Origin of the sequence: Vannielia litorea, from assembly GCF_018424695.1 — a bacterium.
GTDB lineage: Bacteria > Pseudomonadota > Alphaproteobacteria > Rhodobacterales > Rhodobacteraceae > Vannielia > Vannielia litorea_A.
Map to the genome: position 1 here is coordinate 1 of NZ_QTNQ01000014.1, position 55167 is coordinate 55167.

Here is a 55167-nt window from a genome sequence, read left to right on the forward strand (position 1 = left end):
AAGCCAGGACCATCGAGGAGCGGCGCTTGCTGCACTGCCAGACAACGGCATAGACTGAAACCACAACGAGCCAGACCCTCCGTTCGAGATCAGGCGCTCGTGTTCCAAATCACCTGACGACGGACAGAGTCACCGCTGAACGCCTTGCCACGCACGCGGGGCAGGGTAAGGTAGGGCAGGGGAGCCCACGACGAAGCTGCCTACCTCGCATCGTTGGTAGCGATCAGATTTCGCGTCACGGCCAAGCTCGACGCCGTCGGCAACTGGTGCTCGGGCTTCAGGTCCAATCATCTGTGCTGCCGTTGGACAGTAATCCTGATACCTTCAACCTGCTTTCGTATCCTGAAGTTGTGCATGTGAGCAGAAGGCGGCGCCTGGCACCCTGAACCTGCCGCCGATCAGAACCAGCACCGGATGCTCCGGGAATCGCTGATGGCAAACCAACCGGACCGGCTCGCGTCGGCCTAACGGAGAACATGCATGTCCGAGATCGTCATTCGTGAAAGCGGCCCCTTCGCAAACCGGAAGCTCGCCATTGAGGTCAATGGTGCCTTGCACGGGGAGTACGCCCTCGACCAGCCAGCGGATCTGGTGAACGTCGCAAAGCTGTTTTTCGAACGAGACAAGCCCAAGATGATACGTCTGAATGTCGATGGCGACATCAAGCCTCATCTGGCGATGGCTTTGATCGATGCCGGCGTTGTGGTCCCGGATCCCTGGTATGAAGATGAACGTTACGACCCCAAAGCCGAAGAAGCGGCCATGCTCGCGGCGGCAATCGAATCTCATCAGCTGGACGAGTTGCCCGATGATGGATGCTAGCGCATCCAGGCGCCATTTCAGTGACTTGCTCCGCGTCATGTGCAGCATGTGTCCAATTGTCGATCTCGCGATCGAGTACTGTTTGGAACGATTTTAGGGCTCAAAAACTTCCCTTGACCCTCCAGCCGCTAGAGGTTGCATACACACCGCTGCAAAAAGAAAAAACCTAGTGCAGAGAGATACATTCCATCGATGCTGACAAGACGACACTTCATTCAAACAACATCGGCGTTGATGTCGATGTCGCTTCCAAGCGTGTCTTTTGCAGACACATTCCCGACGGCGACCCAAAAGGCCGCGTGGGATGCAGAGGTCACACCGGTCGGGTACGACCCGGCGACAACGAACCCGTGGGATCTGCATCCGCGCTTTCTTCCGCAACGCGTTGCCGCAAACGCGGGACTAATCCCGGGAGACATCCATGTCGATGCGGTTGCGCGGTACCTGTACCACATCGAGGAAGGCGGTACGGCGATGCGCTACGGCGTGGCAATCGCGCGAGGTGATCTCTATGAGCCGGGGACCTACACGATCCGGCGCAAGGTTGAGTGGCCGCACTGGACGCCGACTAAGAACATGATCGAGCGGAACCCGGAATATGCCGAGTTCGCCGACGGGATGGAGCCCGGTCCGACCAATGCGCTCGGATCGCGGGCGCTCTATCTCTTCGTTGGCGAACGGGACACATATCTACGCATCCACGGAACGCCATATCCGAGGAGCATCGGTGGCCGGGCGAGTTCAGGGTGCGTCAGGATGGTCATGGCTCATATCAACGACCTTTACCCGAGGGTGAGAATCGGAGCGACGGCGTACCTGTATTCGGCTGAGGAGAGCGTAGTCGCGCAAGGGTGACTTGGGCGACCTTCGACAGACACGAACGTCTCACGCCCTATGCGGCTTTCAAGACTGCCGCGCGGTGCAGATGGGCCTTCCTCCGACGTCGCGAAGCGGAACCAACGTCGTCTCGACCGGTCCGCTATGCGTGTACCAATAGCATCCATCATCAGGCACCAGACGGGCCGAAGACAGGTCCTGGCCCGGCGCTGCCATCGCTACCACCTGATCGGGCACATTCCCGACCTCGTACCTGTCGCGATCGGCAACTGGCATCGCGCATCCGGCAAGGGCAATTGTTGTTAACAAAGTAAAAACTGTTGTCTTTCGCATATCTACCTCATTTGCCATTCGCGATCGGACTGCCTGTTGTCTCGAAGGGACCACGAAGGATTCCGTTCCAGCCCGGATCGCGTATCCGGCCATCCCATGTCAAGGACATCTGACCCCTTGAAGCTCTAGTCGCTGTAGGAGCTATGTCAATACCGTCAGCCCGAATCACAAGGTGCGTCAATGTCTTCTTCCGCCCATGCCAACGATCACCATCACGATGAAGGTCGAAACGATAGCTGCTGCGGAGGCGGTGGAAACTGCGGCGACATCGCTCCGGCGACGCCTGCGCCATCGGTCGGGCGAAGCTATCAGGTTTCCGGTCTCGACTGCGCCGAAGAAGTAGCGATCCTGAATAAAGTCGTCGGCCCGAAGGTCGGCGGAGCAGAGCATCTGGCTTTCGACGTCATCAACGGGCGGATGACCATTCTGGACAGCGCGGACCGTGTAACTGACGACGAGGTGGCGCAACTGGTTGCAACCACCGGCATGAGTGCGAAACCGTGGGATGCAGGAACCGCCTCCGAAGATCAGGCGGCCCATCTCGCCCGACAGCGGCTCTTCACGGCGCTGAGCGGCGGCTTCTGGGCGGCGGGCTTTCTCTGGCACATCTTTGAGACCGGCATGGGCGGGGCCCTATTCCTGTTCGCGGGTCACGGAGAGTCCACCATGCCGCTGGCCGAGGCGGTGCTCTTCGCCGTCGCGATCCTGTTCGGTGTCTGGCTTGTGGCCCCAAAGGCCTGGTCCTCCGCGCGGCGTCTTTCGCCCGACATGAACCTCCTCATGGTGGTCGCGGTGGCGGGAGCCATCGGCCTCGGCGAGTTCTTCGAGGCGGCGACGGTGGCCTTCTTCTTCTCGCTGTCGCTCTACCTCGAAAGCTGGAGCGTCGGGCGCGCGCGGAACGCGGTTTCAGCGTTGCTTGACCTGGCGCCGCAGACGGCAAGGGTTCTTTATGATGATGGTTCTGAAGCAGACGTGCCGGCTTCCGCTGTTGCCATCAATGCACGGTTCGTGGTGCGCGGCGGCGACCGCATCCCACTGGATGGTGAAGTTGTAGATGGGGCAGGGGCCGTCGATCAGGCGCCGATCACCGGCGAAAGTGCGCTGGTGCCGAAGGAGCCGGGTGACGAAGTCTACGCTGGAACGATCAACGGCGAAGGGACGCTGACGGTGCGCGCGACCAGGGCGGCCTCCGACACGGTGCTCGCCAAAATCATCCGCATGGTGGGGGACGCTCACGCCCGCCGGGCGCCCGTGGAGCAGTGGGTCGCGAAGTTCGCGCGTATCTACACTCCCATCGTCATGGCTTTGGCCGTCGCCATTGCGCTGGTACCGCCGCTCGTCTTCGGTGGAGCTTGGGACTACTGGTTTTACAACGCGCTCGTTCTTCTCGTGATCGCCTGTCCCTGTGCGCTGGTCATCTCGACGCCGGTTTCCATTGTTGCAGCGCTGACGGCCTCGGCGCGGGCGGGGGTTCTCATCAAGGGCGGAGCCTATGTCGAGGCTCCGGGCCGGACGACGGCTCTGGCGATGGACAAGACCGGAACCATCACGATGGGTGAACCGGAGGTGGCCGCCGTGCATCCACTTGGCGGGGCCTCGGCGCGCGATCTTATGACGCTGGCGGCCGCACTCGAAGCGAGGTCATCGCATCCGCTGGCCCGTGCCATTCTTGCGCGGGCCGAGGCAGACGGCATCGCGGTATCAGCGGCCGAGGATACGCGCACCGTGCCGGGACGGGGGCTGGAAGGACGGGCAGGGGGACGAGAGGTCTGGCTTGGCTCCGACCGGTTCGCCGAGGAGAAAGGGTTCGGCAGCGCCATTCCGGCGGACCTCCGTGACCGGATCGAAGGGGCCGGCAGCACACTTGTGGCCGTCGGTGACAGGACCGGCGTGACCGGCATTCTCGAACTGCGCGACCGCATCCGCCCCGACGCCAAGGGGATTGTCGCACGTCTGCACGCGCAGGGCGTGAAAACCATCGTCATGCTGACCGGCGACAACGAATGCACCGCACGCGCCGTCGCGGCCGATGTCGGCATCGACGAGGTGCGTGCCGAACTCTTGCCCGAGGACAAGGTAACGGCCATCGAGGAATTGGTCGAAAGCCACGACATGGTGGCGATGATCGGCGACGGGGTGAATGACGCACCGGCCATGGCGCGCGCCCACTACGCCATCGCCATGGGCGCCGTCGGGTCCGACGCGGCCATCGAGACAGCGGACATCGCCCTGATGACGGACGATATCGGCAAGGTACCGTGGCTCATCGGCCATTCACGCCGCGCCATGTCGATCATCCGCCAGAACATCGGCGTTTCACTGGCGACGAAGGCCGTTTTCGTCGTCGCGACGGCATTCGGGATGGCGTCGATGTGGGGCGCCATCGCGGCGGATGTCGGCGTCTCGCTTCTCGTGGTGGCCAATGCATTGCGCCTGCTCAACGGCCACAAGGCAGGTGCGCCGCCATCCGGCGGTGAACAGATTGGTGAACAGATGGCAAGCGGCGCTCTTGCACACGGGCATTGAACCGCCACCACCCGCAGGGTAGCTTTTGACCCATACGAGACCTCTCACACGAGGCATAGAGCAGTGATGAAGATCCATATTCCGCGCCGCGTCGTCTTATTCGGAGGGCTTGTCGCTTTTCTATCCGGCTGCGCCAGCAAGTTCCGAACCTACACCGGACCCGAGGTCACCCGGCTGCGCCTTTACAAGGCGCAGCGCCTGCTGGTTCTCGACGGCGCCGATCGCGTCTTACGGACATATCCGATCGGGCTGGGCTTCGCGCCTGTCGGTCACAAGCAGTTCGAGGGCGACGGCCGCACACCGGAAGGCTCCTACGTGATCGACCGGCGGAACCCCGACAGCCTCTTCCATCTGTCCGTCGGCATCTCCTACCCGAACGAGGCAGACATCGCATTTGCCGAAGCGCAAGGCCGATCCCCTGGCGGCGATATCTTCATCCACGGCGGGCCGCGGCGGGGGATCGACCCCACGAATGTCCGCGACTGGACGGCAGGCTGCATCTCGGTCTCGGATCCCGAGATCGAGGAAATCTACGCCATGGTTCGGGACGGGACACCGATCGACATCTACGCCTGATGGGCCGAGACGCGTCGGCGCGTCCGTCGATCGCTTCAGGCAAACCGGCGGCGAAGAGCCACGTTGATGCCCTCGATAGCGATCACCATGGCGATCACGGCCAATGTGACGCTTGCTGCCTTTTCGTACTGGAACGAGCGCACATAGGTCTGGATGTAGAACCCGATCCCGCCCGCGCCGACGATGCCCAGGATCAGCGACTCGCGCAGGTTCAATTCGAACCGAAAGATGGTGTCACGTGCGACGACCGGCGCCATCTGCGGCCAGATCGCATACCTCAGCTGCGCCAAGGGCGCGGCGCCGGCGCTCTCCAGCGCGGCAATCGGCGCGCGGGAGACGCCGTCGATCGCTTCGGCGTAGAATTTCGCGAGCATGCCGGTGGCATGGAAGGCGATCGCGATGATGCCGGGCAGGGGACCCAGGCCCACCGCGCCCACCATGAGCATCGCCACCAGAATCAGCGGGATGGCGCGGATGAAGGCGAGCAGCGTGCGGACAGGGCGGTAGAGCGCCGGCGACACCATCGTCTCGGATGCAAGTATCCCGAGGGGTACCGACAGGAGGACCGCGCCCAGAGACCCCAGGATCGCGATGCGCAGCGTTTCCGCGCTGCCCTTCACGATCTCGTTCATCACGGTCGGATCGGGCGGGACCATCCGGCCGAGGAAATCCGCGATCCGGGGGCCGGCGGACAGGAGGCGCGACAGGTCGACATCGGTCGTGGCGAACGACCAGAGAACTGCACCCGCGACCAAAGCCCCGGCCGCGAAACCGCCAAACCCGCGCGACCGCATCAGGTCACCGCCCGCAAACCGATGGCCGGCAGGGCCGTCGTTTCGCGATAGAGGTCCGCGGTCGCGACATCGCTCAAGTCTCCGACAGCCACGTCGAAGGCGATCCGGCCATCGCGCATGCCCACGATACGATCGGCGAAACGCCGCGCGAGGTCGGGCTGGTGCGAGGAGAACAGCACGGTCGCGCCACGCGCGCGCGCAGCACCGGTCAGCAGCGTCAGGATTTCCGCGGCGCGGGCGGGATCGAGATTGCTGACGGGCTCGTCGGCAAGGATCAGGCGCGGCTCCTGGGCGAGGCATCGGGCGATGGCCACACGCTGCCGCTGCCCACCGCTGAGGCTGTCGACCCTACGCTCGGCCAGATCGGCGATGCCGCAATCAGCGAGTGCGGCGCGCGCCACCTCCAGGTCGCGTGGCAAGGGAGAACCGAGGGCCGCGCGCAAGGGCGACATGCGGCCAAGGCGCCCGTTCAGAACGTTTCGCAGCACTGAAGAGCGTTCGACCAGCGCGAATTCCTGAAAGACAAAGCCGATATCTGGCCGGCTGGCGCGCGAAGGCGGATGGTCTGGATCGAGCGGCGCGCCGAGGACCGAGACCCGACCGCGCCAGCCGCGAAGACGCCCGTCGAGCAAGGCCAGTAGTGTCGTTTTCCCGGCCCCCGAGGGTCCGAGCAGCGCGGTGCTTTCGCCTGCAGGCACCATGAGCGACACATGGTCCAATGCCGGTAGCCCGGCGCCCTGATGGACGAAGCTCAGATCGCCTATTTGCGCCGCGGCGCTCACCCGAGGAGTCCGTAGCGGCGGGCCATGTCGCGCACCCCGTCATAGGCAGCGGGGTCCGCTCGGACATAGCCGTCGGGTCCGTAGAGGTAGCGCAGCAGGTCGCGGTTGCCGGCTTCGTTGAGGCGCATCATCGCATCGACGAACCGCGACCGAAGATCTGCGTCCAGTCCCGGTCGCGCGATCACCACGTGGCTGGGGATTGGTTCGCTCTCGGCGATCCAGATGACCTCGGCCTGCTGTTGCGGGGTGAGAAGGAGGTCGGCGTACTGGCTCGCGCCGGCGGCCTCGACAAGGCCCTCGGCCATCGCCTGCATCGCCTGCTGATATCCGCCCGCGAAGAAGATGCGACCGAAAAAGGCGTCCGCGTCACCGGGCCCGGCAACCAATCCGGCCTCGACGAACTCGGCCAGAGGATAGAGATAGCCCGATTCCGAGATCGGGTCCGCAAAAGCGATATCCTTGCCACCGAGATCAGCAAGCGTTTCGATCCCGCTGTCGCGGCGCACGAAGATCCGGCCGGTGTAACTCGGCGCGCCGCGATAGACTTCGGACAGCAGAGGCACTGCGCCGATCTCGGCCTCGGCCAGCACGAAGGGGAGCGCGCCCATGAAAGAAATGTCGGCGTCACCGTTCCGCAGCGCCTCGACGGCCGCGGCGTGGTCGATGGTGACGAAACCCTCGACCGGTACGCCGATCTGATCCGCCAGCCAACCGGTGATGGCCGCGATGTCGCCGAGCAATTTTTCGGGGTTTTCCTGGGGAATGAAGGCGAGGCGCAAGCCTTCTTGCTGTGCTGCAAGCCGTGTTCCCAAGGACACGGCGCCCGCGGCGGACAGGATCAGCGTTTTTCTGCGGCTCAGACGGATCGACATCAGAACGCCCTTTCTTCGATTGTGTCGGCCGCATCCCTGAACGCGGTCCAGTGTGCCTCGGCCGTCTCCCAGTCTCCGGCGCGCACGGCGGCACCGACCTGGGCCAATCGCTCGGCAAGTGCATAGACCTCTGGCCGACCGGCAAGGTTGGACATCGTGCTGGCATCGGCCGAGAGGTCCGCCGCGACCGTATCCGTCAGGAGCAGGATGTGCTCTGCGTCCCGCCGGGGCAGCAGCGTATCGATTGTCGAAGCGAAGGTCGTCAATTCAGAGAAGGCGAGGCGGAAGGACGTGTTCTCGGCATCGAAAGTCTCATAAGGCTCATCAGCTGAGCCCACCGCTTCGAGGTATGCGGTGAGGTCAGAGCGCTGGGCATCAGTGAGATCGAGCGATTTCGTCTCGTCGAACCAGTCCACGACAGCAGCGAGGGTCGGCAGCGATCCGTCGTGGAAGTATGGCGCAGTGTAGACCGTCCCGAGCAAGGTCGGCGTGTCGAATGCGCTCGCCCGCGCACCCTCGTAGGGCGGACTGGCGGACCCGATGTCATGCGCCTGACGGTCGAGGAAGTTGCCGTCCGGCACATGACAGCTGGCGCAGGAGCGGTCGCCGAGTCCCGCCAATGGCCGATTGAAGATCTCTTCGCCGCGCCGCGCGGCCTCCGGTGCTGCGTCTGTCAACCTGCCATCCGCAGCCAGCATCGAATTCTGCAGGAAGTCGAACTCCAGCATATAGGCCAAGAGCGCGTCGAGCATGAAGGGCGTCGGTTCGGCACCGCCGAATTCGTTGACGATCACGTTGCGGGTGAAGTCGCGCAGTGAAGCAAACCGACCGTCGCGGCCATAGGGCCCTGTGAAGCGCAGGCCGCGCAGGCTTGGGATATCGAGCGGGTCGTCTCGTCGGTCGTTGAAGATCGGATTGAAGAAGGCGCCGTCCACGTCGATTGCCCCGGGCTGATGGCTGGCGCCGGGAATGAACAGACGCTGGTTCACGTCCGAGCGATTGTGACAGGTTGAACAGGCGATCCCGAGGTCGCGCGCTGGGCTGCCGAAGATTTGCGCGCTGTCGAACAGCATGTCGCCGTAAGCGACAATCGGCAGATCGGTTTCATCGATGCCCTGCGCCTCGAAATTGAGGACGAGCCGGGGCAGGGGATCCTGGTCGAAGATGTCGGACCCCGGCGGCAGGCTCGGTGGCACCTCGATGTCGCGTCCGCTGATCACAGCCGTCTCAGGCAGCGGGCTGAGCTGCTGCCTCGGAGCGAAGTCGTCCACAAGATAGTTCTCCGCGAGATAGTCAGAGATCACCGCTCGTGCCGTGACCATCGTTTCGCGGTCTGGTGGCGTGGTGCCTGCTCCGAGAACACCGGCGGACCCTGTGCTACTGTTAAGTTCCAGCCAAGCAAGACCGATCCGGCGTGATGCCTTAGGATCGGCGGCGGCAACGCCGTCAGCGAAGGCGCGGTAGAGTTCGCGAGCGGTCCCGACCGCTTGCTGCGCGCGTGCCGGGTCGTCAACGTCCAGTGCGCGGCCCAGCTCTTCCTCGATCCTGAGCGCGATCAACCTCGTCGCGGCGGCGAAGAGGGACTGTCGATCCCGTCGCGCCATTGCGTCCAGTAAAGGCCCGGTTTCGATGTCGCTTTTCTCACCCAACCAGGTCAGCGCGTCCGCGGAAAACTCCGAGTTTCGGTAAGGTTCGGACCAGGCGGCCTCGACGTCGTCCCAAGGTAGCGGCTCCAGATTTCCGAGAAACAACGTCAGACGGTAGGCTGCCGCGTCCGGAAGCCATGGGGCTTCTTTCGCAGGTGTCGCGATGGCCGGCCCGAACGAGATCATCGCGCCGGCCAGAGAGAAAATCACGAACCCAAGTAGCTTCCGGAACACCATGACCTCCAACAAAAAGTTAGCCGTGGCTAATTTATCTACCCGAAGCAAACAAGTTGTCAATCCTTGTGTCTCAGGGCAGACTTGCGAAATGACCAAGCCGCAATCCCATGAACGCGAGACCTTTGAACCTGTGGAACGCGCGCCGGAGGCGCAGGCGGAAGGCTTTGCGATCGTGCGGCAAGCGCATGAAAGCGAGATGGCAGAGGACTATGTGGAATTGATCGCGGAGCTGATCGAGACCCGCGGGGAGGCCCGACCGGTCGATATCGCCGAGCGACTCGGAGTGAAACCACCCACTGTCACGAAGAACATTTCACGACTCAGGAGCGCGGGCCTCGTTCGCCGAGAACGCTATCGAGCGGTGTTCCTAACCGATGAAGGGCAGGCATTGGCCGAGAAGTGTCGGCGCCGGCACCGGATTGTAGTCGCGTTCCTTCTAAGCCTTGGGATCGATGAGGAGACCGCGGAACGCGATGCGGAAGGAATTGAGCACCATGTGAGCGAAAACACCTTGAACGCATTTGAGCGTGCGTTGCGGAACGCCCAAAGCGGCGGTTAGCCCCCATTCAAGCGTAAAGCACTACCTGCGTCGCGACGTGTCCGGGGCCGCGCATTCAATTTGCAACATTGGAGCAACTTGCCATCGCCCGAATGCAACACGTCGGAAGTGCCTCCGCTGGAAGATCCTGGCCCCAAGGCCCTCAAAGAAGAGACTGTCGCACTAACTTAGCGAAATGCGCGCTATTTCCCTTCAGCCAGTCCATCGCTTCATCGAATGCCAGTGTCCAATTTCGGTGCCCGATCCAATGTTCAGAGCGCATAGACGATGGTCACGACGGTAATCATGACAATCATGAACATGGCGAATGCGCCGAGGGCGAGGGTACGGCCCATGTCCCGGTTCGGCTTCTCCACTTTCAGACGCAGTTCCTCCGCGGTTTCCGGAAACTCGAGCGCCGCCGCATTCGATTTGCGCATGAGTTCGTAGCGGGAAGTCCAACGCCGTTCCTCCGCCGCGTTCCAGCCGTTCAGCACCAGGATGATTGCCACGATGAGAACCATCGACGACGGGACCCAGATTACGTAGCCGCCGATTGTTTCGTCAGCCAGGGCGCGAAGTCGACCACCGTTGGCTGCGATGATTTCTGATCCATAGAGAGGCACCTCTTTGAGCGTTGTCAGGGAGCCCAGAAAGATGTTGGAAACGATCACCACGAACCCTGACATCAGTCGAGCACCGCGCCGCGCTCCTTCAGGCGGATCACGCGGATCGAACAGCATAGCAAAGTACCAAAGCCCCGCTAGCGCCATTGACAGATGTGCCAGCGCCTCAACCGCCGCAATACGTTGTGCAAGGGCGTAGATCACCGGGATTTGCCAGACGAAAAGCGCGCCAATCAACAGGGAGGTGGCAGATGCAGGAAGCGCCAAGAATCGCGGGATGCGCGCGCGTCCAATCAGGGCAAGGCGTCGGCGCCATTCCCTTTTCAACCCGGCTTGAAGGACAAGCCAGGGCTGAGAAACCGCGATGAGAAGGGGTCCTGCCAGTCGCAGAAGAAGATGCTCGGCCTGGTGTACCGAAAACAGACTGTGCCCCAATGGCGGGAGCGGCCCATTCGTCGCGACGAGGACGGCCGCGAGGCCGACAAAGAAGACGGTTCGACGCCAGCCAGAAACCCTTCCGAGACAGCGAGCGTGTATTTTGAGCCCACGCAAAAACAGCCATGCTGTAATGCCGACAACAATGAGCGACACCGGTGACAGCGCATCGCCGAAAGGGTCGTAAAGAAGGAAGAGGTTCGTGATCATTCGCTCTGGCCCTCGCTCATCCGAGGACTGACCGAGGTAGCCGGTGTGAGTCGCGAGAACCCGGAAGCGCCGCCACGGGCCAATGACAGATCGGTCGACATGGCCAAGTATTCGCCTTGTATCCACGAAAGAAAGAGATTGTCGTAGAACCGAGATAGCGGATGTCCCGACTGTCCGGCGGGCGCGATGTAGTATGATCCCGCTTCTTCCGATATCGACATGACCGCCTGAAAATTGCTTCCGGCATTCACAAGAAATGGACCGTCTTCTTCGAAACCAAATGACGTCGAGAATTGCGTAAAGGGATCGCCTGAAATCGGCGCTTGAAGGGACAGCAGGTCGGTCAGTAACCCACGCGAACTGATCGGCAACCACTGCATGTCCAAATTATGCTCTTCGCCCCAGCTCCAGGTCGAGGGATCGCGCCCGTATCGATCAACCAGCCAGCCAAGGGCATCATCCAGGGCCACGCGAACCTGCTCCTCGCAAGTCTCGCGAGGTGATGATGGCCGGATGTCGCACCAGATCGCGCTGCCGCGACGATCGCTGAGTACGGCATAAAGAAAGTCCGGGTTCGGACGGGACCAGAGTTGCTGCGCTGCCGGAAATTCGTCTTTCAAAATGCGCTGCTGCAAAGCCCGGACCCAAGTCCAGAACACCAGAGGTTCCGGCGAATAACGATCCATTTCGCCATTCCACGACGCAAGCATGTCCAGTAGCTCACGACGAATGTCGTCCGCATCGGTGCCTTCGATGCTGTCTCTGGACGGCACGAACCAAAGCTCTTTCGCCATAAGGGGCAGGAGGGTTCGCGCCACGGAGCTTACGGTGTCCCTTTGAACACTGATGGCGCCTTCTGTCGAGAAGATCGATTGCCGTGCTTCAAGCTCCGCCAGTCGAATGTCGCGAAATGACGACGCCCGTACGGCTTCTTCTTTTGGCCATCTGGCAACGGTCACTCGATCAATTGCCAATGCCTCCATGCGCTTCGGCAACATGTCTGCGGCCACTCCAATGACATTGGTCGCATCGGCAGAACGCGCGAACAGCTCCAGCATCGTCAGGAAATCTGCCGCCTGCACGGGTGATGCCCCCCCTGGCGCCTCCTCGTCTGGCACGGGAAGTGACCGGAAGGCCCAAGCGACGCGCGCGTTGCGACCAACTATAACGAAAGGTACGCCCGGCATTGTGGCACCTATGACCGGGCCTGTCGAAAATTGAAGATCGGCGAGATACCATTCCGAGGGCAGCGACAGGGAACCGCTGATATCGGCGGCGAGAATTGGCGTCCCGGTAGCGGTTCGCTCACCGTCTATCGCCCATGCATCGAGGCGTTGCTGCGGATCAGTGGCAAGCAATTCGGGCAATCTCGGGCGATCCGTCGGTGCCAGAGCTCTCGACGTGCCTGGGACGCCGACCCATGCACTCCCCGGTCGCAGGCCATGCAGGAAAGACCGGGCAATCCTCAGGCTATCGCCGGGCGTCCAGGCGTCGATCAACCGTTCGTCTGCGATCAGCAGCTCCGGCGAGCCTCTGCCACGCCCGCCTTCCGACACAAGCTCGAGCCACGCATTGATGCCAGCGGCATAGGACGCGAGCGCATCTGAGACCGCTGGCGCAAAGGACAATGTCTCATCCGATGGCCAAGAAGCTTCGGCCATTCGCCTTGTCCTTAACAGCTGACCGAGCCTGTCTTGGGCATGAACGAAGCCGATCGCGAAGTAGACATCCGCGGCGGAACTCGCGGTAATGTGCGGGATTGCCGAGGAATCTCGCAGAATATCGACCGGTCCGTCCAGCCCTGCGACCGAGAAGTCCTCGTCGTAGTCGGGAACGGATGCGCTCAGCAGAAAATAGACCAACCCGGAACCAACCGATGCCGTGATGCAGATCGCCAGGAACCCGTACAGCAATATGTTGAAAAGACGTCTCACGTCGGTGCCATTTCGAAGCCCTTCTCATGCAAAGATGCGCAAGAGGACCACCGAGACGAAGTAGGTGAGAAGACCGAAGGCGATAGCCGAACTCGCCGCGTACTGGAGGATATCCAGCCGGTTTCCTTTTCGGCGTCGCGCCAGATATCCACCCCAGATCGCACCCGCGACAATGCCCGCGATTACCAGCATGACTTCGCCTCCGCTCTTGTTTTCTTGTTGTGCCGGTGTTTGCCGCCAAGACCCGCAGCCAGTCCTACGGCCCAGGTTACGAAGATGAGAGCCAGCAGCGTCCAGTCGCCGAAGCGCGCATAGAGCGTTGGCTGATGAGCGAAGGGCAGAGCCGCATCGATGACGCCGGTTTCTCCGGTGCCGAGCCGCGCGACGAGGTCACCGTTTGCGTCGATGACCGCTGAGATTCCTGTGTTTGCGGCCCGGACGATGGGAAGCCCTTCCTCGACGGCGCGCATGCGTGCAGAGGCGAGGTGCTGCTCAGGTCCGATGCTGGTTCCGAACCAGGCATCGTTGGTCGCATTGAAAATCCAGTCCGGCCGGAACAGGCCGTCAACGACATGGCCCGGAAAGATGATCTCGTAGCAGATGGCCACGGCAACCAGCGGCACCCCCGGCAGTGCCAGCGTGCGCGGCCCCGGTCCGGCCGTGAAGTCCCCCAGACCCTCCGTCAGACGTTCGATCGGCAGCCAGCCTTTGAACGGTACATACTCGCCGAAGGGAACGAGACGGTGCTTCGCGTACCCGGTCAGGATCACGCCGGTCTGGTCAAAGGTTTGGACGGTATTAAAGTAGCGCGTGCCTTCTTCTGTCGAGACGCGATCGGGTACGCCTGTCAGGAGCAGGCTTCCATCCGGCAGGGCAGCGGCGATGCGCGAACGCGCCTCGACGTCCTCATCGAGAAAGCCCGGGAAGGCGGTTTCGGGCCAGAGCAGGATGTCGACGGGGCCGGGAAGAGTCGAGAGGTCCAGATAGCGCGTGAGCGTCGCCTCCCGGTTTTCGGGCGCCCACTTTTCCTGCTGGGGAACGTTGCCCTGAACGATCCTCAAATCGAGCCCCGGCGGGCTTGACGGCTCGAGCTGGAGCCGCGCCACGCCGGCGGACCAGGTCGCCACAACGATCCCAACGCCGAGCAGGCTGATGCTCCAGCGCGGGCGCACCTCCGCCAAAAGGGCCGGCGCCGGAAGAGTGCCGACGAGAATTACGAGAAAGCTCAACCCAAAGCTTCCGACCCACGCGGCCGGTTGCCGCAAGGCCGCGTAGTCGACGAGCGCATAGCCGGCGAGGTTCCAGGGGAAGCCCGTGAGCACATGCCCTCGTAGCCACTCTGCCGCCGTCCAGCAGGTCGCGAACACGAGACAGGCCGTTACGCCTCCGATCGCACGGCGTCGTGCGACGCCGGCGAAGAGCGCTGCCGCTACGGCCGGAAACATGGCCAGTCCGGCGGACAGTCCCGCGACGGCGGGTATCGCCATTGCACCGAACCGCTCGGCATCCACGTAGAAACTCTCCACGATCCATGAGAGTCCGAAACCGAACTGCCCGAGACCGAACGCCCAGCCGACAAGTGCTGCCTTGGCGACCGGGAGATGCCGGAGGAGGACAAGGAGGGTGGCGTAGGCAACGGGGACAAGCAGGAGGATCGAGAACGGAGGGAGGGTCAGAACTGCAACGCCACCGGCTACAATGGCCGCCATCATGCGCGATGGCAGGAAAATCACCGGTTCCCGGGACAGCGTCCAAAACAGCGTCATGGACCGCACCTGGGCCGTCGCGTGATCATCGGCGCGACAAGAAGCAATCCGACGCCGCCGACCACGAAGACGTCAGCCATGTTGAAGGCTGGCCAGTGCGCGGCGCCGGCGTAGAAATCGAGGAAATCGGTCACGGCCCGGAACCTGAGGCGGTCCAAGACGTTGCCGAAGGCGCCGCCGATGATCGCCCCGTAGGCAAGCGCCTCGATCCCGTCCCGGGTGCGCAGCATCATGATCACAAGCCATGCGCACACGGCAAGAGCGAGCACCACGAGGCTCCACCACGGCGCGCCGCCCAAAAGTCCGAAGGTCACGCCATCGTTCCGATGGAACGTGAGGTTGAATCCGGGAAACACGGGAACACCAGCGCTCAGGACGCTCGCATTCGTGACGACGATGGCCTTTGTAACCTGATCGATCGCGAAAGCCGCGACGGCAGCCAACATGCCGATCACCGGCGGTCTTTCGGCTGACAACATTGCCTCACCCCAGCCAGACATCGAGAAACAGCATCAGGACAAGACCGATCGACAGTCCGAGCGTTGCCTTGTTCTGATGTCCGCTGCGATGGGTCTCGGGGATGATTTCGTGGCTGATGACATAGAGCATCGCGCCGGCGGCGAATGCCAGCCCCCAGGGCAGCAGCGGCTCCGACAGCGTGATGATACCCGCCCCGAGCAACCCGCCGATCGGTTCGACCATGCCGGTGAGGGCCGCAATGCCCCAGGCGCGCAGCTTCGCGTATCCTTCACCCATGAGCGACACCGCCACCGCCAGACCCTCGGGCGCGTTCTGCAAGCCGATACCGATGGCGAGTGGGAGGCCACCTTCCATGCCACCGGAACCGAACCCGACCCCGACCGCAAGACCCTCGGGAAAGTTGTGGATCGTGATTGCGATGATGAAGAGCCAGACCCGCCGGAGCGACGCGGCGTCCGGGCCTTCGCGGCCCGTTCTGAAATGCTCGTGCGGCAGCTTCTCGTTCATCAGGGCAACGGCAGCCATGCCCAGAAGGATTGCGATGCAGACGATGGCCGCGGGCGCTGCCCCGTTGTCGAACCGTGGCTCGGCCGCGTCCAGCGCGGGAATGATCAGCGAGAAGAACGAAGCTGCGAGCATCACGCCAGCCGCAAAGCCGAGCGACAGGTCGCGGGTGGCGCGTGAAGGGATCCGCCCGACCAGCACGGGGACTGCCCCGACGGCTGTCAACGTGCCGGCGGCCAGGCTTCCGAGAAAGCCGAGCATGATCGGGGACAATTGATCCATTCGTCAGGTGTCTTACCCTTTCGGGTAGCTCGAATAGACTTCGGTCGAGCCGTCCTTCAGAACCAGAAAGACGTCGTAGGCTTCGCGGTCCTCCTCGGGCCCCATGCCGGGCGAACCGTAGGGCATGCCCGGAACCGCGAGACCGACCGCGTCGGGCCGCTCGTCTAGAAGCCGGCGGATGTCAGCGGCCGGAACGTGGCCCTCGATCACGTAGCCGTCAACGAGCGCCGTGTGGCAGGAGACCATTCGCTGCGGCACCCCTTTGTCGAGCTTGAAGCGCGCGAGAAGGCCGCCGAACATGTCCTGACCCGTCGGTGCGAAACCGTTCTCCTGGAGATGGTTCATCCAGGACAGGCAGCAGCCGCATCCATTGGTCTTTCGGACATCGATGGCAGTTGCCTCCGCGAGGGCCTGCGCCGCCGGAAAGAGTGCGATGGCGAAGGTCAGGGCTTGTGTCAGACGTTTCATGGGTCAGAGCCTTTCAGTTGCAGTCAGGGCTATCTCGCGGTCGAGACTTTCAGCGAGAAGCGCGCGGGCTTCGGCGAGCATCGACCGCGCGGCAGAGTCATCCGCTTCGCGCTCGGCAGCTTCGGCGAGCCGCTCTTCGGAGAGAGGATCGGTCGGCCGACCGTCCACCAGAACCTCGTAGTGCAGATTCGGACCGGTCGCGGTGCCGGTGGCGCCCACACTGCCGATCAGGTCTCCGGCAGCCACGCGCTGGCCTTGCACAAGGCCGTCCGGCACGGCGCTGAGATGTGCATAGCGCGTCGTGGTGTCGGAGCCATGCGAGATTTCAACCACGCGGCCGTACCCGTTCCGCCAACCGATGAAGCTGACGCGCCCGGGTGCCGTGGCCTGAACCGGGGTCCCACGCGCCGCAGCGAAATCGACGCCGGTGTGCATTCGCACGTTCCCATAGACCGGATGCGTGCGGCGGCCGAAAACGGAGCTCAGGCGTGCACCTTCGACGGGCTGCGCGAAGACGCGGAGGACTTCGCCATCAACGTAGATCGTCGCCTGTCCGCTGCCGCTGGCTGGCCAAACGACCTCGTAGAGTGCGCCGCCAACCTCGAGCGCGGCGAAGGCAAGGTCAGGCTGGCCGACCCTGTCGTTTTCCACGCGGGCCTCGCGCCAGAGAACCCGGAGCGTTTCGCCGCCTGCCATCTCACGGCGAAAATCCACCGTTCCGCCGAGCATCTGCGCCAGGTCCACCGCGAACCGGGCCGGGATATCGGCTTCGTCGAGCGCAGCGAAAAGCGAGCTGTCGATCACCGCTTCCCCGGAAAGCGTTACCGTCTCGGACTCCGGGGTGACGACCTGCGTGGCAAGCTCATCGCCGAAGATCGCCTCGATGCGCACACCGTTTTCGATGGCGAGCACGACGCTGCGCGGGCTGCTGTCCATCGTCGAGACGACGGTGACCGAATGTCCCGGCCGCAGCCGCCTCAAATCATATTCCGCGCCAAGAGCGAGGGCGACTTCCGCACGGTCGGTCGCCGAGAGACCGGCCTCCGCGAGAACTGTGTCGAGCGTCTCACCGCTTTCTATGTCGCGCGACCAAGTGGAAAGGGGAGGTTCGATCGTCGGCAAGGAAGTATCAGCGACCGAGATCTGCAAAAGAGGCATGGGGCTAGGCAACGTCGTGGGCTCGGCTCCTGCCTGCGCAATTCGCGGCCGTTCCGACACCAAAAACGGGGGAGGCTGGAGACCGTCCGGCGTCCATATGCTTGCTGCCGCGAGGCCCGGAGGTACGGGGTCCTTCGACCAGCTCCCCGAAAGAAAAACGACACCACCCGATAGCGCGGCGACAATTCCGATACCTGCCGCGATAGCTCTGATGTTCATGTTGCCCCCTCAGTTTCTTGTTCGAGTGCGCGGCGAATCTTCGGCACCGCGAATTCCCTCGGCTCGTGATAGTCGATCATGGTGACGAACCGCCCTGCAGCGTCGAAAAGGAAAACGCTGGCGGTGTGGTTCATCGTGTAGCCGCCACCCTCGGTCGGCACCCGCTCGTAGCTCGCGCGGAAGCCGCGGACCGCTTTCGCGATTTCCTCATCTTCGCCGGTCCAGCCGCGGATCGCCGGATGGAAATAGCCGACATACTCCGACATCGCATCGACGGTGTCGCGCTCGGGATCGACAGTGATGAAAACAACGGACATCTCGTTTGCCTCGTCCCCCAAATCGTCGAGCCATCCCGAAATGTCCGAGAGCGTGGTCGGGCAGACGTCCGGACAGTAGGTAAAGCCGAAGAATACCATCGCAGGGCGCCCGATCAGCGTTTCCGGCCCGACTTCGTTTCCCTCGTGATCCGTCAGGCTGAAGTCCATGGCGGACAGAGCCAGTGGCCGCTGGCCCTCCAGTTCGGGCGCACCAGGCCCGTCCACTTGCCACCAACCGACAAAGAGCGCGAAGAGTAGCGCCCCGGCACCCACTGCGCCGTAGCCAAGGATCGTCCGTCGCCGCATCAGTCGTTCGGACCACGCGCGGCGATGCCAAGGATCGGCACCTCGACCGTCACTTCACCCCCGTCATCAAAGAGCAGCGTCAGCGGATATGATTCTCCTTCCGTCATCGGTGTCTGCAACTGCATCAGCATCGCGTGCAGACCGCCCGGCTCGAGCGACATGCTTTCGCCTGGCGCGATGGTGATCTCGTCGGCCGGAGCCATGGAACTCACGCCATCGGCATCGGTCTTCGACTCGTGGATTTCGGGCATCATGGCGAGCGGCGTCACGAGACCGATCAGTATCACCGGTGTATCGCCGGTATTTCGGATCGTCATGTAGGCGGCGCCTGGGCGGTTCATGCCGATGGACGCGCGGGACCAAGCGCCTTCGACGACCACGTCCTCAGATCCTGCCAGCGCCGGCGTCAAAGCCCCCGCCGACGACAAAAGCGCTGTCATCGCGCCGGTAATAATGAAGGTCCTCATCCTGCTCGTCCCATCTGTTGGTTTAGCTTCGCGCCGCTGCAACTTCAGCCGCCACCAGGCTTCGCAGTTCGGCTTCGCCGAACGGGTCGAGCGGCTTGCCGTTCACGAAGAACGTAGGTGTCTGGCGGACGCCCACAGTCTCGACGTCGGCGCGGTCCTGGTTCAGGATCGCCACTACGTCCGGCGCAAGCATCTGCGTACGAGCGGCTTCCGCATCGAGGCCCGCCGTTGCGGCGATCTCCAGGATGAGTCCCGGCTCAGGCGCTCCATGCGACGCCCATCTCGGCTGTTCCCGTAGTACCGCTTCGAGAACCGGTTCAAAGACGCCCTGCATGCGCGCGGCCTCGAGCACGCGGATCGCTTCCTCGGACGCCGCGCCGTGGAACGGCGTATAGCGGATCACCACGCGCACGGCATCGCCATGCTCGGCCATTATGGCTTCGACCACAGGATAGAAGGCGCGGCAGGCCTCACAGGCCGGGTCGAAGAACTCGACGATGGTGACGGGCGCGCTTTCGGGACCGAGAACAGGCGAATAGGACCGGATCAAAGCCTCCGCCAGTTCCGGAGCCACAGGCTCGGCCTCCGCCACGGGACCGGGGCGTGTTGCGTACCACGTTGCGCCGCCGAAACCGGCGACGCCGAGGGCGAGAACGGAGAGGATCAGGCCGCGTCTGTTCATGTTCGTGTTTCCTTCAGAGAGAGTGCCGACAGCGCGCCGATCAGGGCGAAAGCGGCAAGCGCCATCAACGGGATAGGAATGCCGAAGACCAACTGGTTGTCGTCAGTGCAGGAGGGACCAGCGGCCGTGCAGGGCTGGATGCGCTCGGGGATCAGGCCAACGTAAAGACCCATGTGCCAGAGCGCGACAGCGCCGCCACCGAGCGCAAGCGCGATCCCGTAACGGCCCGCGAGCGGGTCGCGCCACCAAAGGCCGAGCCCGAGAATGATGGCCAGCGGGAACATGAAGGCCCGCTGGAACCAGCAGAGCAGGCAGGGCGTCTGCCCCAGCACCTCGCCGATGAAGAGCACGGCTAGCGATGCCGTGAGAGCAATCACCCATGCCAGTCCCAGTGCCGTTTCTCCGGATATTCGGGTCATGTCGGTCAGATCCTCTCTCTCAGATCAGCGAGGATCTCTTCGGCGGGCGTGCCGTAGGGCCAGGACTCGGCGAAGCCTGTGTCTGGATCGAAAAGGAACAGATGCGACGTGTGCCCCATCGTGTAACCGTCGGGCGCAGAGGCTTCTTCGATGCGTTCGAAGAAGATCGGAAAAGTTTCGGAAGTCTGGGCAATCTGCTCCGGTGTGCCGGTCAGTCCGATGATGCCGGCATCGAACAGGGGAACGTAGTCCGCAAGCGCCGTGGGCGTGTCGCGTTCGGGATCGATCGTGATGAATATCGGCTGCACCTTTGCAGCGTCATCGCCCAGTCCCTCCATCACGGCCGCGACCTCTGACAGGGTGGTGGGGCAGACGTCGGGACAGTTGGTGAAGCCGAAGAAGATCAGCATCCAGCGCCCCGCGAAATCGTCTTCGGTTCGTACCATGCCCTGATGATCGGTCAGTTCGAACTCCGCGACGAAAGCCGGATCTGCCTCTGATCGCGCGCTGTCGGCGCGATAGTCGGACCCGAGCAGAAGCCACCCGAGCGCGAGGGCTGCAATGCCCACCAATACCCAGAGAACTTTTCTTACCGATGCGAGGGACAATCCGGCCTGCCTGCGATTGATTCTTGATTATTTCGGCGTTTACATCCTCTAGCTACTGTAGATTCAAGCCCGATTGTCCGGCTGCGGCTGGAGGTCACGCGTCCGTGAGTCTTGGACTTGCGCTATCAAACTACCAAACCTACAAAGTCTGTAGGTTCTCTGAGGGAAACATATGCTGACAATCGGCAATCTGGCGAAGAAGACCGGCACCAAGGTGCAGACCATCCGGTACTACGAACAGATCGGGCTAATGCCTGAACCGGGCCGGACGGAGGGCGGGCAACGCCGCTACGGGGATGCCGAACTCGATCGGCTATCGTTCATCCGTCATTCGCGGCAACTCGGTTTCTCGCTTGACGCGATCCGGGAGCTCCTCGACCTCAGCGACCATCCGGAAAAGTCGTGCGACGAGGCAGATGCGATCGCCCGCCGGCAACTCCGCCAGGTCGAGCAACGCATGGCACGCCTGAAAGCGCTTCGCACCGAGCTGAAGCGCATGGTCCACGAGTGCAGCGGCGGACGGACCGCGGATTGCCGGGTGCTCGAGGTCCTGCGGGACCATTCGGAATGCCTGACTGACCACGACGACATCGGGGCATGAGTGCCGCGATTGCCTTTCCGCTCGCAGCCTTGGCCGAGATCGCTGGTTGCTTCGCATTTTGGACGTGGTGGCGTCTTGGCGCATCGCCACTCTGGCTGGTGCCCGGACTTTTCTCGCTTGCCGTGTTCGGCTGGTTGCTTTCGCAGGTTGAGGCCCCCGCTGCCGGAAGAGTCTTTGCAGCATATGGCGGCATTTACATCGTGGCGTCGATTGGGTGGATGTGGTGGGCGGAGGGTGAAAGACCAGATAGATGGGATCTTACTGGAGCGGTCATCTGTCTGGCTGGGGCGACGGTCATTCTCGCCGCCCCCCGCAGTTCTTGACAGACAGGGCTTGAAGCTACAGTCGCTGTAGCCTCTATGTAGACCCTCGATAGATTCGAGGAGATGCATCTTGCCCGCCGTTGACCCCTTGCTGACAGCCACGCTGCTGCTGGATTTCGAAGCCGCCCCTATTGCGGACCTGGTCGCGGACCGCGGCTGGAACGCTCTTGGCGAGCATGACCGGATCGGTGCCGCCTATGACTTCGTCCGAAACGAGATCGCTTTCGGTTACAATCGCTCTGACGACATACCTGCGTCCGAAGTGCTGGCTGACGGATACGGCCAGTGCAACACAAAGGGCACGCTTCTCATGGCGTTGCTCCGCGCGCTCGGGGTCCGCTGCCGGCTGCATGGTTTCACCATCCACAAGGCGCTCCAGCGCGGGGTCGTGCCGGCGCTCGTCTATCCCGTCGCCCCGAAAGAAATTCTTCATTCCTGGGTCGAGGTCGAAACCGAGAGCGGATGGGTCAACTTGGAAGGCTTCATACTGGACGCGCCATTCCTGGCATCGTTACAACGCGAGTTCAACGAGTCCGAGAGCCTTTGCGGATACGGAGCGGGCACCAGCTGCCTGGGCGCGCCGCCGGTCGAATGGACCGGGCGCGATACCTACATTCAGAAAACCGGCATCGCCAGCGACTTCGGAACCTTCGATACGCCCGACGACTTCTACTTGAAGCATCGTCAGAACTTTGGAATTCTGCGCGACTGGCTCTATCGCCACATTATCCGCCACTGGATGAACAGGCGGGTGCGAGTAATCCGGCGAGGACACCTGCCTCGGCTTCCCGGTTTCGCCCAGCCGAACCATCGCCACGAGGAGACGAACCGTGCCGCATGATCACGGCCACGCCCATATCGACCCCGACTCCGGCGATCGACGAGTATCAATTGCGATCTGGGCGAACGGGCTTCTGACCGTCGCGCAGATCGTTGGCGGCATACTTTCAGGCAGCCTCGCGCTCATCGCGGACGCGCTTCACAATTTCTCGGACATGGCGTCGCTGGTCATCGCCTTCGCCGCGCGCAAGATCGCGCGGCGACCGGCCGACGAGCGCATGACATTCGGTTATGGCCGGGTCGAAATCGTGGCAGCTCTGATCAACTACACGACGCTGATCTTGATCGGGTTCTACCTGATCTACGAGGGCGGCATGCGCATGATCGATCCGCCCGAAGTGCAGGGCTGGACGGTCGTGATCTTGGGCGGGGTCGCACTGGTCGTCGACACCCTGACAGCGCTGCTGACCTACTCGATGCAGAAAGGCAGCGTAAATATCCGCGCGCTCTTCCTGCACAACCTCTCCGACGCACTTGCTTCCGTTGCGGTCATCGTCGGTGGGTCGCTGATCATTCTCTACGACATGCGGTGGGTCGATCCGGCCATCACAATCGGCATTGCTCTCTATATCCTCTACCTGGCTTTCACGGAGATCGGTGGTCCGATCCGAACGCTGATGCTCGGCAGCCCGCCGGACATCGACAACGAGGCCGTCGTCGAAGCGATGCGGAACACCGAAGGCGTCGCCGAGGTCCACCACGTCCATCTCTGGCAAATGCAGGAGCATGAAGCCGCGCTCGACTGCCACATCGTCGTGAAGGCCGAAGCGTGGCCGCGAATTGAAGAGATCAAGAGTGCGATCAAGAAGCGGCTGAAAGAAGAATTCGACATCAACCATTCCAGCCTCGAATTCGAGCATGAAGAGCGCGCACACGATAACGCTGATCTCTACGGCCATGGCAGTTCAGGTGAAAAGGAGGAAACGCATGATCAAGAAAACATTAACCAAACATGACGATGTCATCGGGTTCATCTGCGTAGGCGAATTGATGGAAGATGACCTCGAAAGGATGCACCGGCTGATTCATGGTCGCCTGGCCGTCAACAGTAATCCGGGGTTCCTTCTCGACCTGACCTAGTTCGCCGGTTATGAAACGCCTTCGGCAATGCTTGAGGATTTCACGACCGACAAAGCTCATGCAAACGACGTCAGGCGTGTCGCGGCAATCGGAGAGCGCCGCTGGTCAGCTTCTCGAAATTGTTGGCAATCGGAGTGCAAAGGACAGCGTGGCGGCCAAACTGTTGCCGGATTGCTTGATGTCACGGTCGTGGAGTTCGCTGCACTAATTCACCTGAGCCACCAAGCGACGTTCTGCGCTCTACGTACCCTCATTCACGCGAAAACTATCACTATGCTGTCCCCTAGTATGTATCACTCGGCGGGTACTGGTTAGCTGTGGCTGGCAAAGACGGACGTTGAGCCGTCGGATGCGACAAGCAAGGTGTCAAAACTATCACCGGCCCCGGGTCCGCCCATGCCTGGCGAACTCATCGGCATGCCCGGAACGGTCAGACCTCGTGCCAACGGCTGCTCTTCCAGTAACCGCCCGATATCCGAGGCGGGCGCATGGCCTTCAATGAAATAGTCGCCCACAAGCGCGGTATGGCACCCGGCAAGTTCCGGCGCGATTTGCAGCCTGTCTTTCAATGCGTATAGCGCGTCCTGATCGACGTTCTGCGCCTCTACTGCGAAACCGCTTTGCCGGACATGCTCGACCCAGGCCGTACAGCAGCCGCATGTCGGGGACTTGAAGACCTTGATCACTGGGGTGGCGTCGGCCAAAGCGGGCCGTGTCAGCACCAGCGCAGCGCCGGAAAGCAGAAACGTGCGTCTTTTCATGCGTCAATCCTTACCTTGTTCTTTGGAAAGTCTAGCCTCGTCAGGTGGGGAGTCGAGTTCATGCCCGGGTCTGGAAAAACCCTGCCCGGAATAGTCGAGTGCATACCCGCTCGCCGGTCCACGGATCGGCTGGATCAGCATGCGGTCGATCCAAAGGTCCCGTCGCGTCCGGAACTGCTCGATGCCGATATCCATACCCGTATGGCCTTTCGCCGGCTGCGCGACATAGGTGCCGAGCAACCGATCCCACCAGGGCAGATTGAAGCCGTAGTTCGAATTGGTTTCTCTCGGATCAACCGAATGATGCACGCGGTGCATATCCGGAGTGACGACGATCCACCTCAGCCAACGATCGACGGAGGTTGGAAGGTTGATGTTTGCGTGATTGAACAGCGCCGTTGCGTTCAGGATCACCTCGAACAACAGAACCGCGATTGCGGGCGGGCCGAGGGCCGCGACAATGGTGAGCTTGATTGCCATCGAGATCAGGATCTCGACCGGGTGAAAACGCAGCCCTGTCGTTGCGTCGAAATCGAGGTCGGCATGGTGCATCCGGTGCAACCGCCAGAGGGCCGGGACGGCGTGGAACATCACGTGCTGAAGGTAGATCGCAAGATCAAGCAGCACCATCGAGACGAGCACCGCGAGCCAGACCGAAATGTCGAGGTTGTTGAACAAGCCCCACCCGCGCTCTTCGGCCAAAACGGCCAGTCCAACGGCGAGTATGGGGAAAGTCAGACGCAGAATGGCCGTATCGATAACGACCAGCGCGAGGTTGTTGGTCCACCGGATCACGCGCGGAATGTCGCGACGTCGGCGCGGGGCCGCGATTTCCCAGATCGCCATGGCCGCAAGGACGCCCAAGAAGGCGACAAGGCGGATCGTGGGCTCTGCTACAAGGACAGTTTGTGACATTGGTCAAAAATGTGGATGGTTGCGGTGCGTCACAAGAGGTGTCGGGTGTGTCCCAGGAGTGCCTCGTTGCTCTCGTTTCTCGTTGGGTCCATGTCGGCGGCCAGGCTTTCATCAAGGCAACTCGTTTCGAGCTGCAGAGTGATCATTTGGAACCCATGCACGTCCGTCAGCCGTCGATGCGCTGTTTCCAAGAGCGATGCCGCTGGCGTCTGTTCATCATGCCGCAGATGCGCGGAAAACGCGTTCTTGCCGCTTGTCAGGCCCCAGGCATGGGCATGGTGGACGTCTTGAACGCCTTCAAGCGTCCGCAAGTCCGCGATGACGTTCTTCAGATCGATGTCTGACGGTGTTCCTTCCATCAGGAGGTGGGTGGCCTCGCGGATCACGCCGAGGGAGGCCCAGAGAAGGACAAGACCGAAGGCCAAACCGAGGATCGGATCAATGGCCAAGAAACCCGTGAACTCGATGACGAGCGCGCTGACGATTATCAGAAGGCTGCCGACGAATGTCTGGATGACGTGCCAGAGCGCGCCGCGCGTGTTGAGGTCTTCCTTGCTCGATCGCCACATCAGTCCGAGCGAAATGACCTCGGTGACAAGACCGCCGACGGCGACCCAGATCATCGGGCCCGTGGGCAGGTGAATCGGATTGCCAAGCCGCATGGCGGCCATCCAGATGACGAGCAGCGCCATGCCGATGAGAAACCCACCGTTCGCGAGGGCGCCGATAATTTCCGCGCGATACCATCCGAAACTGCGCTGATAGTCTGCCGGCCTCCGCGCGATGCGCTGTGCGACGATGGCCACAAGGACGCCGCCGACCGCCGACAAGGTGTGAAAAGCGTCTGAAATGACGGCAATCGAACCCGTCCAGAGGCCGACTGCCAGCTCGATCACAAAATAAACGCCGGTCAGCCAGGCGGAGATTGCGAGCGCGCGGCCGGAACTCGGGAGGTGACCTTGATGGCTTGAACTGCTCATGAGGCATTCCCCTTTCCGTGGGAGGGTCGATTGCGGATCGCGGAGGCTGCGCCGACCGACACAAGGGTGAAAAGACCCAGCAGCGCGGCGGTCCACCCGGCGGTTGCGGCATCGCCGTTCATTGCTTCGCTGCCGAGATGGGCGAGCAGAAAGCTGGCTGGCACGATGCCCGCCAGCGTTGCGAGCGCAAAGCGCCAGAAGTGTATCGCACTCAGCCCGGCGGTGTAGCTGACCATGTCGAACGAGACGAACGGCAGGAGTCTGCTGCCGAAGACGACGAGCGTGAGCGTGTTTTGCGATCCGAGCAGTCCCGCGTCGATCTTTTGTCCGAGCCATTTCTGCAGAGCCGAGCGGCCAAGGCCCCGCGCAATCAGAAAAGCCATAAGCGCACCGACTTCCGCCCCGGCAACCACGAGAGCCGTCCCGGCCGTGTGCCCGTAGGCCGCGCCGGCAGCCAGTGCGACAGGTGCCGATGGGATTGGAGTCGCCACGATCGCGACTGTCATCAGGAGAACGATAAGGGCTGGACCCCAAGGACCTGCGGCATCGATCCAGACCCGGATCTGCTCGCGATTGACCCCAAGGAGGACGTCGAGTGCGCCAGAAGCCCATACGGCAACAATGCCAACGAGAAGGCCGGCTGCGGACCACCGCAAAATGCGTTTGGCAGTGACTTGTTTTATGACTGGCATGGCGTCGAGATTCGGTCGTAGCTTCCGGTAATGCCTTTGGGTAAGGCTTCCAGCGACAGGAAGGTCAAGCGCAAATTCCCGCGCACGCATGAAATGGCTCCTGTAATCTCCGAAGCCCGCTCCGAGTGCACGTTGATACATTTGGTGACAAAACGGCCTCGGGCCATTCGCGGTGAATTCGACTAACGTCGCCTTGATGAGCACAATCCCCAATATCCTCGTCGTGGATGACCACCGTGAAATTCGAGCGTCCGTTACGCGCTTTCTTGAACGCAACGGCATGCGGGCGAGGGCGGCGAAGGACGCAAGCGAAATGGACGCGGCGCTGGCGGAAGACAGCTACGACCTCATTGTCCTCGACGTCATGATGCCAGGAGAGGACGGGCTTTCGGTTTGCCGTCGGCTACGGGTCGCCGGTTCGATACCGATATTGATGCTGACAGCGCTTGGCGATGACGACGATCGGATTCGCGGGCTTGATCTGGGTGCTGACGACTATCTTCCGAAACCCTTCAATCCGCGCGAGTTGGTTTCCCGGGTGAGAGCGATCCTGCGGCGAACGTCTCACCGCGAGAATGGCATCGGGCACTTGGCAGGGCGGCGCGTGAAATTCTCGCATCTCGAACTGGACTATGACCAGGCGGTTCTCGCATCGAATGACGGGACAGCCGTGCCGCTGACCTCCGGGGAATTGAAGCTCCTGTCGATATTTCTCGAACGGCCCCGAGCGACGCTGCGGCGAGACGAACTCGCGTTGCTGACCGCGGGCCGGGAATTGGGACCGCTCGATCGGACGATCGACAACCAGGTCAGCAGGCTGAGACGGAAGATCGAACCGGATATTTTGCGGCCGCGCATCATTCGGACAATCAGGAACGAGGGCTACTGTCTGTCCTGCGATGTGGAGGTCATCGAATGAAGGCATTGGGGCTGAGGCTGCAAACGCAGATTGCTCTGCTTGTGATCGCGGTGCTTGCGCTTGCGCAGATCGTGAGTTTGAGGCTTTTCGTGGATGAACGCGCGATGGCTGTCGAGGCGGCGATCGCCAACGAAGCAGCTGGCAGGGCGGCGAACGTTGCGAAGCTACTGGATTCGGCACCCTCGCACCTGCAGGACGACATCGTCAGTGCGGCGAATTCGCCGCTTGTTCAATTCGAACTTGGCGATGAACCCAGAGTTACACACGGCAATCATGATGTTATCGGCGGCGTCGAGTCCCGCATTCGTGCCTTGCTGAACGACGGCTATAGCCGGGACGTTCGGGTCGAGGTGCATGAAGCCGAGCAAGGGGTGCTTCCGCTGCCAAATCTTTCGCCGGAATTGGCCGAGATGCACGCGCAGATGATGCGCGGCACTCTTACCACCGTTGAAATGGAACTCTCCATCGCGATATCCGGCGGCCAGTGGCTGAACGTCGGAACGCGGTTCGAGCGCCCGCCTGTCCAGTGGTCGACGCCGGCGATGGCGGGCTTCGGACTATCTGCCGCGCTCCTGCTGATCGCGGGGTTTTGGTTCCTGCTGTCTCGCGTAACCAGCCCACTGAACGCACTCGCCGTCGCAGCCGAACGTCTCGGGCGCGGAGACGCGGAGGGTGAGCTTCCAACGACCGGACCGAAGGAGGTTCGCGATCTGACGGCCGCGTTCGGAATGATGCAGACACGTCTGTCGCGATTCATTCGTGATCGGACCCACATGTTGGCGGCGCTCGCACATGATCTCCGTTCGCCGCTGACCGCAGCGCGCGTTCAGGCCGAAATGGTCGACGATGACGAGACGCGCGCCAGTCTGGTCGCGTCGCTGACGGAAATGGAGGACATGGTCGAGGCCACGCTCGCCTACGCGAAGGGTGTAGGCCGGGATGAAGAGGTCCTAGAGACAGATTTGGCGGAGTATCTCGAGGATCTAAACCAGAATATGCAAGGCTCATTCGACCTCGCTGACGGGCCGTCTCTCGTTTTTTCCATGAAGCAAGGTGCCATGCGGCGCGCTCTGAGGAATCTGATCGAGAACGCGGTTGCTTACGGACGAAATCCCCGGGTCAGTTGGCGCCCATCGGGGGAGTATGTTGTCATCGAAATCGAGGATGACGGCCCGGGAATTCCCGATGGCGAACTTGAGAATGTCTTTGCCCCATATCACAGGCTGGAAGCGTCGCGGTCGCTCGAGACTGGCGGGCACGGCCTGGGCCTGTCGATCGCGAGAAGCATAATTCTCGAGCATGGCGGCACAATCTCTCTTGCCAACAGGCCGGAGGGGGGGCTGCGCGCGACGGTGTCGCTGCCCTGGCAAAGCCAAAACTCCGGTGAGTCCGGAATGCCCGAGACCGGGGCCGCTCGACAGTCGTTTACGAAGAAACACCGAAAGGAGTGCATCGCATGATCCCCGAGATCGGACATTTTGCTCTTGTCCTGGCATTGAGCCTGGCATGCGTTCAGGGCGTGTTGCCGATACTGGGAGCGGCGACGGGGAACAGGGTGTTCATGGCATCCGGCCTGTCGACATCGATTGGGCAGGTCGTGCTCATCGGGATCGCCTTCGCGGCACTCATGCGCTCCTTCATCGTGAGCGATTTCACCGTTCTCAACGTCGTCGAGAACTCCCATTCGCTGAAACCGATGATCTTCAAGGTCGCCGGCACATGGGGCAGCCACGAGGGTTCGCTCCTTCTATGGGTGCTCATCCTCGCCGTCTTCGGGGCCGGCGTAGCCCTCTTCGCGCGGAACGTCCCGGCCGGGCTGCTGGCCCGGACGTTGTCGGTTCAGGCCTGGATCAGCATCGGTTTCCTGTCCTTTCTGCTCCTGACATCGAATCCCTTCGATCGCGTGTTTCCGCCGCCGCTCGACGGAAACGACCTCAATCCCCTGCTGCAGGACATTGGCCTGGCGATGCACCCGCCGCTTCTCTACCTGGGGTATGTCGGGTTCTCGATCGTCTTTTCCTTCGCGGTCGCAGCCCTGCTTGAAGGCCGGATAGATCCCGCTTGGGCTCGCTGGGTCAGGCCATGGACGCTTGCGGCGTGGATGTTCCTGACGGCCGGAATCGCGCTCGGCAGCTGGTGGGCCTACTACGAGCTCGGCTGGGGCGGCTGGTGGTTCTGGGACCCTGTGGAGAACGTCAGCTTCATGCCATGGCTGCTGGGAACGGCATTGCTGCATTCCGCGATCGTCACGGAAAAGCGTGACGCCTTCAAATCCTGGACGATCCTCCTCGCGATCCTCACCTTTTCGCTGTCTCTGCTCGGCACTTTCATCGTGCGCTCGGGGCTGCTCACCTCGGTTCATGCCTTCGCCGTGGACCCGGAGCGCGGTCTCTACATTCTCGGTTTGCTCGGGTTTTCCATCGGCGGCTCCCTGGCCCTGTTTGCCTGGCGCGCTCCGGCGATGGAGCCCGGCGGGCTGTTCCGTCCGATCAGTCGGGAGGCCGGGCTTCTTCTGAACAATGTTCTGCTGGCGACGGCGACGGGGAGCGTGCTCGTCGGCACCCTCTATCCACTCTTCACCGAGGCCTTCTCCGGTGACAAGGTGTCCGTCGGCCCGCCCTATTTCAACGCGGTCTTCATTCCTCTGATGTTGCCGCTGGTGGTCGCAATGGGGATCGGGCCGTTCCTGAGTTGGAAGCGCGCGGACCTGAAAGGGGTCGGCCAGCGCCTCTATGCCGTGGCGATGGTATCTGCCGTGGTCGGTCTGGCGGTATGGTATGTCGCGCGCGGAGGCCCGGTGCTCGCTTACGCGTCCATCGCCATAGCGGCCTGGCTCCTCGTTGCGACATGCCGCGAGTGGGCATCGCGGGTGAAGCTGTTCGAGGCGCCGCTTTCGACAAGCTGGGCGCGGGCCAAGGGACTTCCGCGCTCGGCCCACGGGATGAGCCTTGCGCATGCCGGTCTTGCGATCGCCATGTTCGGCTTCATCGGTTCGACCGCGTGGAAGAGCGAAGAGATCGTCTTCGTCGAACCGGGTGAAACGATCGCGATCGCCGGGTTCGAAGTCCGTTTCGACGGCGTCGAGCGGGTGCAGGGGCCGAACTACATTGCCGACCGAGGCACGCTCGCGGTGTTCCGGGGCGGCGATCCCGTCACAACGCTTTTTCCCGAGAAGCGGTTCTATCCTGCCGCAGAGAGCCAGACGACCGAAAGCGCTATCCGTTCGACGCCGGCCGGCGACCTTTACGCGTCGCTGGCGACCCCGGCGTCGGACGAGGCGGCTGCCAGCGGTGCGTGGACCTTGCGGATCCTGTACGAACCATTGGTCAATCTCATCTGGATCGGGTCGGTGCTGCTCGTCTTCGGCGGGGCCGTCTCCCTGTCTGACCGGCGATTGAGGATCGGCGCGCCGCGCCCGTCCCGTCAGCACGGTGCCGATCCTGTTCCGGCCGAGTAACCGATGACCAGACTGTTTGCCGCAATCCCGTTTGCTATCGTCGTCGTCCTGGGCGGGGTGTTCCTGTGGGGCCTCAATCCGGACCGGGACCCAAACGAGATCCCCTCGGTGCTGATCTCGCAACCCGTGCCGGCGTTCGAACTGCCGCCGGTCCCCGGGCTTGAAACGCCTGGCCTGGCTCAGGACGACCTGAACGGGGCGCCGAAGCTGGCCGTCGTCAACGTGTTCGCATCCTGGTGCGTCCCCTGCCGCGCGGAGCACGGGGTTCTCACCGGGTTGCGGAAGAACGAGGACATCCTGCTCTTCGGTATCAACTACAAGGACAAACCGGAGGACGCGACCCGCTGGCTGGCGGATCTCGGAAATCCATACGACCGCATCGGGTCCGACCTGAACGGGCGGGCCGGGATCGAGTGGGGCATTTCAGGGGTTCCCGAAACCTTCATCGTGTCGCAGGACGGGGTCGTCTTGCACAGAACCGTCGGCCCCATCGTTGGGGACGAGGCGGTGGCAAAGTTCAAGGCCGCGCTTGCGGCAGCCCGGACTGCAACGGAGGGCAAATCATGAGACTCATCCTTATTGCCGCCCTGTTGTGGATGTCCGTCGGCCCCGCGCTTGCCGTGGAACCGGACGAAGTTCTCTCGGATCCGGTGCTCGAAGCCCGCGCCCGCGCTCTTTCCAAGGAACTTCGCTGCGTGGTCTGTCAGAATCAGGATATCGACAGTTCGAATGCGGGCGTGGCCCGCGATCTGCGGCTGATCGTGCGGGAGAGGCTGGTCGCGGGCGATACCGACGAGGAGGTCCTCGACTACGTGGTTGCGCGGTATGGCGACTACGTGCTGTTCCGGCCACCCTTCAAGCCGCTGAATTATGTTCTGTGGTTTGCGCCTTTCGTCCTGGTGCTGTTCGGAGGCGGTGTCGCGGTTGCCGTGCTCCGCGGTCGCCGGTCGGTGGAGCCAACGGCCGCGCTGACCGAAGACGAGGACAAACTGCTGAACGAGTATCTCGCGGAGGATAGGAAGACTCAGTGACCTTGGTCGCATTTGCCATTTTGTTCCTGATCGCAATGGCCTCCATCGGCTTGGCACTGCGCGGCGGCCTGCGGGCCGGCAGAGCGGAAGCGGAGCGCGCCATCTTCGCCGACCAGATTTCGGAGATAGACCGCGATGAAGCGCGCGGACTGATCGGAGCCGAAGAGGCCAAGGCCGCGCGCACGGAAATCCAGCGCCGGCTCGTTGCGTCGCTGAAACGCCAGGACCGGGGCGCGCGCGCGTCCGGACTCAGCAAGGCGGTGGTGATCGTTCTCGCCCTGACGGTTCCGGTTTCCGGGGTTGCCTTCTACATGCTTCGCGGGGCTCCCATGGTTCCCAGCGTCACACTTGCCGATCGGGCGGAGGAGAGGCAACGCGCTCAGGAAATCGCCGGCCTAGCCGCACAGTTGAAGGCCCGGCTGGAGAGCGAAGCCGATGGTGGCCGTACCGACGGCTGGGTGTTGCTCGGACAGACCTATCTGCGCATGGAACGGTTTCAGGATGCCGCCGGGGCGTTCGCCGTGGTCATCGAGCGCCCGGATGCGACATCCGCTGTCTGGTCGCTCTACGCGGAAGCCCTGATCCTGGCCGAGGATGGCCGGGTTACCCCGAAGGCGCGGAATGCTGCGGAACGGGCCTACACGCTCGATCCGATGAATCCGGCGGCGAGCTATTATTCCGCGCTTGCCCTGGAGCAGGCGGGGCAGCCGGAAGAGGCGCATGATCTTCTGCTGAAGCGGCTGAGCCAGACGCCCGAGATGGCGCCCTGGAAGGAGGTGTTCGCGGCGCAAGCCAATCGTATTGCGGAGAGCTTGGGCCGCGACCCTGTGATCGTTTCGTCCGCGCCAGCCGCGCCGGGGCCTTCCGCCGCCGACGTCGAGGCGGCCGCCGACATGACAACGGGAGACCGCGCGGCTTTCATTCGGTCGATGGTCGCACGGCTTGCCGCAAGGATGGAGGAGACTCCCGAGGACATCGATGGCTGGATGCGGCTCGGAAATGCCTATCGCGTTATAGGCGAGATCGACGAGTCGCGGGCCGCCTACCTTTCGGCACAGGCGTTGCTTGCCGGGCGACCGGATGATCCGCGGAGGATTGAAGTCGAGCGGGTGCTCTCGGAGTTTTGAGCCTGCGTGCGGGATCATCGCGTGCCTGCCGGCGCTTTGCCGCGGATGGCGTATTGTAATCCGCACCGCTTCACCCGCGATCACTCGAAAATTGCGTATCCGGTGCGTCCGTCGCGGCACTCGAGTTTGGTGACACCGGATACCGGGTCGGACGCGGCACGGCAACCGGGGGGAACTGCGGGCGATGTCGCCTTCGATACGGTAACCTCCGTACCCTTGTACGGGCATACGCCAGGGGTGCCCGCACATCCGCCCAGAAGAAGCAGAAGGAATCCGGAGGCAAATCTGTTCTTCATTGCGGCAAGTAGCCCGTCTCCTAAGCAGAACGTCAATGTTACAATTGCGTACAAAAAACCCCGGTCGAAGCTATTCCGAAAAAATGGCGATCCGCGTATGAGTTTAGCGTTCGTTATTGGAAACGAGGCAGGCACATGCGGACGAAGAACACGCCGGGCGTTGCGCGGCGCGAGTTGATCTTGGGCGCGGGAGCTGCGGCGCTGGTTGCGCCGTCGATCCTCCGCGCGCAAGACGCTGGATCGGTCAGGCGCAATACGTCGGGCTTCCGGATGCACAATTGGCAGGACCATTTCGATCGGCTCGGCAATGGAATTATCATTTCTGACACAAGATCCCGTGCCCTCCAGCAATGGACAACGGATGGCAGGATGTTCATCTACCCAACCTCAGTTCCAATGACAGATGAGCTTACGAGACGCGGCTACACGAAGATCGTTTTCAAGGATCCTGCACCGGATTGGACCCCTACACCATCCATGCGGGAACGTGACCCATCACTTCCGGCCTACATGCCAGCTGGGCCCGACAATCCGCTCGGGGTACGGGCGTTGCATCTGTCCTGGCAGTACTACAGAATTCATGGGACCCACGATACGCGAAAGATTGGTCGCCGATCTTCGAGCGGTTGCATCGGTCTTTACAACGAGCACATCCTTGAGGTGTATGACCGGACGCCTGTGGGCACACAGGTCAAGTTGATCTAACGCCGCGCCGAAGATGTCGAAATCAATGATCTTCTTAGCGGGCTTCTTTGTGCTGGGCCTTGGCTTATTCATCTGGAATGGAACGCGTCCGCTTGAGCAGCCGGGACATACGATGACCACCCCTGATCTGAGCCGGGTCGATGCCGGAGCGCCCATCGTGGAGGTCACGCTACCGGCGGAGCTCTCGGCGAACGCCGAGATCGGCAAGCGTGCGTTCGAAGCGAAATGTGCCGCATGCCATGGCGTAAACGCGGCCGGCCAGAACGGTATCGCGCCTCCGCTCGTGCACAAGATCTACGAACCCAATCACCATGGTGACGGCGCCTTCATGATGGCTGCGCAGAATGGCGTTCAATCCCATCATTGGGAGTTCGGCAACATGCCGCCGATCGAGGGTTTGACGCAGGGTGACGTCAAGATGATCGCCGCCTACGTCCGAGAGTTGCAACGGGCGAACGGGATCAATTGATGGCTTCACTTTTGTGCATGGCAAGACTCCCGGTCTTTGCCACACTTGTAACGGTGGTGCTGCTCTTGCTGGGGGGGGCCGAAGCCCACGCCCATGTCCGGGATACCGGCGACCAAGGCGCAAAGGCGGCGATAGTGCATTCCGACGCAGTCGAGCAATCGCTTGCCGGTGACTGCCATGGCGAGGTGTCCTGCGCGGGCGGCCTCCATCTCGTTGCCGTTCTTGGCCCGCTGGGGGGCGACACGCCGACCCTGCCAGGTCCGAAGCGCGCAAAGTCGTCCTTCAGGGAGGTGGCCCCGTCGCGCGACCCCCCGATTCCGATATCTCTTTTCTGATCAAGTCGATGCGGCATGGCCGACCCAGAAATCAGTGGAGATAGAACATGAAGATCACAGTATTTGCAGCAGTCGTCGCGACAGTATCCATCGCAGGGGCCGTTTGGGCGCATTCCGGCGCCACCGGCGTTGTCAAGCAACGCATGGATGCGATGATGGCGATGGGCAAAGGCGTCAAGGGGATCACCCCGATGATGCGTGGCAAGACCGCGTACGATCCCGAGCGGGTCCGGGCGTTCGCCGAAATGGTGCGCCAACACTCGGGAGAGGCGATGACCAAGCTCTTCCCGGAAGGAACCGATGGCGCGCCGTCGGTAGCGAAACCCAACATCTGGACGGACAGGGACGAATTCAATGCCCTGGCGGCGCAGCTGGAATCGCTGTCGGAAGGGTTGGCGATTGCGGCCGAGAACGGCCTGAAGCAGGGCGGCGGCGGTCAGGGTGCAACCATGATGGGCACCCAGCCGGCAATGGGTGGCGGCTCGATGATGGGTGGCGGCTCGATGATGGGTGGTTCCGCCATGTCCGGATCTGCAACCCCGGCGCCCGAGGCGTTCTCGGAAATGCCGGCCGATGTCGCCTTCATGATGGTCAGTCAGACCTGCTCGGCCTGTCACACCAAGTTCCGCGTGGAAGCGAAGTAAGGTGCGGAAAATTTGGCTTGGGCTGGTTGCGGTCGCAGCGCTTGGAGCGGCCGGGCTGGCAGTCCTGAAGGCGATTCCCATCGCCTCGCAGCCCATGGATACAACCCTGAAGGGAGACGCCGATCGTGGCGCCTACCTGGCGCGGTCATCGGGATGCATCGCCTGTCACACCAACTTCGAAAGCGGCGGCGCGCCGCTTGCCGGCGGTGTCAAACTGGAAACTCCGTTCGGCACGCTCTATTCTGCGAACCTGACCACGGATCCGGTTCATGGCATCGGGGCATGGACGGTGGAGGAGTTCGCGCGAGCGGTAAGGCAGGGGGTTTCCCCCGACGGAGACCCGTACTACCCGGCCTTCACCTATCCGTTCTACCAGGATTTCACGGATCAGGACATCGCCGACCTCTGGGCGGCGTTCAAGACTGTTCCGCCCGTCGCGGAGCCTGCGCCGGAGAACGAAATGGTGTTTCCCTTCAGTCAACGCAGCCTGCTGAAGGTCTGGCGAGCCCTCTATCTCGACCCTCCGCGGACGGAGCCGGTGCCCGGCGCGAGCCAGGTCTGGAACCGCGGCAAGGAACTGGTCGAAGGTGCCGCCCATTGCGGCGCCTGTCATACCGGACGAACGCTGCTTGGTGGGCGTGATCATGAGAACCAGCATTTCAAAGGCAGTGGCATGCTGCCCGGGGGAGGCAAGGCGCCGGCGATCGACACCAAGACGCTGCTCGCACGCGGATGGGATATCGACAGTCTGGCCTATGCCCTCCGCTCCGGGATTACGCCGTCGGGAGACGCATTCGGCGGAGCGATGGGCGAGGTGGTGCTTTACGGCACGCAATTCCTGAGCGACGGAGATCTAGAAGCGATGGCGACCTATCTTCTCGACGATCACGGGTAGGCGGGCGGCAAACGGAAAGGAGCCGATTTGAACATTACGAGACGAAACGTCCTCTTGGGCGGGGCGGCGACAGCCGCCCTCCCGATCGTTGCGGCCGCCGAAACGCCGGCGGACGTCCTGCCTGCCGTTGCGACCGACGTGCAAATGCTCCCCGAGGGCTATGGCAAGACCCGGGTCTGGTCCTACGGCGGCGTTCTGCCGGGCGAGGAAATCCGCGTGCCGCAGGGCGGCCGTGTGCGGCGGCGGCTCGTGAACGACCTCGATCAGGCGACATCCACGCATTGGCACGGAATCCGCATCGACAACGCGATGGACGGCGTGTCCGGCTTGACCCAGGAGGCCGTGGTGCCGGGCGCGTCCTTTGACTACGACTTCGTGGTGCCTGATGCGGGCACCTACTGGTATCACGCCCACAACCGTTCCTTCGAGCAGGTGGCCCGCGGTCTCTACGGCGCATTGATCGTCGAGGAACGCGAAGCGCCCGATGTCGACCGTGAAGAGGTGCTGATCCTCGACGACTGGCTGATCGATCCCGAAACGGCGCAGCTCGCCGGCGATTTCGGCGCACCCCATGACCTGAGCCACGCCGGCCGTCTTGGGAACTTCATCACCACGAATGGACAGCCGAACCTCACCCTTCAGGCCAAGCGCCACGAACGGTTGCGCCTGCGGCTGCTCAACGCATCGAATGCCCGGATATTTCAGCTGCAGCTGTCCGGTATGGAAGGGTGGCTCGTGGCCCTGGACGGTATGCCGCTGCGCGAGCCGCAAACGGTTCGCGAGCCTATCGTCCTGGGGCCCGCACAACGGGCCGATGTCGTCGTCGATATCACGGCGGACAGCGGCGAGGTGGCACATGTCGTCTGGATCGACGGATCGAACAGCTATTCTCAGGTTGCCTTCGAAGTCCGTGACGGTGGCACCCGGTCCAGGCGCGATGCCATTCTTCCCCTGCCGCCCAATTCACACGGGATGCCGCTTCTGTCGGCCTCTAGGCCGTTGACGCTCCGCATGGAGGGGGGCGCGATGGGCGGGCTGCGCGAGGCCAGGATGAATGGCGAGATGCAATCCATGGGCGATCTTGCGGCGGCCGGACAGTTCTGGGCGTTCAACGGGGCCGTGGGCGGCATGGAGGGCCCGCCGCTGGCCGAGGTCGCGATCGGAGAGACCCTGCGCCTGACCATCGTGAACGACACCGTCTTTCCGCATGCGATGCACCTTCACGGGATGCACTTTCATGAAATACTGCCCGACGGCAGTCTAGGAGCCCACCGGGACACGACGATGCTCGTGCGCGGAGAAACGCGCGACATCGCTTTTCTGGCTGACAATCCGGGCGATTGGTTGCTCCACTGCCACATGCTGTCGCACGCCGCGTCTGGCATGATGACATGGATTCGGGTCACATGAGGCGCAGTCTCGCTGTGGCCGCAACGGTCGCTGCCGTGGTGGTCGCGGGCGCGCTGTGGCTGGGAAGGTCCGATGCTCCAACCGCGGCGATGCCGTCAGACATCGATATCGCGCAGGGGCAGACTCTTTATGCCGCGAACTGCGCCGCCTGCCATGGCGCAGATCTGGAAGGGCAGGAGGACTGGCAAACGCCCGGTCCTGACGGCCGATTGCCGGCACCGCCGCACGATCAGACCGGTCACACCTGGCATCACCCGGATCAGGTCCTGTTCTCATACACCAAGCTCGGAGGACGGGCCCTGATGGCGGAGCAAGGAATGGAGTTCGATAGTGGAATGCCCGGCTTCGGTGAGCAACTGACCGATCAGGAGATCTGGAACATTCTCGGATACATCAAGTCGACCTGGCCCGAGCGGATCCGTGAAACTCAAGCGGTTCGTACGGAAGGCGAAGCGCGTAGCAGGGAGAACAAACAGTGAGATACCTTTTCATCCTTGTGGCACTCTTGGTGCCAGTTGTGGCTCAAGCGGATGATCTCAGCGAGGATCGCGTGAAGGAACTTGTGCTTGAGGCGATCCGGGAGAACCCCGGGATCGTGATGGAGGCGGTCGAGATCCTGCGCCAGAGGGAGCAAGCAGCCCAGGCCGAAGCGATCACGTCGGTTCTGGAGCGAAACCGCGACACCCTCGACAATGATCCGAACGCGCCGGTGTTGGGCAATCCCGAAGGCGATGTCACGGTGGTCGAGTTCTTCGACTACAACTGTCCTTATTGCCGGAAGGTGAAGCCCGAGATCGAGGCGTTGCTTGAGGCTGATCCGAACGTCAGGCTGGTCTACCGGGAATGGCCGATCCTCGGCGAAGGCTCGGTCTTCGCGGCACGGGCTGCCCTCGCGTCCCGCAACCAGGACAAATATGAAGAGTTTCACTGGGCTCTCATGGGCATGCAGGGGAGGGCGGAAGAGGCGTCGGTTCTCCGCATTGCCGAGCAGGTCGGGCTCGACACGGCACAACTGCTTGGGGACATGGACTCGGAGGAGATCGACGAGCATATCGCCACTTCAATGCGCCTGACAAAGGAACTCGGGTTCAGCGGTACGCCATCCTTCGTCATCGGCGATGCGCTGGTTCCCGGTGTCATCGAGGCCAATCAGATGATCAGCCTCGTTGACACTGTACGGAACGAGAAACAGGAATAGACGCTAGGCCGGAGATGCCTCGTATCCTGCGGATTTGATGGATTGCAGGATGGCATGCGGTTGCGCCGTCGTTTCGACCGAAACAGTCCTCGTCTCGAGATCCGTATCGACCTGCGCCGTGGGATCCGTCGTCTTTATGCTCTTGCTGATGGCCGCCGTGCAGTGGCCGCAGCTCATGTTGGGAACGTGGAATTTCATCGGTGCGTCCTCATTCTGGAAAAACGAAGATGGAGGTTCCAGCGGGGGAAAGGTCAATAGCAAAAAATCTGCAGTACCGGCTTGACCTTCCAGTCACTGGAGGCCCTATCTCAACCGTGAAGATTGATTCACGAGGTGTGCGATGACGGCGTCCAGAGTAAGTTTCAACGTTGAAGGCATGACGTGCGCGTCCTGCGTCGGTCGCGTCGAAAAGGGGCTGTCCGGGCTCGAAGGTGTCAGTGAGGTTTCTGTCAACCTGGCGACCGAGACCGCGACTGCGACGATCGATGATCCGCCGACGCTGAAAGATATCGCGGCCGAACTCGACAGGCTCGGCTACCCGGGCCGCAGGTCCAAGGTCACACTGAGTGTAGCCTCGATGTCCTGCGCGTCCTGCGTCGGAAGGGTGGACAAGGCGCTGGAAGCGGTTCCGGGTGTTCTGTCGGTTTCTGTCAATCTTGCCGCGGAGACCGCGACGGTTGAGTACCTGGACGGCGTCACCAACCCCGCGGCGCTGATGGCGGCGTCCGCCGAGATCGGTTATCCGGCCGAGATCGCGGAGGCGCATGTCAGCCAGACCCGCGGCGAGCGGAAGGCGGAAGAGGCGCAAGCTCTTGCGCGCCGGGTGGTTTTCGCCGCAATCCTGACTTTGCCGGTCTTCGTGCTCGAAATGGGGGCGCATCTGATCCCGGCCTTTCACATGGCGATCGAGCGGAGCATCGGAACGCAGACGTCCTGGCTGATCCAGTTCGTACTCGCGACGATTGTTCTCTTCGGACCGGGACTCGCATTCTTCACGAAAGGCGTGCCAGCGCTCCTGAGGGGCGCGCCGGATATGAATAGTCTCGTGGCCGTCGGCACCGGGGCTGCGTGGGTTTACTCGGTTGTGGCAACATTCCTGCCTGCTCTGCTCCCCGAGGGCGTCCGCGCCGTCTATTTCGAAGCCGCCGCAGTAATTGTCGTCCTGATCCTCGTCGGACGCTGGCTCGAGGCCCGGGCGAAGGGCCGTACCGGCGCGGCGATTCAGGCGCTGCTGGGCTTGCAGGTTCGAACGGCGCGTGTCCTGCGCAACGGCGCAAGTGTCGAGGTGGACGTCGACGACCTGGCGGTGGGCGATGTGGTTGTCGTCCGGCCCGGCGAGCGGATCCCGGTCGATGCGGAGGTGACCGACGGTTCCAGCAACGTAGACGAAAGCATGATCACGGGAGAGCCGGTCCCCGTCCGGAAGGAAAACGGCGATACGGTGACGGGTGGCACGGTCAACGGCACCGGTAGCCTGACCCTGCGCGCTCGCCGCGTGGGTGCCGACACGACGCTGGCCCAGATCGTCCGCATGGTGGAAGAGGCGCAAGGCGCCAAGCTCCCGATCCAGGGACTGGTCGATAGGATCACGCTCTGGTTCGTGCCTGCGGTGATGGGGCTCGCCGCGCTGACGGTGGCCGTTTGGCTGGCCGTTGGACCCGACCCGGCGCTGACCTTCGCGCTGGTTGCTGGCGTCTCGGTCCTGATCATCGCCTGCCCCTGCGCCATGGGGCTGGCGACACCGACCTCGATCATGGTTGGCACCGGGCGTGCCGCTGAGATGGGCGTCCTGTTTCGCAAGGGCGATGCGCTACAGGAACTCTCCGAGGTCGGCGTGATCGCGCTCGACAAAACCGGAACCGTCACTGAGGGCAAGCCAGCTCTCACCGAAGTCGTGACGGTCGAGGGCATGTCGCGGGACGAAGTGTTGCCGCTCGTTGCCGCGGTCGAAGCCTTGTCCGAACATCCCATCGCCGAGGCAATCGTGATGGGCGCACGGAGCGAGGGGCTGGCCGTTCCCGAGGCATGCGAGTTCCGGTCCGAAACCGGCTATGGCGTCGCCGCCAGCGTCGGCGGGCGCGAGGTGCTGGTCGGCGCGGACCGCTTCATGGCTCGCGAGAAGATCGACATCGGCGCCCTGGCCGACACCGAACGGACACTGGCCGAACGCGGCCGGACCGCGCTCTACGCCGCCGTCGATGGCCGGATCGCCGCGGTGATCGCCGTCGCCGACCCGGTGAAAGCGGCCAGCCGGGCTGCCATCGAGGCCCTGCATGCGCGCGGTTTCAAGGTGGCGATGATCACCGGCGACAAGAAGGAGACCGCCGAGGCCATTGCCCGCGAAACCGGCATCGATCGTGTGATCGCCGGGGTTCTGCCCGACGGGAAGGTTGCGGCGCTCGACGAGCTGAGGGCAGGAGGCCGCAAGATCGCTTTCGTCGGAGACGGCATTAACGATGCACCCGCGCTCGCCCATGCCGATGTGGGCATCGCGATCGGCACCGGAACCGATGTCGCCATCGAGTCCGCCGACGTGGTGCTGATGTCCGGCGACCTGAGGGGCGTGGTCAACGCCGTCGAGGTTTCAAAACGGACGATGACCAATATCCGACAAAACCTCGCCTGGGCCTTCGGCTACAACACCGCGTTGATCCCTGTGGCCGCAGGTGTGCTGTTCCCGGCGTTCGGCCTGCTTCTGTCGCCGGTCTTCGCGGCAGGTGCCATGGCCTTGTCCTCGGTGTCGGTTCTGACGAACGCCCTGCGCCTTCGCCGGATACGTCCGGTGATGGACGAACGGCGCCCCGCAGCGCGCGGCGCCGTCGAAGCAATCCCGCAACCCGCAGAATAAGGAGCACGACATGAACATAGGAGAAGTCGCTGACCGGTCAGGTTTGCCGCCAAAGACGATCCGCTATTACGAGGATATTGGCCTCGTGCGTCCCTTGCGGCACGACAATGGGTACCGGGCGTTCCGCGAGCATGATCTTCACAAGCTGGCCTTTCTGGGCCGCGCGCGGACGCTCGGCTTTTCCATCGAGGATTGCCGGACGCTGCTCGGTCTGTACGAGGACGAAACCCGGGAAAGCGCGCAGGTCAAAGCCGTCGCCGAAGAGCATCTCGAAACCATTGACGAGAAAATTCGTCAGCTGCAATCCATGCGCGCGACGCTGTCACATCTTGTCGAGGCATGCCACGGGGATCACAGGCCTGATTGTCCGATCCTGAGCGATCTTGCGGGATCGCAACCGAAATCTAACTGACGCCGCAGGGAGGGTGTTCTTGGTCTCCCGAAGAGTTTCCCGCAACGGCCAGATGGCCATTGTCGAAAGTCTCCAACCATGAAGGTCATATCCAGACGATCCTTCCTCGCCGCCTCGACAGGGGTAGCGGCAACGCTCCTGTCCTCGTCCCTGGGAGGGCGACCAACGTGGGCCGCGCAGGCACCCATGTCGTTGCGGGCCACGACACGGATCATCGAGGTCAATGGACGCGCTGCCACGGTCAAGGGGCTGCTCAACAGCACCGGACGCCCGGGCCTCGTTCTGGACCCTGGCACGAGGTTTCACGTCGACCTGACGAATGATCTCGCCGAGGAGACGATCGTGCACTGGCATGGCCAGATTCCGCCGAATACGCAGGATGGTGTGTCGAACACCAACCTGATGATCGCGCCCGGCGAGTCGCGGACTTTCGACTTCGCGCCGAGGCCGGGGACCTACTGGATGCATGCGCATGTCCCGGCGCAGGAGATCGATCTGCTTGCCGCGCCTCTGATTGTAAGAAGCGAAGAGGATGTGCGGGCCGACCGACAGGAAGTGGTGATGTTTCTGCATGATTTCTCGTTCAGGTCGGGAGAGGAGATACTGGACGATTTCACCGGCGGGATGGCAATGGAACACGGCGACGTGCAACAGGGCGGTCGGATGGAAGCCACGCCCCGCCGGATCGTCGGCATGCACAGCGGCGATCCGATGGCGGCAACCGGCATGGACAATGGCGGGATGTCAATGGCGGGCATGGACCATGGTGGCATGACCATGGACCTCAACGATTTCGATTTCGACGCCTATCTTGCGAACGACCGGACGCTGGACGATCCCGAGACGGTCCCGGTCGAAATGGGTGGTCGGGTGCTGCTGCGTGTCATCAACGGCGCTTCGATGACCGCGTTCTGGATCGACCTCGGAAGCGCTCAGGGCCGACTTGTCGGTGTGGACGGGGATCCGGTCGAACCCTTGGCAGGATCGCGCTTCGGGCTGGCCATGGGACAGCGCCTCGATATCGAGATTGACATGCCTTCCGATGGTGCGGCGTTGCCAGTCTTAGCGCTTCGTGAAGGCGCGCGAGAGAGAACAGGTGTCATTCTTGCGCCCAAAGGAGCGAGCGTATCGAAAATTGGCGGGCATTCTGACGCAGACCATCCTGCGTTTTCCGGCGACATGAGTCAGGAACTCGCACTCCGGTCGCTGCACCCGCTCGCCGAGCGACCTGCCGACCGGACCCACATGGTGATGCTCGGCGGGGCAATGTCGCCCTATTCCTGGACGATCAATGGTCAGCTTTGGGGAAAACACACGCCGATCGCAGTGCTTCAGGGCGAACGTGTCGAGATGATGTTTCACAACATGTCGATGATGGCGCATCCGATGCATCTACACGGCCATGTCTTCCAGGTCGTTGACATCAACGGAACCCGCATCGCAGGCGCTGTCCGCGATACGGTTCATGTGCCCGCGATGGGGATGGTGACCATAGCCTTCGATGCGGGCGAAGTGGCGCCATGGATGCTGCATTGTCACCATATGGCGCATATGGCGACGGGCATGATGACGGAACTGGATGTCAGAGCCACTTGAAAAGAATAGATAATCCGGATTGTTCGGAACCCTCCAGCGCTGGAGGGTTGTTTCTGTAGAAACTATTCCAGAGTATCATCATGTCTGACGCAACGCATCAGAATACTCAAGCAGCGAGTGCCTCACACGGTGCGCGGCAGACCGCGCGTGACAGAGCATCGGGGCATTCGACGTCATCCTATGGCAAATTCTTTGCCATGATCGGCACATCGACGGCGATCATGCTCACCCTGATGTACTTCAATACCTATCGGTGGACCCATCTGTTCTGGTCCGAAACACGCTTCTACATGGCCTTCGTGATGGGTGCGGCCATGGCACTTGTGATGCTGACGTTCATGCTCGGTATGTACAAAAGCAAAGCGATGAACATTGCGATCTACATCGGCTCAGTCCTCGTCTTCGCATTGGCTCTCTGGCTTGTCCGCAGTCAGGTTACGGTTGGCGACACCAGCTTCATGCGCGCTATGATCCCGCACCATTCCATTGCGATCATGACGTCGTCGCGGTCGAACCTGTCAGACCCTCGCGTTCAGAAGCTCGCTGACGAAATCGTATATGCGCAAGACAAGGAAATCGCTGAAATGCGGTACCTGATCGAGGATATCGAGGCCAATGGCGACGGCACCGAGGAGGAGGCACCTGAAGCACAGATCGTCCCGCTTTCGGAGGCGCTGTCGACCGCCAAGGTTGCCGCCATTGATCCGGAATTCCTGACCGAGGCCGATATCGCCAAGCTGTTTCCCGATGGCGCGGCCTGCACTTTCAACTTCACCACCACGGCCAAACCTACTGTTGCCATGGGCGACGTCGACGGCGAAGCCGTGGCTCTGATGAAGCTGAGCGGCGACCTGATCCGCCTCTCGGCCTCGGAGACTGCGAGCGATGGTGCTGTCTCGCTTTCGACTGATGGGATGGCGGTTTCTATAACGCCGACCGAGGACGGGTCTTCGGACGACGCACATGCCGAGTCGACGCTGATTTACACGCTCGATGCCGGATCCCGAGCCGGGTTCATCGGCTGGACACGCTGCAACGCGTGACGTCAATCCGACAGGAGCTGACCATGCCGAAAGATACCGTATCCGACGCAAAAAATGCCGTTCTCTACCGAATGGTGATGGAGGATCATCTCTGCCCATACGGGCTCAAGGCGAAGCATTTACTTGAGCGGGAGGGCTACGAGGTAGAGGACCACCACCTCACGTCTCGCGCGGAGACCGACGCATTCAAGAAGGAGCACGGCATCGAGACGACGCCTCAAACCTTCATCAGCGGTGAGCGTATTGGTGGGTACGACGCGCTCCGGAAGCATTTTGGCCAGAAGGTGCGAGGAGAGGACGAAACCACCTATCAACCGGTCATCGCGATCTTCTCGGTTGCTTTCCTAATGGCGCTCGGACTGAGCTGGGCCTCCTTCGGGTCCATCTTCACCTTACGCGCCTTCGAGTGGTTCATCGCGATCTCAATGTGTTTTCTCGCGGTTCAAAAGCTCAAGGACGTCGAAGGTTTCTCCACGATGTTCTTGAATTACGATCTATTGGCGCAACGGTGGGCCCGCTACGGATATGTCTACCCATTTGGCGAGGCGTTGGCTGGCATTCTCATGGTCGCCGGAGCCCTAGTTTGGATAAGCGCGCCCGTCGCATTGTTTATCGGGACCATAGGCGCTGTTTCGGTCTTTAAAGCGGTCTATATCGACAAGCGGGAGTTGAAGTGCGCCTGTGTCGGCGGAGGCTCGAATGTACCATTGGGATTTGTGTCGCTGACCGAGAATTTGATGATGATTTTCATGGGGCTGTGGATGCCTGCACGCGCATTCGGATGGATGTGACTTGGATATGCTCGGAATGAGGAACTTGGCGTGTACGGCACTGATGGCTGTCTTGCCCGTATGCGCGGCCGCTTCAGAGACCGTAGCATTCGACGGGAGCTGGAAAGAGCAGGGGTTCTTACGGCTATTTTCCAACGACTACGTCCAGCGAGGACGACAACTGGACGTGGTTTCCGATGGGACAGTTTCACTCTTGTGGCGGCCGGTCGATCGATCTCAACGCTCGGCGGAGGCCGCCAGTTGGGCGTGGCGCGTGGAGGAAGGTGTGTCCGCGACGGATCTCACGGCGAAAGGCGGCGATGACCGAAACTTATCTGTCTATTTTGTCTTCGTGGATCCAGATCGCGCCGATGCATTGGCCGGGCGAAGCGCACGGCGGATCTTGAGGGAAGAGAGCGCGCGTGCGTTGATTTACGTATGGGGTGGCGCCCACGAGGTCGGTTCTTTTCTGCCGAGCCCGTATTCCCCCAGACTGCGGACCAAGGTCCTTCGCGCCGCTGACGTCGGCGAGTTCAAGGAGAACGTAAATTTGCTTCAAGATTTTCGAAAGGCCTTTGGTGCAGAACCTGGTGCGTTGATTGGTATCGCCGTGTCTGCTGACAGTGACGATACAAACAGTCGGATCGTCGCGGCCATCGCTGACCTGCACCTTGATTAGCGGGCAGTTCGCCGGGACACGTCGGGCTTGGGTTCGGTTAGCTCCTTGCCGCAAAGAGCAAGCATGGGCGGCTATCACTTACCGCGTTGGCCGTGCGGCGGAATCGCCTCTGGATGTAACGTGGATCGACTCACGCGTCACGCAGGTCCGACCCCGTGACTGACGGCGGCCCAGCTGCTACAGCGCGCCAGAATAAAATGATCCCGACGACGATCATGGGTAGTGACAGGATTTGTCCCATCGTTAGACCCCAGTTGCCGAAATGGAGCGCGTGACCGATCGGATTGTCCACCGTGACGAATTGCGTATCGGGTTGCCGGAAGAGCTCTACGAAGGCCCTTGAGCCTCCATATCCAGCAAGGAAGACACCGGTCACAAGTCCGGGTCGTTTCAATGCTCCGCGTCGCCAGGCGAGGAAAAGTAACAGGCTGCCGAGCAGCAGGCCTTCAAGCAGTGCCTCATAGATCTGGGATGGATGGCGTGCGCACAATCCGGTGATCCCATCACAGGATTGCGCCGCGTTACCCGGGAATACCACGCCCCACGGCAGATCTGTGGGGCGTCCCCAGAGCTCGCTATTGATGAAGTTGGCAAGCCGCCCGAGAAGCAAACCGGGCGGCGTTGCCAACGCCAGAAGATCGGCCATGGCAAGGAGCGGGATCCGGTGACGCTGGCAGAAGACCAAACCAGCCACAACGACACCCATAAACCCACCATGAAAGGACATTCCGCCTTGCCAGACCATCGGGATTTCCAGCGGGTTCGCGAGATAATGGGCGGGCTTGTAGAAGAGAACGAAGCCCAGACGACCGCCGACGATAACGCCAAAGACAATCCACGTCAGAAATTCGTCGATCTGTTCCTTTGTCAGCGGTGCCGTTTCCGACGCCCAAAGAGACGGGCGTTGGACCGCGGCGACGCAAAGACGCCAACCGATTACGATCCCCACAAGATAGGCAAGCGCGTACCAGCGTAGCGCGAAAGTGAAGCCGCCGATCTCAATCGAGAAGAGATCGGGTCCGATTTTCGGAAAGGGGAGGGCGGCAGGCATCATCCGGACTCATCCTTGGTATAAAGATGAACATGGCCCGGCGCTGTACGCCCCTTGGGAAAAAATGCCGAGGCCAATTGCGCCTAGGGAACGCCTCAAGATCTCAACACGGAGAGAGCCGATGCGCCTGTTACAGGGATATCGGTCGGTCGTTCGACGACGGTCTCCGGCACAGCTTCCTGTTCGGTCTTCTTCTCCGCGTCGTGGCAAGACTTACCCATCAGCTTGAACATCAGCAAATGCATGCCGGCGCAGAGCAGTAGGGGCGCGAATGCGGCAATGTTTCCTGTCACGCCGGCCAATGCTCCACCGGCAGCGAAATACGCCACGATTGGTACAACCATCACGATACAGCAGGCGAACATGCCAAGTTTCATCGCTTTGCTATGCACATCTTTTCCTTTCGGTTTGTTTCCTTGTTTGATCGGTTTGGTGAGTCTTCTTGGCTGCCAATCGGTCTTGATCTTCATTTTCCTGACGATGCGACACTTCTGCCTCCCGCCTTGGTAACTGCATCTTCGATCGCCGAAGCGGTCAGGATTTCCGAGAGTACGATCCCCTCTGGTGCTCCCGGTCCGTAGACAGCATTGAAAGGGATTCCAAACCTTCCATGTGTCTCGAGGTACCGAGAGATTTCCGGGTTGGGTCGTGTCCAGTCTGCCCGCATGGCTGTCAAACCTTCGCTTTGAAGCAGTGACGCAACGGGCTCTCGATCCAGAACAAGCGCCTTGTTCGCCTTGCATGTCAGGCACCAGTCGGCCGTGACGTCGACGAACACGATTCCACCTTGGGAAACCAGTCGAGGAATCTCGCGCCTATCGAAGACAACCCAGTTGGCCGTCTGAACCGGTGAGACAGGTTCAGGTTCAAGAGCCGAGACCAGAACCAATGGGGAGGCGAAAAGCAGGACCACGAATCCTGCACGAACCATCGTATGTCCACCCCGGACACTCAGGAGCGCGACCAATGCAAGGCTCAGCAGGGCCACCAGACCGGCCGTCCGGAATCCAGAAACGCCACCCAGAACCCAGAGGATCCAGGCGGCCGTAAGGGCGAGAAGAAATCCCAGACCGACCTTGAGAGCCGTCATCCAGGTGCCTGGCCTCGGCAATCTTTGCACAAGGCCGGGACGTGCCGCGAAGGCGAGATAGGGGAGGGCAAGGCCGAGCCCAAGCGCACTGAAGATTGCGAGAATATCGATCGGACGACCGGTGAGTGCAAAAGCGACCGCTGTGCCGAGAAATGGCGCCGAACATGGCGTCGCCAGGATTGCGGCGAATGCGCCCGTTGCGAAGTCCCCGGCATATCCCTGCCGCGCTCCGGCAGACGCGAGGCGTGTCTGCAAACTTGACGGCAGGGAGATCTCGAAGATTCCAAAGAGATTTGCCGCGAAGACCGCGAGGATTAGAAACAGGAGCGTCAGAAAGACCGGATTCTGGAACTGTAGCCCCCATCCGACATTGAACCCGAACCATTGCAGCGCCAAAACGCTCGCACTCAGGACCCACATGAAGACCATGACACCGAGCGCCGAGACCACGAAGCGCCCACGTATTGTCTTCTCGGAGTGATCTCTGGCCTTGATGACCGAAGCTAGCTTGATCGACAGCACGGGCAGGACGCATGGCATCGCATTCAGGATGAGCCCGCCCACGAAGGCCAGCAGCACATATGTCAGGAGCTGCCAGGCGCTGGTCGATTGCGGGACCAGCCGGAACGGGGGAGGTGGGGTTTCCGCGAGCACCCGAGGCGCGCCGGTCACGGCACGGCCGGTATCCGTGATTGTCACGCTGATCGTGTCGATCTCATCGCCGGCGGCAAGCACCGGAAGCCGCGCCCAAAGCGACCGCCTGTCTCCACTCAGGCGAATATCCGGTTTGCCGAAGGTAAAAAGTTCGCCGAACTCCGGGAAGACGTCCGGAGTTTGAAACGGTGCAGCGCTCGTTGCGGTGACAATCAGATACTCTCGATCCGGGCCGAATGCCGCAGTGAGGGTGTCGATAATCGAGGGGTCAGGATCCGAGGGAACCCGCCCGGCAAAGGTCGTGATGAGGTCGGCGGCGCTCCGGTCGATCCCGTTTCCGACCGGAATATCCAGGGTCAGCTCGAAATCCTGGGGGACACAGATGTCCGAGCAGGTGAGCAGGGAGACCTGCGCCCGCAGGCGAACGGGCGCGCCCGCGGTGGCTAGCGTTGCCCGTATCGGCAGCAGCACCCTGTCGTGATAGCCGAAGTTCTCGATCCCGAAGGCCGTGAACCTTTCAGGGGCCGGCCAAAGAATTTCAGCCGACGCGAGATTGTCCGATCCTGACCAATCGATCGACGGCGGAAGACCGACTTCACCGGGGCTGCGCCAATAGGCCTTCCAGCCATCTCCAAGGTCCAGGTCCAAACCCAACGACAGGCTTTTGGAGTCAGCGGCGACACCTTGCTCCGCGGAGACCAGGCGAGCGGTCACGGCAGGGTTGGAGAAGGTCTCCGACTCGGCGGCGTGCGCCATGTCCGGCCGAACGCCCAGTGCCGGAAGGAGGGAGAGCGCTATTGCACACGAAAGATGGATGCGGGCAAGACGAGAACTCCACGTCATGAAGGTCGGCCTCCTAGTCCTTCGCCTAAACGCGCAGCCGAGGAGGGAGAGAGGCGAGCGCCTCGTCGACTGGTACGACCGGCAATCCGCGCGCGATCCAGCCCGGTCCGGCGCGCGATCCGAGCATACCTTCCGAGATGTCCACATAGCCTGAATACCCAGCATTCCGCAGTGTTCGCAGCAGATAGCCGCTCCGTCCCCCCGTCGCGCAAATCAGGGCAACGGGATTGTCTCCGGCAAGATTTCGGGCCGCGAACAGGCGCTCGGGAAACCCATCCTCGTGCATGCTGACCGGCCAGGCTCGCTCTGCGATGCCTGTCTCCCGCCACTCTTCCCGTGTCCGGATATCCAGCATTCCGAGCCGCCCCGAGGCGAGTGCGACCCCAGCCTGGTCGGCGGGCCAAACGTCCCTCTGTTGCGCCTGGAGGACCGCAGGCGCTGCAATTGCGCACGCGCCTGCGATAATGAGACGCCTTCTCGAAACTGATTTCTTCACCATCGCATCCTCCGGTTCGTGCAATTTGCACCAAACCTCTGTGTAATGCCGCTACACATTCGCGGGAGAATTGTAACGGAATGTCTCGATCACTTGGCACGACGTTAGTGCAGGCTTAGGCAGCGGGGCATATGTCGGACCAACCTTCCTCGCGCTCGAGTTCGACGATGCGTCGGATCATCTGGTCGCTGACCTGCCCCTGGACAACGGTTCTGCCGATCACGAGCGCCGGCGTGCCAATAAACGCGAAAAGTCTCGCAAGGGCGGCACTATCTTCCAGTTCCCGCGACGTTTCCGGGCTATTCATGTCCTCCACGAGTTGAGCGCCGTCTACATCGGTGTCTCTTGCCAGGGTCTCGAGATATTCGAGTGTCGCACGAAACGGTGATCTCATGAGGCGCGCATGGAATTCCGGGTATGCTCCCTGCCGTTTTGCGGCAAGTGCCGCCTTTGCTGCCAGATTTGAGCTTTCGCCGAGAAGCGGCAGTTCATGCCATGCGACAGACACGCCGATATCTCCACTGCGAACCATGTCGGCGAGACGCTTCGTCTGAACCCGGCAGTAGGGACAATAATAGTCCGAAAAGGACGCCATCGGCACATCGGAACCGGTCAGATCGAGCCCGCCGTAGAGAGTGGCACAAATGTTCTCGCGCACGCGAAGATCAGCCGCCGCACGCATCGCGGCAGCTTCAGCAGGTTCCTGCATGTTCAAACCGACAAATGGATCGAAACCGCCCGACGTTTCGCCGGCCACGTACCTTCGAAATCCCGGTGGATTCGCCATGGGTTCTAACTCGAGCGTCTCGGGAAACAGTCCCGGCAGGCCGCGCAGACCAGCATAGCCGAGCCCAATCGCGCCGACCACGAGGAGCGTGTTGCGTCTGTTTTTGTCCAAGATCTGATCACCAGCGAAAGCATCTAGTTTCATGAGCGCTACAGAGAGATGTTGGGAAACGTCAACATTACAATCCGTTACATTCTTTGAGGATGGTACTGATCTCCACGTTGGCTTTGCGTTTCCAGGCGGTGCACCTATGCTTCGAGCGTCCCAACTTCATTACGGAGGGCGTCTTGAGTCGCGCGATGTGGCGAATTCGGGAACTGGATTGCCCGCGCAACGCAACCGCTGCCGCGATCGGCTGTTTCGCGATCTTTGTGTCGTGCGGACCGATCGCGGCTGAAGAGGGCGTTTTTGCTGTGGTGGAGGATATCCGGACGCCCGCGGGTCCCGGCGCGCGGGAGCCATCGCTCTACAGTTTGAACGACGGCCGGGTCGCCATGATCTGGACGGAGCCGTCGCCCGACGGCCATTCGGTCGAACTGGCCATCGGCGACGAGGGCGCTTGGGAAACGCGCGGTCGTGTCGTCGAGTCTGGCGATCTCTTCGTGAACTGGGCTGATTTTCCGTCCATCGCAGTTTTGGGCGATGGAACTGTCGTCGCGCATTGGCTGCGAGAGAGTACGGCGGTGTCTTACGCTTATGATGTCAACCTCGCCCTGTCGCGTGATGGTGGCAGGACCTGGAGCGCGCCGATTACGCCGCATGGAGACGGGACGGCCAGTCAGCACGGGTTCGTGTCGCTGCTCCCTGTGGACAAGGAAAAACTCGCTGTGATCTGGCTCGACGGACGGGCCTACGGCTCCGCGCGGCCGCTGCCAACGGCGCAGGAAGTTCCAGACGCCATGCAATTGCGCGCGGCGTTCCTGGACTCCGATGGCGAACTTACCGCGGAGACCGTTTTGGACCTTCAAACCTGCACCTGCTGCCAGACTTCGGCAACTGTGGCCGAACACGATACGGTGCTCGTTGCGTATCGCGACAGGACCGCCGACGAAATCAGGGATATTTCCATCGTCAGATTCCGAGAAGGCCGGTGGTCTGACCCGCTGACGGTTCATGCCGACGGATGGGAGATCTCGGGCTGTCCGGTCAACGGTCCTGCCATCGACGCGGTCGGGACATCGGTTGCCGTTGCATGGTTTACCGCCGCCCGCGATATCCCGATCGTCAACGTTGCATTCTCGACGGATGGTGGACTTTCATTCGACGCGCCCTTCAGAGTTGATGGAGGCAAGGTCGCAGGCCGGGTCGATGTCTTGATGCTAGAGGACGGTTCGGCTCTTGTTTCGTGGGTTGAATGGACGGAAGAGGGCGAGAAGCTGCAACTGTGTCAAGCGACGCCAGAGGATGGTTGTGGCCCTCCCGAAACGATCACAGTCAACTCGGCGCCTGGATCGATGAACTTCCCGAGGATGGTATTGAGCGGAGATGCCGTCTTCATCGCCTGGAGCCAACCTGGCGCAGCGGGAGCGCCAGACAGCATCCGTCTTGTGAAGGCGTATCTATCAGCGCCTTGAGCAGCCCACCAACGCGCTCACTCCGGCGTCTGCGAGACCCGCGATGAACGGACCTTCCCGGATCGGATACGGCAACCAAGTAGGACGGGAGTTCTAGTTGGGATCTTGGTCGCTGGGAGCGTCTTCGCCACCGTGATTTGGCGTGTGATGCCCCGGGTGTTCGCCGCCGTTGCCGCCACCGTTATCGACGCGGCCATTTTCGCCGCTCACGACCAGGCCTTTCGGAACAGAGATCGTGACGTCATTGTGATGGTCGACCGAAGTCCACCCTTTCTTGTTGCCTTTGTTGGCACCGTTCCCGTTGCCAACTCCTGCGGTTACTGCGCTCGGCACTCCAAGAAGTGCCGCAATCGCAAATGCATAGAGAACAGTCTTCATTCTTGCCTCCACTTTGCCGAATCGTCAGGTCTTCGACTTTCGCCAGCGTTGGAAACGGACCAAACACGGCGCGCCCAGATTAGCTGATACGAAAGAGATACGATTTGACCTGACGCAAAACTCGATAAGAGCAGCGAGGCTCCATTTCGCCTGGTATGTTCGGTTCTCACTGACAGCACCCTACCGCACCTCGTCTGTGGATTAGGCCGCGTCGATTCCCTCGACCGCGCGCGCGAGCATGTCGCGGACCTGTCCGGCAACACGTTTGAGCTCGTCATTGTCAATCGCGGACATGGACGCCTGAGGATCGATCGCGGAGACTTCCACGCCCTCGTCGGTTTCCCGCAGGATAACATTGCAGGGCAGCATCGCGCCAACCTTCGGCTCGATCCCGAGCGCCTGGTGCGCCATCTTGGGGTTGCAGGCGCCGAGAATGCGGTAGCCGCGCATGTCTTCGTCCAGCTTCTCTTTCATCGTCGCCTGCACGTCGATTTCCGTGAGCACACCAAACCCCGCCTCAGACAGTGCCGCGCGGGTCAGCCGGTCGATTTCGTCCAGCCGCGCTCCCGGGAAGCTTCGATCCATTGTGTAGGCCATCTCTGGTCCTCCTTACTCCTTCAGATACTTGATGAGGGCCGCGATCGCGAGACCGACGAGGACCAGCAGCAGGATTCCCCACAGCCATCCGAAACCCATTCCAAATCCACCCATCATTGCTTTTTCTCCTCTCAAAAGGACGCGGGGGCAGAGCACCACCCCCGCGTGACCACCTGCGGCAGCGCTCAGTTGCCGTCCATCATATTGCTGTCGCCGCCCATCATGCGACGCGAACCGCGTTCCCCTGCCATCGGCATCGTTCCGTCATCCGCATCCGTCCACATGCGCATCATGCGTTCCATGCGGTCGGCCGGCGCGCCGATTTCATCAGCCGTCACCTGGCCGTCACCATCGGCGTCGAACACCTGGAAACGGTCCACGGTCGCCTCCCGAACGTGGGCGGCGTGCATGGTCTCGAATTCAGCCAGCGACAGGCTGCCGTTTCCGTCTGCGTCGTACTTGGCATGTTCGGCCTGCATTCCGGTGCGGAACTCGTCCGGCGAGACAATGCCGTCGCCATCGGAGTCAAGCAGGCGCAGGACGTGATCGGCCCCGCCCATCATGCCGCCGTCGCCCATCATGCCCCCCTGCTGCCCGTGCATCATCTGCATCATGCGCATCATGTTGCCCATGCCACCGTCCATCATACCGGTGCCCATCATGCCCTGTCCCATCATTCCGGGGTATCCGGGTTCAGCAACACCTGCACGCGGTCCTCCCCGCTCGTTGCCGTGACCGTGATTGGCGTCGGCAAAAACCGGGAGAGCGACTGCGCCCAGAGCCGCGATGGCGATTGCCGCAACTGTTGTCCGTTTCATGAGAATGTC

At 61.9% G+C, this 55167-nt stretch carries 61 protein-coding genes (1 of these 61 only partly in view); 30 read left to right on the forward strand and 31 right to left on the reverse strand.

Translation table 11 applies throughout. The features are described 5' to 3' along the window. Nucleotides 1-480: 480 nt before the first annotated feature. Both DYI42_RS07140 and DYI42_RS07145 read left to right on the forward strand, forming a co-directional pair. The gene (locus DYI42_RS07140; RefSeq protein WP_213545247.1) at nt 481-822 is read left to right on the forward strand and encodes a hypothetical protein; all 342 of its coding nucleotides are present in this window, start codon (nt 481-483) and stop codon (nt 820-822) included. A 192-nt stretch (nt 823-1014) separates the two neighbouring features. Beyond that, entirely contained in the window at nt 1015-1677 is a 663-nt protein-coding gene (locus DYI42_RS07145; RefSeq protein WP_213545248.1) for a L,D-transpeptidase, read from the forward strand. A gap of 48 nt (nt 1678-1725) precedes the next feature. Here DYI42_RS07145 and DYI42_RS24210 read toward each other — a convergent pair whose 3' ends face one another. Next, nucleotides 1726-1992, reverse strand: coding sequence for a hypothetical protein (locus tag DYI42_RS24210; RefSeq protein ID WP_440870629.1), 267 nt, complete (start codon nt 1990-1992; stop codon nt 1726-1728). A gap of 180 nt (nt 1993-2172) precedes the next feature. On the opposite strand from DYI42_RS24210, the gene DYI42_RS07150 reads away from it, so the two are divergent. Together DYI42_RS07150 and DYI42_RS07155 are read left to right on the forward strand one after the other, a co-directional pair. Then, complete coding sequence (locus DYI42_RS07150) at nt 2173-4518, forward strand: heavy metal translocating P-type ATPase (protein ID WP_213545249.1); 2346 nt, start codon at nt 2173-2175, stop codon at nt 4516-4518. 66 nt (nt 4519-4584) lie between these two features. Beyond that, nucleotides 4585-5094, forward strand: a complete 510-nt coding sequence (locus DYI42_RS07155; protein WP_213545250.1) for a L,D-transpeptidase family protein — start codon at nt 4585-4587, stop codon at nt 5092-5094. Nucleotides 5095-5129: 35 nt separating this feature from the next. Here DYI42_RS07155 and phnE read toward each other — a convergent pair whose 3' ends face one another. Genes phnE through DYI42_RS07175 form a run of 4 tightly spaced genes read right to left on the reverse strand, consistent with a single transcriptional unit; the run spans nt 5130 to nt 9437 of the window. Then, nucleotides 5130-5888 carry a phosphonate ABC transporter, permease protein PhnE gene (phnE, locus tag DYI42_RS07160; RefSeq protein ID WP_213545251.1) on the reverse strand — a complete coding sequence of 253 codons (759 nt, stop codon included), beginning with the start codon at nt 5886-5888 and terminating at the stop codon, nt 5130-5132. Next, nucleotides 5888-6670, reverse strand: a complete 783-nt coding sequence (locus DYI42_RS07165; RefSeq protein ID WP_213545252.1) for a phosphonate ABC transporter ATP-binding protein — start codon at nt 6668-6670, stop codon at nt 5888-5890. Before DYI42_RS07165 ends, phnE begins: the two co-directional genes overlap by 1 nt. Further along, nucleotides 6667-7542 carry a phosphate/phosphite/phosphonate ABC transporter substrate-binding protein gene (locus DYI42_RS07170; RefSeq protein WP_213545253.1) on the reverse strand — a complete coding sequence of 292 codons (876 nt, stop codon included), beginning with the start codon at nt 7540-7542 and terminating at the stop codon, nt 6667-6669. Before DYI42_RS07170 ends, DYI42_RS07165 begins: the two co-directional genes overlap by 4 nt. Next, a complete protein-coding gene (locus tag DYI42_RS07175) occupies nt 7542-9437 on the reverse strand; it encodes a cytochrome c peroxidase (RefSeq protein ID WP_244867668.1) in 1896 nt (631 codons plus the stop codon). Before DYI42_RS07175 ends, DYI42_RS07170 begins: the two co-directional genes overlap by 1 nt. Nucleotides 9438-9513: 76 nt before the next feature. On the opposite strand from DYI42_RS07175, the gene mntR reads away from it, so the two are divergent. Continuing rightward, a complete protein-coding gene (mntR, locus tag DYI42_RS07180; protein WP_213545254.1) occupies nt 9514-9984 on the forward strand; it encodes a manganese-binding transcriptional regulator MntR in 471 nt (156 codons plus the stop codon). A gap of 251 nt (nt 9985-10235) precedes the next feature. On the opposite strand, the gene DYI42_RS07185 is transcribed toward mntR, so the two are convergent. From DYI42_RS07185 to DYI42_RS07245, 13 genes are read right to left on the reverse strand one after another with little or no spacing between them, the layout of a single operon-like run. Next, complete coding sequence (locus tag DYI42_RS07185; RefSeq protein WP_213545255.1) at nt 10236-11234, reverse strand: cytochrome c oxidase assembly protein; 999 nt, start codon at nt 11232-11234, stop codon at nt 10236-10238. Continuing rightward, nucleotides 11231-13168 carry a penicillin acylase family protein gene (locus DYI42_RS07190; RefSeq protein WP_213545256.1) on the reverse strand — a complete coding sequence of 646 codons (1938 nt, stop codon included), beginning with the start codon at nt 13166-13168 and terminating at the stop codon, nt 11231-11233. The genes DYI42_RS07185 and DYI42_RS07190 overlap by 4 nt, the downstream gene beginning before the upstream one ends. A gap of 24 nt (nt 13169-13192) precedes the next feature. Further along, nucleotides 13193-13360, reverse strand: coding sequence for a hypothetical protein (locus DYI42_RS07195; protein WP_009503847.1), 168 nt, complete (start codon nt 13358-13360; stop codon nt 13193-13195). Further along, nucleotides 13351-14934 (reverse strand): apolipoprotein N-acyltransferase, encoded by a 1584-nt coding sequence (gene lnt / locus DYI42_RS07200; RefSeq protein WP_244867669.1) that lies wholly within the window; start codon nt 14932-14934, stop codon nt 13351-13353. The genes DYI42_RS07195 and lnt overlap by 10 nt, the downstream gene beginning before the upstream one ends. Continuing rightward, complete coding sequence (lspA, locus tag DYI42_RS07205; RefSeq protein WP_342344625.1) at nt 14931-15389, reverse strand: signal peptidase II; 459 nt, start codon at nt 15387-15389, stop codon at nt 14931-14933. The genes lnt and lspA overlap by 4 nt, the downstream gene beginning before the upstream one ends. A 28-nt stretch (nt 15390-15417) precedes the next feature. Next, nucleotides 15418-16200 carry a ZIP family metal transporter gene (locus tag DYI42_RS07210; protein ID WP_213545258.1) on the reverse strand — a complete coding sequence of 261 codons (783 nt, stop codon included), beginning with the start codon at nt 16198-16200 and terminating at the stop codon, nt 15418-15420. Nucleotides 16201-16212: 12 nt separating this feature from the next. Continuing rightward, on the reverse strand, nt 16213-16668 hold the full coding sequence (locus DYI42_RS07215) for a DUF411 domain-containing protein (RefSeq protein WP_213545259.1): 456 nt from the start codon (nt 16666-16668) through the stop codon (nt 16213-16215). 3 nt (nt 16669-16671) lie between these two features. Then, nucleotides 16672-18045 carry a M23 family metallopeptidase gene (locus tag DYI42_RS07220; protein WP_213545260.1) on the reverse strand — a complete coding sequence of 458 codons (1374 nt, stop codon included), beginning with the start codon at nt 18043-18045 and terminating at the stop codon, nt 16672-16674. Then, the gene (locus DYI42_RS07225) at nt 18042-18668 is read right to left on the reverse strand and encodes an SCO family protein (protein WP_213545261.1); all 627 of its coding nucleotides are present in this window, start codon (nt 18666-18668) and stop codon (nt 18042-18044) included. The genes DYI42_RS07220 and DYI42_RS07225 overlap by 4 nt, the downstream gene beginning before the upstream one ends. Continuing rightward, nucleotides 18668-19135: a copper chaperone PCu(A)C gene (locus DYI42_RS07230; RefSeq protein ID WP_167646956.1), complete on the reverse strand. Its 468-nt coding sequence runs from the start codon at nt 19133-19135 to the stop codon at nt 18668-18670. The genes DYI42_RS07225 and DYI42_RS07230 overlap by 1 nt, the downstream gene beginning before the upstream one ends. 22 nt (nt 19136-19157) lie before the next feature. Then, nucleotides 19158-19817 (reverse strand): DsbA family protein, encoded by a 660-nt coding sequence (locus tag DYI42_RS07235; protein WP_213545262.1) that lies wholly within the window; start codon nt 19815-19817, stop codon nt 19158-19160. Further along, nucleotides 19814-20236 carry a disulfide bond formation protein B gene (locus tag DYI42_RS07240; RefSeq protein WP_088672127.1) on the reverse strand — a complete coding sequence of 141 codons (423 nt, stop codon included), beginning with the start codon at nt 20234-20236 and terminating at the stop codon, nt 19814-19816. The genes DYI42_RS07235 and DYI42_RS07240 overlap by 4 nt, the downstream gene beginning before the upstream one ends. Before the next feature lie 5 nt (nt 20237-20241). Beyond that, on the reverse strand, nt 20242-20808 hold the full coding sequence (locus DYI42_RS07245; RefSeq protein WP_244867671.1) for an SCO family protein: 567 nt from the start codon (nt 20806-20808) through the stop codon (nt 20242-20244). 208 nt (nt 20809-21016) lie between these two features. Here DYI42_RS07245 and DYI42_RS07250 point away from each other — a divergent pair, with 208 nt between their 5' ends. The 5 genes from DYI42_RS07250 to DYI42_RS24215 all read left to right on the forward strand — a co-directional run bounded on the left by DYI42_RS07250 (nt 21017) and on the right by DYI42_RS24215 (nt 23688). Beyond that, nucleotides 21017-21445 (forward strand): MerR family transcriptional regulator, encoded by a 429-nt coding sequence (locus tag DYI42_RS07250; RefSeq protein WP_213545264.1) that lies wholly within the window; start codon nt 21017-21019, stop codon nt 21443-21445. Beyond that, nucleotides 21442-21768 carry a YnfA family protein gene (locus tag DYI42_RS07255; protein ID WP_213545265.1) on the forward strand — a complete coding sequence of 109 codons (327 nt, stop codon included), beginning with the start codon at nt 21442-21444 and terminating at the stop codon, nt 21766-21768. The genes DYI42_RS07250 and DYI42_RS07255 overlap by 4 nt, the downstream gene beginning before the upstream one ends. A 70-nt stretch (nt 21769-21838) precedes the next feature. After that, nucleotides 21839-22609, forward strand: a complete 771-nt coding sequence (locus tag DYI42_RS07260) for a transglutaminase-like domain-containing protein (RefSeq protein ID WP_213545266.1) — start codon at nt 21839-21841, stop codon at nt 22607-22609. Beyond that, nucleotides 22599-23564, forward strand: a complete 966-nt coding sequence (locus DYI42_RS07265; protein WP_213545267.1) for a cation diffusion facilitator family transporter — start codon at nt 22599-22601, stop codon at nt 23562-23564. The genes DYI42_RS07260 and DYI42_RS07265 overlap by 11 nt, the downstream gene beginning before the upstream one ends. Then, nucleotides 23536-23688, forward strand: coding sequence for a hypothetical protein (locus DYI42_RS24215; protein ID WP_244867673.1), 153 nt, complete (start codon nt 23536-23538; stop codon nt 23686-23688). The genes DYI42_RS07265 and DYI42_RS24215 overlap by 29 nt, the downstream gene beginning before the upstream one ends. A gap of 311 nt (nt 23689-23999) precedes the next feature. On the opposite strand, the gene DYI42_RS07275 is transcribed toward DYI42_RS24215, so the two are convergent. The 4 genes from DYI42_RS07275 to DYI42_RS07290 are packed head-to-tail and all read right to left on the reverse strand — an operon-like array spanning nt 24000 to nt 27036. After that, complete coding sequence (locus tag DYI42_RS07275) at nt 24000-24449, reverse strand: DUF411 domain-containing protein (protein ID WP_213545268.1); 450 nt, start codon at nt 24447-24449, stop codon at nt 24000-24002. 3 nt (nt 24450-24452) lie between these two features. Further along, the gene (locus tag DYI42_RS07280; protein WP_213545269.1) at nt 24453-25364 is read right to left on the reverse strand and encodes a sterol desaturase family protein; all 912 of its coding nucleotides are present in this window, start codon (nt 25362-25364) and stop codon (nt 24453-24455) included. 29 nt (nt 25365-25393) lie between these two features. Beyond that, complete coding sequence (locus tag DYI42_RS07285) at nt 25394-26344, reverse strand: cation diffusion facilitator family transporter (protein WP_213545270.1); 951 nt, start codon at nt 26342-26344, stop codon at nt 25394-25396. Then, nucleotides 26341-27036 (reverse strand): TVP38/TMEM64 family protein, encoded by a 696-nt coding sequence (locus DYI42_RS07290; protein ID WP_213545308.1) that lies wholly within the window; start codon nt 27034-27036, stop codon nt 26341-26343. Before DYI42_RS07290 ends, DYI42_RS07285 begins: the two co-directional genes overlap by 4 nt. Nucleotides 27037-27232: 196 nt before the next feature. Between DYI42_RS07290 and DYI42_RS07295 the strand changes: the two genes are divergently transcribed. From DYI42_RS07295 to DYI42_RS07355, 13 genes are all read left to right on the forward strand, one after another. Next, entirely contained in the window at nt 27233-27955 is a 723-nt protein-coding gene (locus DYI42_RS07295; RefSeq protein ID WP_213545271.1) for a response regulator, read from the forward strand. Beyond that, a complete protein-coding gene (locus DYI42_RS07300; RefSeq protein WP_213545272.1) occupies nt 27952-29415 on the forward strand; it encodes an ATP-binding protein in 1464 nt (487 codons plus the stop codon). Before DYI42_RS07295 ends, DYI42_RS07300 begins: the two co-directional genes overlap by 4 nt. Further along, nucleotides 29412-31412, forward strand: coding sequence for a heme lyase CcmF/NrfE family subunit (locus DYI42_RS07305; RefSeq protein WP_213545273.1), 2001 nt, complete (start codon nt 29412-29414; stop codon nt 31410-31412). Before DYI42_RS07300 ends, DYI42_RS07305 begins: the two co-directional genes overlap by 4 nt. Before the next feature lie 3 nt (nt 31413-31415). Next, complete coding sequence (locus DYI42_RS07310; RefSeq protein WP_213545274.1) at nt 31416-31979, forward strand: DsbE family thiol:disulfide interchange protein; 564 nt, start codon at nt 31416-31418, stop codon at nt 31977-31979. After that, a complete protein-coding gene (locus DYI42_RS07315; protein ID WP_213545275.1) occupies nt 31976-32443 on the forward strand; it encodes a cytochrome c-type biogenesis protein in 468 nt (155 codons plus the stop codon). The genes DYI42_RS07310 and DYI42_RS07315 overlap by 4 nt, the downstream gene beginning before the upstream one ends. Continuing rightward, nucleotides 32440-33570, forward strand: a complete 1131-nt coding sequence (ccmI, locus tag DYI42_RS07320; protein WP_213545276.1) for a c-type cytochrome biogenesis protein CcmI — start codon at nt 32440-32442, stop codon at nt 33568-33570. The genes DYI42_RS07315 and ccmI overlap by 4 nt, the downstream gene beginning before the upstream one ends. 431 nt (nt 33571-34001) lie before the next feature. Then, complete coding sequence (locus tag DYI42_RS07325; RefSeq protein ID WP_213545277.1) at nt 34002-34571, forward strand: L,D-transpeptidase; 570 nt, start codon at nt 34002-34004, stop codon at nt 34569-34571. Between the two features lie 112 nt (nt 34572-34683). After that, complete coding sequence (locus tag DYI42_RS07330) at nt 34684-35040, forward strand: c-type cytochrome (RefSeq protein ID WP_440870631.1); 357 nt, start codon at nt 34684-34686, stop codon at nt 35038-35040. A 382-nt stretch (nt 35041-35422) separates the two neighbouring features. Further along, nucleotides 35423-36019, forward strand: coding sequence for a c-type cytochrome (locus DYI42_RS07335; RefSeq protein WP_213545279.1), 597 nt, complete (start codon nt 35423-35425; stop codon nt 36017-36019). 94 nt (nt 36020-36113) lie between these two features. Then, nucleotides 36114-36914, forward strand: a complete 801-nt coding sequence (locus tag DYI42_RS07340) for a c-type cytochrome (RefSeq protein ID WP_244867675.1) — start codon at nt 36114-36116, stop codon at nt 36912-36914. 27 nt (nt 36915-36941) lie between these two features. Next, nucleotides 36942-38324, forward strand: coding sequence for a multicopper oxidase family protein (locus DYI42_RS07345; RefSeq protein ID WP_244867677.1), 1383 nt, complete (start codon nt 36942-36944; stop codon nt 38322-38324). Next, nucleotides 38321-38803 carry a c-type cytochrome gene (locus tag DYI42_RS07350; protein ID WP_440870630.1) on the forward strand — a complete coding sequence of 161 codons (483 nt, stop codon included), beginning with the start codon at nt 38321-38323 and terminating at the stop codon, nt 38801-38803. Before DYI42_RS07345 ends, DYI42_RS07350 begins: the two co-directional genes overlap by 4 nt. Then, nucleotides 38800-39522: a DsbA family protein gene (locus DYI42_RS07355; RefSeq protein ID WP_342344619.1), complete on the forward strand. Its 723-nt coding sequence runs from the start codon at nt 38800-38802 to the stop codon at nt 39520-39522. Before DYI42_RS07350 ends, DYI42_RS07355 begins: the two co-directional genes overlap by 4 nt. A gap of 3 nt (nt 39523-39525) precedes the next feature. On the opposite strand, the gene DYI42_RS07360 is transcribed toward DYI42_RS07355, so the two are convergent. Continuing rightward, on the reverse strand, nt 39526-39720 hold the full coding sequence (locus tag DYI42_RS07360; RefSeq protein WP_213545282.1) for a heavy-metal-associated domain-containing protein: 195 nt from the start codon (nt 39718-39720) through the stop codon (nt 39526-39528). Between the two features lie 142 nt (nt 39721-39862). Between DYI42_RS07360 and DYI42_RS07365 the strand changes: the two genes are divergently transcribed. The 6 genes from DYI42_RS07365 (at nt 39863) to DYI42_RS07390 (ending at nt 46870) form a co-directional block, all read left to right on the forward strand. Continuing rightward, nucleotides 39863-42370 (forward strand): heavy metal translocating P-type ATPase, encoded by a 2508-nt coding sequence (locus DYI42_RS07365; protein ID WP_213545283.1) that lies wholly within the window; start codon nt 39863-39865, stop codon nt 42368-42370. 10 nt (nt 42371-42380) lie between these two features. Beyond that, nucleotides 42381-42782, forward strand: coding sequence for a Cu(I)-responsive transcriptional regulator (cueR, locus tag DYI42_RS07370; RefSeq protein ID WP_213545284.1), 402 nt, complete (start codon nt 42381-42383; stop codon nt 42780-42782). 78 nt (nt 42783-42860) lie between these two features. Beyond that, nucleotides 42861-44378, forward strand: a complete 1518-nt coding sequence (locus DYI42_RS07375) for a multicopper oxidase family protein (protein ID WP_213545285.1) — start codon at nt 42861-42863, stop codon at nt 44376-44378. 80 nt (nt 44379-44458) lie between these two features. Beyond that, the gene (locus DYI42_RS07380) at nt 44459-45421 is read left to right on the forward strand and encodes a DUF305 domain-containing protein (protein WP_213545286.1); all 963 of its coding nucleotides are present in this window, start codon (nt 44459-44461) and stop codon (nt 45419-45421) included. A gap of 23 nt (nt 45422-45444) precedes the next feature. Beyond that, the gene (locus DYI42_RS07385; RefSeq protein WP_213545287.1) at nt 45445-46212 is read left to right on the forward strand and encodes a MauE/DoxX family redox-associated membrane protein; all 768 of its coding nucleotides are present in this window, start codon (nt 45445-45447) and stop codon (nt 46210-46212) included. A 43-nt stretch (nt 46213-46255) separates the two neighbouring features. Beyond that, nucleotides 46256-46870, forward strand: coding sequence for a DUF3047 domain-containing protein (locus DYI42_RS07390; protein WP_244867679.1), 615 nt, complete (start codon nt 46256-46258; stop codon nt 46868-46870). Nucleotides 46871-47000: 130 nt separating this feature from the next. On the opposite strand, the gene lgt is transcribed toward DYI42_RS07390, so the two are convergent. From lgt to DYI42_RS07415, 5 genes are all read right to left on the reverse strand, one after another. After that, nucleotides 47001-47924: a prolipoprotein diacylglyceryl transferase gene (gene lgt, locus DYI42_RS07395; RefSeq protein WP_213545288.1), complete on the reverse strand. Its 924-nt coding sequence runs from the start codon at nt 47922-47924 to the stop codon at nt 47001-47003. Between the two features lie 92 nt (nt 47925-48016). Further along, nucleotides 48017-48391, reverse strand: coding sequence for a DUF2933 domain-containing protein (locus tag DYI42_RS07400; protein ID WP_244867681.1), 375 nt, complete (start codon nt 48389-48391; stop codon nt 48017-48019). Beyond that, the gene (locus DYI42_RS07405) at nt 48388-50421 is read right to left on the reverse strand and encodes a protein-disulfide reductase DsbD family protein (protein WP_213545289.1); all 2034 of its coding nucleotides are present in this window, start codon (nt 50419-50421) and stop codon (nt 48388-48390) included. Before DYI42_RS07405 ends, DYI42_RS07400 begins: the two co-directional genes overlap by 4 nt. 112 nt (nt 50422-50533) lie before the next feature. Beyond that, a complete protein-coding gene (locus tag DYI42_RS07410; RefSeq protein ID WP_342344621.1) occupies nt 50534-51007 on the reverse strand; it encodes a rhodanese-like domain-containing protein in 474 nt (157 codons plus the stop codon). 112 nt (nt 51008-51119) lie between these two features. Continuing rightward, a complete protein-coding gene (locus DYI42_RS07415; RefSeq protein ID WP_244867683.1) occupies nt 51120-51935 on the reverse strand; it encodes a DsbA family protein in 816 nt (271 codons plus the stop codon). A gap of 59 nt (nt 51936-51994) precedes the next feature. Here DYI42_RS07415 and DYI42_RS07420 point away from each other — a divergent pair, with 59 nt between their 5' ends. Continuing rightward, nucleotides 51995-53365, forward strand: a complete 1371-nt coding sequence (locus DYI42_RS07420) for a sialidase family protein (RefSeq protein ID WP_213545291.1) — start codon at nt 51995-51997, stop codon at nt 53363-53365. A 93-nt stretch (nt 53366-53458) separates the two neighbouring features. Here DYI42_RS07420 and DYI42_RS07425 read toward each other — a convergent pair whose 3' ends face one another. From DYI42_RS07425 to DYI42_RS07435, 3 genes are all read right to left on the reverse strand, one after another. After that, nucleotides 53459-53743 (reverse strand): hypothetical protein, encoded by a 285-nt coding sequence (locus tag DYI42_RS07425; protein WP_213545292.1) that lies wholly within the window; start codon nt 53741-53743, stop codon nt 53459-53461. 201 nt (nt 53744-53944) lie between these two features. After that, the gene (locus tag DYI42_RS07430; RefSeq protein WP_213545293.1) at nt 53945-54340 is read right to left on the reverse strand and encodes a DUF302 domain-containing protein; all 396 of its coding nucleotides are present in this window, start codon (nt 54338-54340) and stop codon (nt 53945-53947) included. A gap of 185 nt (nt 54341-54525) precedes the next feature. Further along, nucleotides 54526-55167, reverse strand: the 3' portion of a protein-coding gene (locus DYI42_RS07435; RefSeq protein ID WP_244867685.1) for an EF-hand domain-containing protein. Its footprint extends 6 nt past the window's final position; only the last 642 of its 648 coding nucleotides appear in the window; its start codon lies beyond the right edge, outside the window — the gene reads right to left on this strand; its stop codon occupies nt 54526-54528.

Excerpts from the sequence above, each read along its gene's own strand:
- DYI42_RS07365 (WP_213545283.1), top strand. The coding sequence starts at position 39,863 with ATGACGGCGTCCAGAGTAAGTTTCAACGTTGAAGGCATGACGTGCGCG.
- lgt (WP_213545288.1), bottom strand. The coding sequence starts at position 47,924 with ATGATGCCTGCCGCCCTCCCCTTTCCGAAAATCGGACCCGATCTCTTC.
- DYI42_RS07225 (WP_213545261.1), bottom strand. The coding sequence starts at position 18,668 with ATGCGGCGACGGACGATCCTTGGCTACGGCGCAGTGGGTGCCGGGGCG.
- DYI42_RS07425 (WP_213545292.1), bottom strand. The coding sequence starts at position 53,743 with ATGAAGACTGTTCTCTATGCATTTGCGATTGCGGCACTTCTTGGAGTG.
- DYI42_RS07210 (WP_213545258.1), bottom strand. The coding sequence starts at position 16,200 with ATGGATCAATTGTCCCCGATCATGCTCGGCTTTCTCGGAAGCCTGGCC.
- lnt (WP_244867669.1), bottom strand. The coding sequence starts at position 14,934 with ATGACGCTGTTTTGGACGCTGTCCCGGGAACCGGTGATTTTCCTGCCA.
- DYI42_RS07195 (WP_009503847.1), bottom strand. The coding sequence starts at position 13,360 with ATGCTGGTAATCGCGGGCATTGTCGCGGGTGCGATCTGGGGTGGATAT.
- DYI42_RS07275 (WP_213545268.1), bottom strand. The coding sequence starts at position 24,449 with ATGAAAAGACGCACGTTTCTGCTTTCCGGCGCTGCGCTGGTGCTGACA.
- DYI42_RS07340 (WP_244867675.1), top strand. The coding sequence starts at position 36,114 with ATGGATACAACCCTGAAGGGAGACGCCGATCGTGGCGCCTACCTGGCG.
- DYI42_RS07220 (WP_213545260.1), bottom strand. The coding sequence starts at position 18,045 with ATGAACATCAGAGCTATCGCGGCAGGTATCGGAATTGTCGCCGCGCTA.
- DYI42_RS07305 (WP_213545273.1), top strand. The coding sequence starts at position 29,412 with ATGATCCCCGAGATCGGACATTTTGCTCTTGTCCTGGCATTGAGCCTG.
- DYI42_RS07400 (WP_244867681.1), bottom strand. The coding sequence starts at position 48,391 with ATGAAGATCAAGACCGATTGGCAGCCAAGAAGACTCACCAAACCGATC.
- DYI42_RS07300 (WP_213545272.1), top strand. The coding sequence starts at position 27,952 with ATGAAGGCATTGGGGCTGAGGCTGCAAACGCAGATTGCTCTGCTTGTG.
- DYI42_RS07350 (WP_440870630.1), top strand. The coding sequence starts at position 38,321 with ATGAGGCGCAGTCTCGCTGTGGCCGCAACGGTCGCTGCCGTGGTGGTC.
- DYI42_RS07290 (WP_213545308.1), bottom strand. The coding sequence starts at position 27,036 with ATGCCAGTCATAAAACAAGTCACTGCCAAACGCATTTTGCGGTGGTCC.
- DYI42_RS07155 (WP_213545250.1), top strand. The coding sequence starts at position 4,585 with ATGAAGATCCATATTCCGCGCCGCGTCGTCTTATTCGGAGGGCTTGTC.
- DYI42_RS07405 (WP_213545289.1), bottom strand. The coding sequence starts at position 50,421 with ATGGCGCACGCCGCCGAGTCGGAGACCTTCTCCAACCCTGCCGTGACC.
- cueR (WP_213545284.1), top strand. The coding sequence starts at position 42,381 with ATGAACATAGGAGAAGTCGCTGACCGGTCAGGTTTGCCGCCAAAGACG.
- phnE (WP_213545251.1), bottom strand. The coding sequence starts at position 5,888 with ATGCGGTCGCGCGGGTTTGGCGGTTTCGCGGCCGGGGCTTTGGTCGCG.
- DYI42_RS07330 (WP_440870631.1), top strand. The coding sequence starts at position 34,684 with ATGACCACCCCTGATCTGAGCCGGGTCGATGCCGGAGCGCCCATCGTG.
- DYI42_RS07385 (WP_213545287.1), top strand. The coding sequence starts at position 45,445 with ATGCCGAAAGATACCGTATCCGACGCAAAAAATGCCGTTCTCTACCGA.
- DYI42_RS07150 (WP_213545249.1), top strand. The coding sequence starts at position 2,173 with ATGTCTTCTTCCGCCCATGCCAACGATCACCATCACGATGAAGGTCGA.
- DYI42_RS07390 (WP_244867679.1), top strand. The coding sequence starts at position 46,256 with ATGGCTGTCTTGCCCGTATGCGCGGCCGCTTCAGAGACCGTAGCATTC.
- DYI42_RS07335 (WP_213545279.1), top strand. The coding sequence starts at position 35,423 with ATGAAGATCACAGTATTTGCAGCAGTCGTCGCGACAGTATCCATCGCA.
- DYI42_RS07315 (WP_213545275.1), top strand. The coding sequence starts at position 31,976 with ATGAGACTCATCCTTATTGCCGCCCTGTTGTGGATGTCCGTCGGCCCC.
- DYI42_RS07240 (WP_088672127.1), bottom strand. The coding sequence starts at position 20,236 with ATGACCCGAATATCCGGAGAAACGGCACTGGGACTGGCATGGGTGATT.
- DYI42_RS07285 (WP_213545270.1), bottom strand. The coding sequence starts at position 26,344 with ATGAGCAGTTCAAGCCATCAAGGTCACCTCCCGAGTTCCGGCCGCGCG.
- DYI42_RS07145 (WP_213545248.1), top strand. The coding sequence starts at position 1,015 with ATGCTGACAAGACGACACTTCATTCAAACAACATCGGCGTTGATGTCG.
- DYI42_RS07215 (WP_213545259.1), bottom strand. The coding sequence starts at position 16,668 with ATGAAACGTCTGACACAAGCCCTGACCTTCGCCATCGCACTCTTTCCG.
- DYI42_RS07280 (WP_213545269.1), bottom strand. The coding sequence starts at position 25,364 with ATGTCACAAACTGTCCTTGTAGCAGAGCCCACGATCCGCCTTGTCGCC.
- DYI42_RS07255 (WP_213545265.1), top strand. The coding sequence starts at position 21,442 with ATGAGTGCCGCGATTGCCTTTCCGCTCGCAGCCTTGGCCGAGATCGCT.
- DYI42_RS07170 (WP_213545253.1), bottom strand. The coding sequence starts at position 7,542 with ATGTCGATCCGTCTGAGCCGCAGAAAAACGCTGATCCTGTCCGCCGCG.
- DYI42_RS24210 (WP_440870629.1), bottom strand. The coding sequence starts at position 1,992 with ATGCGAAAGACAACAGTTTTTACTTTGTTAACAACAATTGCCCTTGCC.
- mntR (WP_213545254.1), top strand. The coding sequence starts at position 9,514 with ATGACCAAGCCGCAATCCCATGAACGCGAGACCTTTGAACCTGTGGAA.
- DYI42_RS07375 (WP_213545285.1), top strand. The coding sequence starts at position 42,861 with ATGAAGGTCATATCCAGACGATCCTTCCTCGCCGCCTCGACAGGGGTA.
- DYI42_RS07430 (WP_213545293.1), bottom strand. The coding sequence starts at position 54,340 with ATGGCCTACACAATGGATCGAAGCTTCCCGGGAGCGCGGCTGGACGAA.
- DYI42_RS07140 (WP_213545247.1), top strand. The coding sequence starts at position 481 with ATGTCCGAGATCGTCATTCGTGAAAGCGGCCCCTTCGCAAACCGGAAG.
- DYI42_RS07420 (WP_213545291.1), top strand. The coding sequence starts at position 51,995 with ATGGTACTGATCTCCACGTTGGCTTTGCGTTTCCAGGCGGTGCACCTA.
- DYI42_RS07360 (WP_213545282.1), bottom strand. The coding sequence starts at position 39,720 with ATGAAATTCCACGTTCCCAACATGAGCTGCGGCCACTGCACGGCGGCC.
- DYI42_RS07230 (WP_167646956.1), bottom strand. The coding sequence starts at position 19,135 with ATGAGGACCTTCATTATTACCGGCGCGATGACAGCGCTTTTGTCGTCG.
- DYI42_RS07380 (WP_213545286.1), top strand. The coding sequence starts at position 44,459 with ATGTCTGACGCAACGCATCAGAATACTCAAGCAGCGAGTGCCTCACAC.
- DYI42_RS07310 (WP_213545274.1), top strand. The coding sequence starts at position 31,416 with ATGACCAGACTGTTTGCCGCAATCCCGTTTGCTATCGTCGTCGTCCTG.
- DYI42_RS07410 (WP_342344621.1), bottom strand. The coding sequence starts at position 51,007 with ATGGTGAAGAAATCAGTTTCGAGAAGGCGTCTCATTATCGCAGGCGCG.
- DYI42_RS24215 (WP_244867673.1), top strand. The coding sequence starts at position 23,536 with ATGATCAAGAAAACATTAACCAAACATGACGATGTCATCGGGTTCATC.
- DYI42_RS07185 (WP_213545255.1), bottom strand. The coding sequence starts at position 11,234 with ATGATCACGAACCTCTTCCTTCTTTACGACCCTTTCGGCGATGCGCTG.
- DYI42_RS07325 (WP_213545277.1), top strand. The coding sequence starts at position 34,002 with ATGCGGACGAAGAACACGCCGGGCGTTGCGCGGCGCGAGTTGATCTTG.
- DYI42_RS07415 (WP_244867683.1), bottom strand. The coding sequence starts at position 51,935 with ATGAAACTAGATGCTTTCGCTGGTGATCAGATCTTGGACAAAAACAGA.
- DYI42_RS07235 (WP_213545262.1), bottom strand. The coding sequence starts at position 19,817 with ATGAACAGACGCGGCCTGATCCTCTCCGTTCTCGCCCTCGGCGTCGCC.
- DYI42_RS07250 (WP_213545264.1), top strand. The coding sequence starts at position 21,017 with ATGCTGACAATCGGCAATCTGGCGAAGAAGACCGGCACCAAGGTGCAG.
- DYI42_RS07295 (WP_213545271.1), top strand. The coding sequence starts at position 27,233 with ATGAGCACAATCCCCAATATCCTCGTCGTGGATGACCACCGTGAAATT.